This is a genomic window from Rubritalea marina DSM 17716, assembly GCF_000378105.1.
Classification (GTDB): Bacteria; Verrucomicrobiota; Verrucomicrobiia; order Verrucomicrobiales; family Akkermansiaceae; genus Rubritalea; species Rubritalea marina.
In genome coordinates this window covers 1-57671 of the sequence record NZ_KB899259.1, presented here as the reverse complement: position 1 = coordinate 57671, position 57671 = coordinate 1, and the positions used below count along the sequence as shown (strand labels likewise).

The following is a 57671-nucleotide window of genomic DNA, read 5'->3' as shown; positions in this document are numbered from 1 at the left end:
ATTGCTAAGCCTCTGAAGGTTTCTGAAAGCGAGCAAACTTGTGCGTTAGGAGCCGCTGTTTTTGGCGCCGTAGCTGCAGGGTATGATGAGCTGTCTGTGATGCAAGGCCGTGTGGTTCGTCACCATGATAGAGTGTACATTCCAGTTCCAGAGCATGTTGAATCTTATGATCGAATCTATCAATTGTATCGTCAGCTCCATGATGCCTTTGGGACCCAGCAATGGCAGGGCAATCTCTACAATATCATGAAAGAGCTGATGGACATTAGAGAGCAACAACGTAAGATTGCAAACGAATGACACAGGAATTAAAGCGCCAAGTAGTTGAGGCAAATCAAGCGTTAAAGAGCTCAGGTTTGGTGGCGCTTACTTGGGGAAATGTGAGTGCTATAGACCGAGATTCTGGTCTAGTGGCGATCAAACCCAGTGGGGTTCCATACGAAGAGCTGAAGCCTTCAAACATCGTGGTGGTGAATCTCGAGAATGATGTGATTGAGGGCGAATTTAAGCCTTCATCAGACACAAAAACCCATCTTGAGCTCTATCGGAATTTTTCAAGCATAGGTGCCGTGGTGCATACTCACAGTCCTTCTGCTACCGCGTTTTCTCAAGCAGGAAAAGCATTGGCCTGCCTCGGCACAACGCATGCTGATCACTTTTATGGTGAGGTGCCACTTGCGCGTGCGCTGACAGCTGCTGAGCTTGCTCAGGACTACGAGCACTTCACGGGGGTGAGTATTGTAGAATGTTTTGAAGCGCTGGGACTTGATCCAGTTGAGATGCCAGCGGTGTTATTACGGCATCATGCTCCATTTACGTGGGGGCAGAATACGGTCAAAGCTGTGGAGAACAGTATCGCCTTAGAGATGTGCGCGCAGATGGCCTTAATGAGCTACCAGCTGAATCCTGAGCTGAAGCCTATTCCGGAGCACATTCTTAAGCAGCATTACCAGCGCAAGCATGGAGCCAATGCCTACTATGGGCAGTAATTATGGAGAGAGTCGCTCGATCGACCACTCTCCTGAGTTGTTGGGCGCTGGGCTGTAGTAGAGACGATCGTGCAATCTGCCTGGACCACCTTGCCAAAACTCAAAGCTCTCGGGCTTGATCCGATAGCCTCCCCAAAACTCTGGGAGTGGTACTTCTCCGGGCTTAAATTCTTTATCTAGCTCATCGAGTTTGGTTGCTAGGAATTCTCGATTGAGCACCACGGAGCTTTGGTTCGAGACCCAAGCTCCGAGTTGGCTCGAGTGTGGGCGGCTCTTGAAGTATTGCTCGGACTCTTCGCGGGAGATTTTTTCTACATGTCCTTTGATGATGACTTGTCGCTCAAGTGTGATCCAAGGAAATAGGATGGAGACTTGTGGGTTTGCTTCGATATCTTGAGCTTTGCGGCTCTGATAGTTGGTGAAGAACACGAAACCTTCGGCGCTAAAGTGCTTGAGAAGGACAGTGCGTATGCTCGGCTGCATGTTGGTGTCTACCGTGGCAAGAGACATGGCATTCGGCTCTGGGTAGTCGGCGTCCACAGCTTGTTGGAACCAATGTTCAAATTGCTTTAGGGGATCCTCCATAGCGTTGGCTCGGGTGAGTCCGTCTTTGAGGTAGTCTTTGCGGTATTCGGATAGGTCCATGAAGAAGTGATGGGTTTGGATTGAGGGGATTACCAGAGCCCGAGGTCTTTCAGTTGTTGGGTTGGGACATCTGGCCAGCCTTTGTTCGCGAGAGGTGAGGCTGGTGAGGGGTGTAGGATTTTAGAAATTTGAAATGTTTGGTCACCCAGGTGCTTGTTGGCGGTGAGCTTGAGTTGCTTTTCAGCAAAGGCACCAACGCCGACGAGGTGAGTGGGTTTAAGTTGGCGGATGATGGTGCTAAGGTAACTTTGACAGGCTTCCTCGACTGGAGTGAATTCTGATTTTGGCAATTTATCTGGTGTGATGTTTCTACCAGTCTCACCCATCCATACGAGTGGGCAGAAGTTAGTCACAAAGTGTTCTCGAAAAAAGTCTTCGGCATTGGGGTACTTGGAAGCAAATAGCCCCCAGAGCCTCCTGCCACTGACTTCCGACTTCTTGCAGGCAAAGCCTTCGATCGGGCGTTTTGGGTGTGGGTTTTGGGGCTGTAGCACGTCCATTTCAATACCCATCCAATCACGTACTGCGGAGATTTCGCCGAATGGTACTCCAGTCTGCGCCATCCCCCATGGTCCGGGGTTCATACCTAGAAATAGCACCTGCTTTTTGTTGCCGGCAAAGCGAGTGGTGTACTCATGGTGGGCGTCCCAAGCGTAGTCCATCGGGTTGTATGTGTGGGTAACGGGCTCGGAGAACTTGATATTCTCAAGTTGCTTGATGAGCAATCTACCAGCAGTCTCAATCTCTTCCCTCATACTGAGAGCTAAGGTGGATCAGAAGGGGGCAGCTTGCAACTGTGAAGCATCAAAAAGACCCCTCCTGCGGACTCGCTTGCTTGACATCCAAGTCGATAGATCCAGCATGTTCAGCATGCACGATTCCCGAATTGATCAGTTAGCCCAACAACTCGTCCAATACTCTACGAACATCCAATCAGGGGAGAAAGTTCTTATCGACTTGGCCGAGGTCCCTGACGCGATTGGCGTGGCTTTGATGCGCGCTGTGAGAGCGTGTGGTGGATTACCATTCTTGAGAGTGAACCATGCTCGTTTGAATCGTGAATTGATGCTCGGTGCCACCACGGAGCAGTACAAGGCCTTGGCGGAGCATCAAATGGCTGAGATGAAAGACATGGATGCATACATTGCTCTCCGCGGATCACAGAATATTACTGAGTTGAGTGATGTGCCACCGGAGAAAATGGCTCTAGCAATGCAGGCGCTCAGGCCAGTGATGGACCATCGCGTGAAAGAGACGAAGTGGTGTGTGTTGCGCTGGCCCACACCCTCCATGGCGCAACAAGCAAGTATGAGTACGGAAGCGTTTGAAGACTTTTACTTTGAAGTGTGTCTTCTCGATTACGCTGCGCTGAATCATGCAGCTGAAAATCTCAAGACCCTCATGGATGAGACCAATGATGTGCGCATTGTCGGGCCTGGAACTAACCTGACCTTCTCGATCAAAGATATTCCATCAATTGTATGTTGCGGTAATTACAACATTCCGGATGGCGAGGTCTTCAATGCACCGGTGAAAGAAAGCGTGAACGGCGTGATCACTTACAATGCACCAACAATCTATCAAGGGATTGCTTTCGATAACATAGAGCTCACCTTTGAGAATGGAAAAATCGTGAAGGCTGAGGCCGGCTCAAAAACTGAGGCACTCAACAAGATTCTTGATTCAGATGCAGGTGCTCGATTCGTTGGTGAATTTGCTCTGGGTTTCAATCCCGTAATTAAAGAGCCGATGCGAGACATCTTATTTGATGAGAAAATTGCAGGGTCTTTCCATTTCACTCCAGGCCAAGCCTATGAGGAAGCCGATAATGGAAACCGCTCGCAAGTGCACTGGGACATGGTGTCAATTCAGCGAGAAGACTGGGGAGGTGGCGAGATCTATTTCGATGACGTATTGATCCGTAAAGATGGTGTTTTCTTGGATGAGTCGCTTAGTGGTCTCAATTACTAGAATCATCCAACAGCTCTTGAAGTTTGAGTGCCGATTGTGTGTCCATCTTTGGTAGTTGGGCGTGCTTTCTTGCCGTATTTTGGATGATGTTCAAAATGCTGGGGCTAACAGCCGCGAGAGGTTTTTGAGGCCACTGGCTCAGCACTTCGCTTGGATCTAGGCGGTCAAACTGGTGGGTGGAGTAGCCACTTTGCGGAGAAAAACCATCGGTCTGTCTGAGCTCGAGGTGAAGGTGTGCGAGGTAGCGTCCATCTGCTGATCCGACACTGCCTACCGTGGTGCCACGTGCTACGAGCGTGTTGGTAGATACATCGATTGCAGAAAGGTGGCTATACATGCTGTGGAGAGTGGACCCATCTTCTGCGCGGTGTGCGAGGATCACAGTTTTCCCCCAGCCGGGTGATGGTGTTCCGGCGTAGATCACGAGGCCGTCGCCAAATGCATAAACCGGATCACCGAAGTCTGAGTCTCCACCACCAATGCCGTTGAGGTCATCCCCGGTATGCCTTCCCCCGCGCACGCTATTCGGGGACATGAAGGCCTGTGCATTGTATGCAAAACCTCCAAATTCTGAACCTAGAGTTTCAGATACGATGGTCGCTTTGGGGATCTGAGCAGCTTCAAAGGGGCTATGGAAGTGGAAGCGAGGGTCGAATTGCTGTGCTCCATTATTTGGTGTGTCTTGATCGAAGGGGATCCCTAGCGGCACATCCACAAATTGAGCATTGTAGAAATTCTGCAATGGAGGTTGTTCCTCATAGCGGGTGTCGATCGTGAGGTAGGCTGCATAACAAATGAGCCCTAGGATGAGCGCTAGCACAAAGCGTGATAGAATGAAGGGCATGTGCTAGGCTGGTCGAGGTAGATTAGAAGTCTAAGAAGATTTCTGTGCGGCGGTTTGCGCGTCTTCCATCGGGGTTGTCGCTACCGTCATTGAAAGTGTTCGGCGCTCGAGGTATGGTTGCTCCCAAAGATTTGGTAATGATTTGAGCGGCATTCACTCCATGGCTGGAGAGATACTCCTTTACCTTAAGTGCGCGCTTTTCTGAGAGGCTTAGGTTGTAGCCGCTTTGGCCCTTGCTGTCGGTGTGCCCGGAGAGTGTGATTTTCTTGGCGTTGTCTAACTTCAGCAAGGCGGTGACGATCTGCAGCTGCTTTTCCATGCGAGGAGTGATTTGATCGGAGTCGAAATCAAAGTATATCACCAAAGTGTCCCCTCCTTGAGGGTTCTTCACGAGGGGGGTGAAATAGCTATCACCTGCACCCATACGCTTGGTGAAGTCGCTGAGGAGGTCGTTGAGGTTGATCTCGTAGATTTTCCATTTATCTTGAGCTGTTTCGCGTTGGGTGAGAATGGAGAAATGAGCGGCTTTACTACCTTCACTTGAAATCACGTTGGCATAGAAGCCAGCAGCGGTTTCGCGCATGAATAGGGCACGCAGCGGTTTTTTCTTATCGATGGTGTATGCGGCCTCATCAAAGATAATACAAAGTGCGGCCAGGGTTGCGTCGGTGATGGTGTTGGTGTCGACCATCGTTTTAGCAAGGCGGAAGTCTTGTTTGAGCAGAGCTTGGAGGAAGAAATAACTGAAGTTGAGTGGATCGTCTTGGGCTGATTTCTCCGTGCCCTTGGAATCCTGAGTGGTCGCTTCATCTCCAGCTGTGATGGTGCTTGGGGCTGGGGTGTTGGAGGCTACTTGTGGGATGGCGATTTGCTCAATACTCCAAGCGCTACTGCCTTGGCGGCTCACGTCGATGAGTATGGGAGCTTGGCCGAGGTGTTTGAGTGCCCAGCGGCTGACTTGGTTGATTTTGATGTCCCCTACTTTTTCAAGTTGTTTTGTGGCTGGAGTGTCCGCCTTGGATGATTGTACAAGCGACTGGAGGGCCTTGATCTGCTCGACTTGCTCAGCACTCAATTTGAGATTCGAGTAGTCCTCGAGCATGTGTTGAATCTGATCTGGTGAAACATCAGACTGGAGTAATTCGATAAAGTTGGCGAGGAATTGCTCAGGAGAGCGGGTCGGCTTGATGTAAAGCTGAGCCTCTGGCAGCGTATCTTCCGTTTCGACCTCTTGAGGTGCGACTCGACGTTGGCTCAATGCGTCTCCTGTCGGGTCCGAAGTTATGGCTTCTTTGTTCTCGTTTGGTGTAGGAGCGGGTGCTTCCTCTTTTTTGCCGCAGCTGAAGCTGAATACGGAAAGAGAAATGAGGCTGATGAGAAGGTGTGGTTTCACGGGCATGACAATACACAAATTTTACGCGATAACACAGCGAATTCTTTCCCCCAGTGCTTGAATCTTGTGAATCCTGTAGATATGCCTGTTTCATGTTCAATGTCGTATTAGTGCACCCCGAGATTCCTCACAATACTGGGGCTGCAGGGCGCTTGGTTTTAGCGGCCGGTGCGCGTCTGCATTTGGTGAAGCCGCTAGGCTTTGATATCGACGAGAAGACGGTCAAACGCGCTGGCCTAGACTACTGGAAAGATGTGGATTTGGTGATCTGGGAGTCTTGGGAGGAATTTGAAGCATCCGTGAGTGACGTGTCACGCATGTTCTTGCTCACGACCAAGACAGAAAAGGCATACTGGGATGCTGACCTTAAAGAGGGCGACTACCTCTTGTTTGGCCGTGAGACGCGAGGGCTCGCTGAACCGATTATTGAAAAGTATCAGGATACGGCCCTGACGATTCCGATGGTAAGCGGGGGGACACGTAGTCTGAATTTGGCGACTGCGGTCGGCATTGTCTTGTTTGAAGGCATGCGTCAGATGCGTCTCGAGGAATGACCTTGACCTTACACTGTCGTCGCTAGATGGTTTGATTATGCCTACCACTAAAGCGATGTTGACTGAGTACTTGGAGCTACTGCAGCGCCGGGGGCAGGAGGCTGTTTGGGTGGACGATTCGGCGAAAAAGTTACTTAGGAAGTTTTATCTAGAGGCTCATCAAAAAGAGGCCGTGTCACCTCACGCGAAGTCTTCAAATCGAGCTACTGAGACGCCGCGACAGGGGCAAGTTGCCTCTGCTGCTCCGCCCTCCGTTGCTGCGGAAGTTCCGGTTTCTCCAGCGATGGATATTAGCGCGGCAGGCAGCTTAGAGCAATTATTCACTCAGATGCAGAACGATACGGAGTTGAGTAATGTGGGGGCATTAAAAACTAAGTTTGTGGCCGCCAATGGCAGTGCGCGTTCAGGGATTATGTTAGTGTCTGAATCTCCTAGCTACCACGACGAGCAGGCAGGGCTGCCATTTTCTGGACCAGCTGGTAAAAAGATGGCTGCGATTCTCAAAGCAATGGGTTTGCAGCTGGATGATGTGCATAGCACATACTTGGTCAAATATAGACCTAATGCTGTTGGACAGACGATCAATACTCGGAAGCCTAGTCGCGAGGAGGTTGATGCCTTTCTACCATACTTGAAGCGCGAAATCGAATTGGTGCAACCGAAGGTCATTATCGCCCTCGGCTCTTCAGTTGCTAAAGCGCTAGTGGGGCATGAGGTGTCCGCAAAGCAGTTGTTAGGTCGCTTCAATGATGCATTTGAGGTGCCAGTTCGCTCCACATACCACCCCAGCTACCTTCTCCAAGAAGGGATCACCCCAGAAAAGAAATGGGTGTGGAAGGATATGCTCGCGATCATGGAGCTGCTAGAAATGCCTATTTCTGAGAAGCAGCGCTCTTACTTTAGTTAGGTTCTGAGCGATCAAGGATCAGATGCTTGAAGTAGGTGCCGACGGCATCCGGGAAGAGTGTCATGATGGTTTGGTAATATTCCTGATCTGAGTTGCAGTGGATATCGCCATCTGGCCCGGTGAGGCGAGTGAGCGTGAGGGTGTCACCTGGGCGCCCGGTGAAGTACTCTGGCCAAGTGAAGAATGCCTTGTAGCCCATTCGCGTTAGTAGCATCCCTTCTTCGGTGACTCCACCTTGAGCGGTACAGATGATGTGTGTGCGCTCTGGGTCTTTTTGTAGCAAGCTGTGGCCGGGTAGGTCTTGAGGGACTTGGCCCGTAATGTAATGGAGGAGGCTTGGGAAGAGGTCGATGTGGCCAGCCTCCATGTGGGATGGGGTGGAGCCATAGGATTTTGGCCACTTGATCAGCATGGGGCTGAGGATTTGTTCGTCTTCTAGCGAGGAAACATGCAGCCATCCCCCATGATCTTGGAATTCTTCACCATGGTCACCTAGAAAGACGATGATGGATTCCTCATAGCGTCCGATCTTTTTGAGTCCGTCGCAAAATGATTTGGCCACTTGGTCACCCCAAGCTAAGGCGTTGTAGTATTGATTTTTGATCAGCTGAATTTCCTCTTTCGTCGGGGTGGCCGGAAATACTTTGTGCGGGTAGTAATCTGGAAAAGGTGGCGTGAAGTCAGGATGCCACGAGTACTGGAAGTGCGGCGAGTCGATGGTGGTGATAACAAAGGTCTGGCCCTTGGGGGCTTTGTCAATGAGTTCGACCACCCCGTCAAAGACCATCACTTCTTTCTCTGGGTAGCTGAAACCATGCATTGGATCACTGGGTTCGTCCTGTCGGATAGAGCAAAATGGGCTCTGAGCCTCGCCGATCAGTTGTGTGCCCATGCCGCGGTACGCGAGGCTCTTGGCGGTATGTATGTGGAGTTGGTAACCAGCTTGCTTGAGAGCTCTCATGGTGCAGAGGCCTGGCCAGTTTTGTTCTCTGGCGTGGTCGCGGTGGAGCTCTCTGGCGAGTGGTGTTTGTCCCGTGAGTGTGCTGAACCAGCTGAGGTGGGTGCCATTGGATGCGGCCCAGGTGGAGCCAATGGATTGGGCTTCAGACTCGGCAAAGTGGTGGAGGAAGGGGGTGATGTTAGCGCGTAGTGCGTCATGTCTGAAGGATTCGATGTAGACGATGTAGATGTCTGCTTGGCGTTTTGCTATGAGAGCATCGGGGCTGATGGGGTAGTTTGGAAGTTTGTGTGCAACGCTAAATTTTGCTAGACCATTGGGGGGGCGAATGCCTGAGAGATGAAGCCCGAACTCGAGGTACTCTTGCTTCCAGTCGCGGTGGTCTTTCCACGATTTACCGATTGCTTGCTCTAGTGAGGCGATAGCAGTCCCGGTAACAATGAGGACAAGTAGGCTAGATGGAGCGAGATTGAGGTGAAGCCTCTGCGCTACTTTGCTCGCCAGGTAGGTGCAGCTTGCTAGGACGGCGAAGAGGATGGCTATCACGCCGATTAGAGCCCAGACACCCATTGGGACGCCGCCGCCTTTGAGTTCGGCGTTGAGGTTGAGTAGACCTTGAATACCAAATTGATTGAGGAAGCCCATGAAGGTCTGATTCCAATATGTGTGAAGCATTTGGTCTGCTACGACAAAGATAGGGGTTAGGGAGATCAGTGACCAGAGGCTGGGCTTGGCCCAGCGTGGGCCTGAGTCGATTGCGAGTTGAAGGATCAAATAGAGGCTGCCTGCAGCGGTGATTTGCGTGGCAATGCGGCTGATAAATAGGCTTAAGGTGTGAAGCGGGGCCAGCGAGTGCATGCCTTTAATTAGCTCAGTGTTGTGCCAGATAAGGAGGGCGCAAATGCTGAGTAAGAACGGCCAATGTATCGGGCGACTGCGGCGAAGCCATGCCCACGCCTGAGCGGGAGCTGATGGGCCAGTACCTCGGCTGCTGCTCAGGCTAAACACGTAGCCGATCACTATGGTGGAGGCGCCTCCTACGAGGAGGTAGATCCCGCCGGTGAGTATGCCTAAATAGGCTAGGGTGATACACGCGACTTGTGTGGCAAAAGTGGCGCGAATCCATGGGGTGGCCTGCTCAGGCGTCTTGGAGGATTGATGGATCCAATTAGAGAAGCTCCCCCAAAGGGAGGCGCCCATGGCGCCAAGTGCGAGCCCAATGAGAACATGATGTGCGATGAATCCATCACCGAGGTAAGGAGAAATAGCCCCCCTAGCATAGTGGTGTTTTTGCAGTAGAGGCGTGATGCCGAATACTGAGCCCAGTAACCAGATTAGGCTATGTTGGATCTTGTAGGACATAAAGTGGGTATGGTCTAGCAGTGTTCTTTTTGGCGATTGAAGGCTGCTTTGAGTTTTCCACCTATGGCAGAATTTAAGGCGTCTTCCCATTCTGAGACGTTGCGGACGTGTTCGAGTGCTGGAAGCATGAAGGCCTGAGTGGTGAGGGCTGGGCGCTGGCTAGGTAATGAGACCGTGAGAGGGCCGAGAGCTTCGGCCAGATAAGCAAAGTCACTAGCCTCAGTGGAAGCGATGAAGTATGGTTCCCCCGCGTGATTGAGCCCGAGGCTTGGCGATTTTGGTTTGGTTTGCGAGAGTGCCGTTTTGATCCATCGTGACCCGCAGGCTGGCGAGTCGCTGCCCATCACGGCAACCTTATTGAAGCCCTCCCGGTAAAGGCTTTCAATGGTATTGGTGAGGGCCTGGCCGATGGCGTGTGCCTCAAGCGGGGTGAAGCCGATGGTGAAGGCGGGAGCATTCTTTTCTGGAGTGAAGAGAAAGTCGTGGCGGCGTTTGTGAACTTGACCGCGTAGCAGAGGGAGTAGAAAAAATTGTAGCGCTTCACCCGCGTCTGCTGGGCTGTAACAAAAGCGTACATGAGTGTCATGGAGGCCCTCAAGTTGCTGCAGTAGCACTTCGAGCAGTGCTTGATAGTGCACCGGACTCAGTCCACCGCTATCCGAGCCGAGTGGGTCGGTGATCGGTTCCTGGATGAGTATTAAGAGTGCATTCATATGATGTGTCAGGAGTTTCTGGGCGCGGCATCAAAGCAGATGCCGCGATGCTTGCAAATTCCAAAGTGGCTTGTGTAGGTCGGACCAGGGAGGGCTCATCTGTTGCTGTTGTGTCAGGAGCACCTTGTTACCTTGGATTAAGAAAAAAAGAGCCTCGTGAGTGTGACTCAAGAGGCTTTTTTAATGGAGCGGGTAGAGGGAATCGAACCCTCCTAATCAGCTTGGAAGGCTGGAGCATTACCACTATGCTATACCCGCTTTCGCATTAGAAGATCACCTGTTTGGGTGACGTGCGAGGAGTATTAAGGGATGCTCAGGATTGGCTCAAGCCTAAACTTGCATAAATTTCCCGTGTCGCCTTGGATTTGTTCAAGGTGTAGAAGTGGATGCCGTCGACGTCATTATCTAGGAGTTCGTGGCATTGTTGCGCAGCGTAATGAATACCAATGCGTTCCACAGAGCTGGCATCTCCGTTACCGCGTTCAAGAGCACGTAGAAGCTTCGCCGGGTAGCGTGCTCCTTCGGCTAGCTCAGCCATGCGCTTCATGCCTCCGAGTGAGGTGACTGGCATGACGCCTGCGATGATCGGGATGTTGATGCCTGCAATGTCACAACGTTCGCGGTAGTCCATGAAGTCGTGGTTGTCGAAGAAGAGTTGGGTACAGATGTAGTCGGCACCAGCATCAACTTTTTGTTTCATGTAATCCATTTCGAGCACCCGGTTTTGCGTTGCTGGGTGGCCTTCGGGGAAGCCCGCGACCCCAATGCCGAAGCCTCGTGAGTCTGGATGGCGACCAGATGCGTTAAATTCTTTAATAAATGAGACGAGGTCCGAGGCAAACTGGAAGTCGTCCTTGCTGCGGTCGTAGTCTGGTTGGTCGCGCGGAGGGTCGCCGCGCAGTGCTAGGATGTTGGCCACTCCGGCCTCTGCGTAGCGGATGAGGATTTGCTCGATTTCTTCCCTGCTGTGGCCGATGCAGGTGAGGTGTGGAACAGGTGGGATACCTGTTGTTTCCTTGATGCGTAGCACGAGGTCGTGGGTGAGGTCCCGGGTGGTGCCTCCCGCACCATAGGTGACGGAAACGAATGAGGGGTTGTATGGTTCTAAATCAGCGATCGTTTCATAGAGTGTGTCCGCGCCATCTTGGGTGCGTGGAGGAAAGAACTCGAATGAAAGCGAGGGGGAATTCTGCTGTAGAATGTCGTCAATGTGCATGGCCATGGGAGTTGTGCCAATTGCAGTGCTAATGACAAGAAAAATACGCAGGACTGGCTGAATGGTTGAATGCTGCGGGAATTTTGGCCTACAGTATGAGGAAAGGGTTCGACAATTCCTCCAATGTGGTGGATTGTTTGAGAAGTTCGCTAAATTGGAAAATTGTCAGCGTAGTATTTGTTATGAAGAATTTGAAGTGGATATCCAGAGTGTGGATGATTGGAATTGCCAGTGTGATTTCAGTGCTGCCAGTGCATGGCGCGGGTACTGATTTTAATGAAGTTGGCAAGCAAATGTCGATCATGTTGCGTAACCGACATTATGATCGTTTAGATTTTGACGCTGCCCTGAGTGAGCGAGTGTTTGCGATGTATCTTAACGAGCTAGATTCTGGGAAAATGTATTTCACGCAGAAGGATGTAGATAGCTTAGCGCTTAAGTACAACGATCAGCTGACTGCCTTACTGTTGAATAAAGGAAGCATGACCGCTGCTGAGGAAATATATGCAGTCTACAAAGAGCGTGTGAATCAACGTATCGCAGTCGCTCAGCAAATTCTCAGTGAAGCGGAGTTTACGTTCGATTCTGACCGAGTCATCAAGCGTAGCCGACGCGACCAGCTGAAGCCCACTCTCGAGGGCTGGCCTGAAGATGAAAAGGCGGCTGAGACACTATGGAGTGGGATGATTGAAGACGCGATGCTCTCGGAGACTTTACGGCGCCAAGTGATCATGAAGCGTGCGGAAGAGCAGGGGAAAGAGAACCCACTGAAGGATGAGAAGCCCATCGGTGAAAAGCTCAAGCTACGCTATGAACGAGTCAAGCACGCTGTGGATGATGCGGACCATGAGGATGTGGCGAATTACTTTTTGTCAGCAGTGGCAAAGTCATATGGGCCACATACGGACTACTTCAGTGCTCGTGAGATGGAGCGTTTCATGCAGGGGATGAGCAATGAATTTGTAGGTATTGGGGCGATGCTTCAGGCTCAAGATGATGGAAGTACCAAGATCATGGGGATAGTGAAAGGCGGACCAGCTGAATCACAAGGTGAGTTGAAGCTCAATGATAGCGTTGTAGGAGTGGATCATAACAATACTGGTGACGTCATCGATATCATGTTCATGAAGCTCGATAAAGTCGTGGATAAAATCCGTGGCGAAAAGGGCACGAGTGTTCGACTCAAGGTGGAGCCAGCTGACGGTGGACAGCCAAAGTTCATTGTCATCAAGCGCGGAACCGTAGAAATGGGAGAGTCGTTCGCGCAGGGGGAAATTATTGAAAAGAAAAAGGAGGATGGGTCTATCAGCAAGCTTGGTATTCTTACCCTCCCTTCATTTTATGCCAATTTCGATACTGGGGAGAACCGATGCTCTGTGCATGTGGAGGAAATTCTTCACCGTTTTAATGACGAGAAGGTAGATGGACTGGTGATGGATCTACGTGGGAATGGCGGAGGTTCACTTGAAGAAGTTCGTCGTATGACCGGTTTCTTTACTGGCCGTGGTCCTGTGGTGCAGATCAAAGATTACCTTGGAGGGGTGGATGTGAAGCGCTCATACGACAAGGCCTTCTTCACCAAGCCAATGGTGGTATTGATTGATAAAGCAAGTGCCTCAGCGAGTGAAATTTTGGCAGGAGCTCTTCAAGATTACAACCGAGCTGTGGTGGTCGGGACTAGCTCCACCTTCGGCAAAGGTACAGTGCAGCAACCTATGGAAATTGCTCGTCTGATGCCATTCTTTGCCAATCGAGATCGCGCCGGTTTTTTGAAACCTACGATTCAGAAGTTCTACCGCGTTTCAGGGAAGTCTACCCAAAATAGAGGTGTGGAAGCTGATATTGTTCTACCAAACATGATGGATGCTGTTGAAGTGGGGGAGAAGTATCTCTACTACGCACTAGCTTACGATATGATCGAGAAAGCCAAGGGCTACAATGCTCTTGATCGAGCAAGCTTGTTTGTTTCGGAACTGAAAGGACGTAGTTTGAAGCGAGTTTCAGAATCTAACGATTTTAAGTATCTCGAAGAGGATGTGCGACGTGCAAAGGAAAGAATCGACAAAAATGAGCTGTCTCTCAACATAGTCAATCGCAAGCTGGAGCTAGAGGAGGTAGAGCAACGTACTAAAGAGCTGAACAAAGAACGTCTCGTTCGTTTCGCCGAAGTGCAGAAAGCGGATCGTGAGAGCATGACATTTTATCGCGCCCACCTTGACGATCTTAAAAAAGACGGTTTACCGAAATTCGACCCATCATCAGATGAAGATGACTACATGGAAATGGCTGTAGATGAAATTGAGGAGCTGGATATCACTCCTGAATGGCCTTCAGGCTTGGATCTGGTAAAGCGCGAGGGTGTTGCTATTTTAGGCGATCTCATCGAACTTTCTGAAGCAGCCAAGGTGGTGAAAGCGTCACAATGAATGATGTTGAGCCCTTGTCTGAACGGGTCGATGCCGTGCGGCTTCAGCAGTTAGTCGCTGATTGCATAGCAATATTAGATGGCGCCGATCATGGGAGAGAGGTGGCTGCGCGTGTTTCTGTGGCCTGGAATTCGCGCATGCGCTCAGCCGCAGGTCGAGCATTTTGGCCTGAGTGTCGGGTGGACTTGAATCCGCGTTTGCTGGATATAAGTTTGACTGAGGTTCGTAGGACTTTGTTACACGAGCTAGCACATTTGTTAGCATATTGGCGAGCTGGAGGGCGCCGTATTGCGCCGCACGGGATTGAATGGCGAACCGCCTGCGCTGATCTAGGTATTCCCGGTGAATCTGCAACACATCGTCTGAGTCTGCCTCGTGCGCGACAAGTTCGGAAGTGGCGTTACGTTTGTCCGAACTGTGATCTGGATGTGGATCGAGTAAGGCGTGTGAAGCGAAAGATTGCTTGTGCTTCGTGTTGTAAGAGGCATTCAGGGGGGCGATTTGATCAACGCTTTGTGATGAAGGAATTTAAGATCGGTTGAGTGCTATAGAAATAGGCTTATAATAGCTTGAATTGGAACTGAATCGTGTATTACTAACTCTTGCTATGCGGGAGTAGGCTGTGCATGCTATCGTGAAAATCTATGTCCAGACGCTTAAGAAGTTTTAAAAGGTGGTGTGAAGTATACGGGCGTATACTTGCCATTATCGTATTGATTGTCGGTGTAGTCGCTGGTGGTGTTTGGTATGCGCTCAGTACCCATGAACCTCCAGCCCAGGAGGACTTTGGAAATTCGATCACTTCTGAGGTTGCTCGTAAGATCTCCAACCTCACATTTGAAGAGGGGCAGGCGCTATTGGATGAAGGTGACTTCGAAGGTGGGCGTGCTGTGATGCAACGCCTCGCTCCATTATCCAATGCAAGTTTGATTGCGAAAGGGAATCCTTTAGCGCACTTGTGGATGGCTAAGTTGTTTTTAGGCGATGCGCAGCAGGGGATTCTGAACCGTTATCCAATTGAGCTCACCGGTGGTAAAAACTATGCTCCTCGATATTCTGAAGAAATGCGTTCTGAAGTGGTTGAGCGCGGAATCAAGCACCTTGAGTCAGCCTTGATACTCAATCCCAAACTTGATGAGGCTCGGAAAATTTTGTCTGAATGGTTGTTACTTTCAGGAAAGCGAAATGAAGCATATGAGATACTCTTCGAGGGTGTCAGGATCACCGATGCCCCATCGGTGGATATTTTAGTTCCGATGATCCATGCGACAGTTTATCAAGGCAATGATCTCGAGCTGGAGGAGTGGAATTGGCATGAGTTTGCTACTCTTGGTCGAGGGATTACTGGGCCTCTACGTGGAGATAAGGCATCGCGTCTTTGTTACATCTTTTTGGCGAACGTTCTTGGTGAGTTTAATTTGGCCAAGTCAGCCTCTCAGAAATACATCTCAGATTTCGATGCCAGCGTGGATCGGATGCAAGGATTGGCTGAGTATATTAAGGCGGTCTATTTGTTGAAGGCTGAAACTTTTGATGAGGTTAAAGCCTTAGAGTCTTTAGTCGCAGCCTGTGCCTTTGACCCGGAGAGTGCTTATTACGCCGAAGGGCTCTCTCGTCTTTATGAAACATATCCCGAACTAAAAGCTGACATTCAAAGTGGCATATCTCCCTTATTGAAGAGGAATCATTCCGTCTCAATGGATATCTTCTATGCTGAGTTACTTGCTTCGGATGTGGCCGTGGAATTATTAATGGATGTGCGAGCGCAAGGAGGGGCATCCCCCGAATTGTTGGTGGCTTTAGTGAAGCACTCCGACGGAGATGGGCGTATTGTGAACTTATCGCAAATGATGCAATGGGCTGACTACTTGGTGAATGATCGTTCACTCAGCACCCAGCAGAAGTTTCAAGTTCTCGTTGCTCGCGGCCGCCTGCAGATGCAGTTGAAGCAATGGCAGCATGCTGTTGAGTCTTTTGAGCAAGCATTGGCAATTTCTCAGGTCACATCTCCACCATCATTGCATCGTTACTTGTCTGCTTGTTATGCGGAGTTGGGTAACTACTTGATGGAAGATCAGCACAAATTGATGGTGCGTAAATAAATGGAAAGCCAAAGCTCAACGTCCGAAGCTAAGAACTGGGGTTTTCAAGTCCTATGTGCATTGCTGTTGATCAGTTTAGTCCCTGTGCTGATAGATCATTTTGCAGACCTTTGGGCGCGTTCACATTACAAATGGTTTCCAGTTTTAATCTGTATCGTCCTGGGCCTACTATACAAAAGCTGGAAGAATTCAGAAGTCGCACAGTTTCGACCTCGCCCTTGGGCTTTGTGTGTGGGGTATACATTTTGCCTCGCTCTGGCTGGAGTCGCTTATCTATATTTCACTGGTTGGGTCGCAATGGTGACCAGTATTTTTGTCATTGGCTTGATGCTTGCTGAGTTAAACGGCCGAAAGAGGATGCCAAGGGCTTTTGCTATTTGGAGTCTTTTATTTCTGTTAGTTCGAGTCCCTCATCAAGTGGAACGCCGTTTCTTGACCCTATTTCAAGGGCTTTCATCTAAGGGGGCATCTCCTGCAATTGACTATGCGGGTCACTATCATGTTTTCCAAGGTAAGGTATTGGTGATCGATGGTTATGAAATTGATATTTCCGGTATATGTAACGGACCCTTTTCTCTTATTGGCATGGTGGCGTTAGCTGCAGTGATGGCTGTCGTCATGAAGCGCTCGTTGATACAAGGAATTTTGTTGATGCTCTTTGGTGTCGTCGCAGCGGCGTTCGTGAATATTCTGAGAATTACGGCTGTCGGTGTGGTTTATGCTTCATACGGCGTGGATATAATGACCAATATATGGGAATATGTATTACTGGTCGGGTCCTATGCCCTGGGCGTCATCTTGCTATTTAGTATGGATGCGCTGTTGGTGTTTTTGTTTACTCCTGTAGGAGAAGAAAAGCCCAATAAATATGGGAAATCTCTGGCTCGAGTATGGGATCGGCTCACAGAGCTCGGTCCGATGGCTCTGATGCAAGTGTTCAGGAAGTCTACCGATACTGAAGGAGGAAGGATACCAAGATGGAGCATAGCGATACTATCGGTGGCATTACTTTGCTTTGGTGGGTTTGGAGCACCTGTATTGTATTACCAATATGGTTTTGGCGATTATCAAACCTACTTCATGCACGATAAGAGCCAATTAGCGATTATTGAACCAGAGTTGGTGCGTTTTGATCGAGATAATTGGACTCTCATCGGTATTGAAACTGAGGAACGCCCTTTTGCCAGTTTGTGGGGCGCGTATTCCTTTATCTGGAGATTACGTTACCATGATACTCTGGTTATCATGGCCTTGGATTATCCATTTGATAAATGGCATGATGTTAAAGTGTGTTATGGTAGGTTGGGCTGGCAAGCCTCTAGCGAGAGACTGGAGCCATTTAAGCGCTACATTGATTGGGGTGCTTCAGAAACCGAAATGACCCTGCCGACGGGTGACTTTGGATTTATTCTTTGTAGCCATTGTGACCATGAGGGGAATGTTGTTCAGCCTAAACCGACTGACCACCGTTTTGATATGGTGATGTATTATCTGCATCCAAAGCAATGGGCTGCTCCCTATGGGGTGTCGGTGGACAGAAACAAGAATACCTTTTATCAGACGCAGGCGATGGTGACGACGCCCTTTGCGCTTGATGAGCCAACCAAGCAAGAGATTCGTTTGATGTATGAAGAGTTTCGCGAGCAAACTCGCTTATTAATCCAACAAGAAACAAGAGATGCTCAATCCCTATAAGCAATCGTCTTTCAAGCGGGTTTGGAAGCGCTCCATGTTGCTCGCGATCCCTGTGGCGATCATACTGATTCCGAAGTGGTTCATTTGGTTGATGAGTCGTGGACTTGAGAGAATCGGAGGGCAAGGGCTCATTGATGATATTTCATATGCCTTTGCGAAGCCTTGGTTGGCGGTTAAAGGTTTTGCGCTGAGTTGGTTTAGCTCACGTCCATGGGGTAAGTTAGTGTGGGCTGCCCCGGTATTGATAGGGGCACTCGTGTTGTTTTCAGTGGTCTTTATTCAGATGAACCGCAGTAGGGGTAAGGCGTATTCTGGCTATTACCAAGGCGCATTGAAAGCTCTCAGCCAGAGAGATTTTAAAAAAGCAGACTTCTTGTTTGCGAAACTGATCCACCACCCTTCGTACAAAGACTCAGATTCGGTTCTGTTTCGTGCCATGATTGCGGCTGCGTCGAATAGAAACCTACCTCGTGAACAGGCATTGAAGCAAAAATTGTTTTATGAACGAGAGTACGAACCTGCCAAACGATGGGTCGTTGAGCGTGCTTTGTCTGGTAAATCGGGCACTGCCAATCTAGATGAACTTGTTGAGATCGCTCGCGAAATGTTGGGGGAGGCCGAAGATGCCAGTTACTACGATTATTGGAATTTTGCTCTCGCTCGATTGCTCTATGAGCAAAAGCATTTTCAGGTGGTGTTAGAAGTGCTGGAGCTTCGAGATGAATTAGACCCTGAGGCGCATTTGTTGCAGGTCCGATCATTGATCATGCTGAATGAGGTCAAGAATGCGCGTCAGGAGCTGAAAAAGCTGGTTAAATACATTGAATTTGAAGACCCAGATTTAGAGGTATACTTGGGAGTGTATATGAACGCTCTTACGATTCTTGCCCAATCATCTAAGGATGTGGATGAGCAACAGGAGCTTTACAATAAAGCGATTGGAGAGTTAGAGAAACAACAGCTCTTCGCACGGAATACGGAGTACATTGACCGATTGAAGTCATCGGCTCACGTTAAAATTGCGCGTGTGTTGTTTGAAACGCACGGTACGCTTCAGCGTGAACTCGGTTTCATACATCTCAATGCGGCCATTGATACCGGTGTTTCAACTAGTGAGGCAGCCACCCTGCTCTTTGGCTTGTTGGACAGTGATTCCAAGTTTTCTGTTCTTACGGGGCAAATTGTGGAGGCATTAGGTCGTCATGGTGGTGCCGGCTGCCACCTCGCCATGGCGATTGATCGATGGTATCAGGGTGATTATGACGCGATGAAAGTACACCTATTGGTCGCACGTTCCCTAGAGCCTAAGGCATTTGATATTATGGGAGAGGCTGCGGTTGTGGTCGCCCGAAAGTATGCAAAGGGAGACCTCGACTTTTCATTATTTAATAACAGTGCAACATACTTCAAGCGGTCATTCAGAATGGTTGATGTCTTGGAGTCGGTGGATCCAGATCACGATCTCAAATACATCTTGGTGCGTTGTGAGATACACAGCAAAAGGCAGCAATGGAGCGAAGTAGTTAACTTACTTGAAACAGTTGTATCCACTCAAGACCCCACTACCTTGAATAAAAATGAGTACTTGAAATGTTTACAATGGTTGATTACGTCGTATGCTGAGCTAGGCGATCGCAAAAGATCAGTTCATTATCAACAACTATATATTGATGCGATGAAGAAGCCTGCTGCATAATGCTTTTCTAGTACCTAGCCCCCAGCCAATGCGAAGCATCCCTGACATGAAATCCCCAATCAAGACTCAACCTCTCAGTGGTTCGATTTTTGCGGTAACGGACGAAGATGTTAGTAAAACGTCAGATTTTCGTCGCCGATTCATGGCTGCTACCTACCCGTTTGTTTTGTTGCTCATTGATGCAGCGATCATCGTCCTAAGCTTTGCTGTGATCTTGTATTTCCATTCTGGAGTAGAATTCTTTGAGTCAGTGAGTAGAAGGGTTCTCGTTTGCATAGGTCTTCCCAGCCTTTTAGGGGTTTATCTGGTAGGGGGGTATAATCCGGCAATTCCCCATAACAGTTCTCGATTCTTTGCTGAGCACATCATTGCTGCTGTGGCCATGGCGGTTCTATCATTCGGCATGATCTATTCGGTCATTTCGTATGGTGTGGCTTTAAAGTCCCCGCGATTGGTTGTTGGGCTCACACTTGTTGTCTTTCCGGTAGCATCATTGTCTTACCGCTATGTATTGGGGAGAATCCAAGAATACTTCGAGCGAGACAATGTCATTTGTGTGATTGGAGCCGGGACGCGCGCGCGAGATTTATACACCCGCCTAGCCCGGAGAGGGCGCGCCCATCAAGTGATCCCTGCCACCTTTGTTCCGGACTGGGTCGGGAATCATTTGATTGAGGATGATCCTGATTCGCCTGTGACAGTCTCGATTGATCAGGTGAATTTTGAACCGACCATCAATGGTCGTTATGTGGAGCGCTTTGTGATCGCTACCGATACCGAGAAGCTTCCTGAGGAATTCAGCCGCAAGATGGTAGCAGCTCTTTTTCATCGTCATCGAATTGAGACTTATGAATCTTACCTGAGAAACTCGATGCAAATTCAGCCGCCTTGTCAGCTCAGTCTGAACTGGCCGATGCTCGATGGCTTTCGTTTGAATCGTAGCGTGAGTTATGACCGAGCAAAACGCGTGATGGATATTTCCGCTGCATTGTTTGGTTTTCTATTGGCGAGTCCCTTCTTGATTGCCACAGCGATTGCTGTGAAGGCCACTTCCAGAGGACCCATATTATTCAAACAACAGAGAACAGGCTTTAGAGAGGAACCATTTACTATCTACAAGTTCCGCTCGATGCATGTGGGGGCAGAAAAGGGTAATAAGTACACCCAAGTGAATGATTCACGACTAACCCCGATTGGTGGATTTATTCGGAAGACTCGATTGGATGAGTTGCCTCAGCTTTGGAACGTGTTGATCGGTGACCTCAGCCTCATTGGGCCCAGGGCTGAATGGGTGGACCTAGTACAAGGCTATGAAGAACGCTTTCCTTTTTATCATTTTCGCCATGCCGTGAAGCCTGGGATTACAGGGTGGGCACAGGTCAATTATTCCTACGGCGCCAATGATGAAGATACTCTGGAAAAGCTGAACTATGACCTTTACTACGTGCGTCATTATTCGATGTCGCTTGATGTAACTATCGTCGTAAAGACCATTTACATGATGGTCTTTGGCAAGGGAATGTAGCCAAGACAATCGATTCTACTCAATAATGAGGATGTTGCAGCCCTTGCCATCCCACTCAGAGAGAATCTAGCATCTATGCACTATGATAAGTAGAAGCAGTAAGTTAGTATGGTGTGTTTTGATTTTGATTCAGCCCGTTTTTCTATGTCAGGCTGTATCGGCCGATCTTGCAGCTCCGGTGAAGGCGACTGCTGTGACCTCTCCTCGCGATGGCGATAGGAATGTAGCATTGAATGCTAGCCCTGATACTCAGCGCTATCCTCGTGCAAGCTCTAACAGCGAATTCAATCGCCTTCCATTTTTTGCTGCGATGTGCGCCATCAATGGCAAGCTCGAGTCAAAAGGCCATGGAGGAGCCTTTCCTTCATGGGGGCCACACAAGAGGTCTGATTTGTGGTTCCGAATCGATTTTGGCAAGGAGGTCGAGATCGATAAGGTGGTGATTTACGTCCGAGCCGAGTTCACACCTTATACAAAGGGGAACCATGATAGTTATTGGAAGTCTGGTACGATCGAGTTTTCTGACGGCACAGAAATTCCCTACACATTGAGTCGGACTGCGGATGGGCAGCAGATACAATTTTCCAAACGTAAAGTAGAGTGGATCAATATCACAGATTTGGTGCCAGCCAGAGACCTGTGGTGTGCGTTCACTGAAGTCCAGGTTTGGGGGCGTTGATTCGCATTTGGAACAAATAAGCCCAACAGCATTGACGCTGTTGGGCTGTATCAATAGCTGGCAGTAGAAGCCTATGGCTTGGGTACTTTTTCTGTGATGTCTTTGGCACCCTCGGGGATGTAGACTCGCTCAATCCCTGATGGGAGTTCATTCTTTCGCTGACGGACCATCATTTCTTCAGGTGGGCGTTTGGCGTCCATCCCTGGGAGTTTTCCTTCACGTAGCTCCATGCTGGTATCGATGGACGCTACTTGAGTGGCGTATAGCTCTTCTAAAGCCTTGGGTTGTACTGGGCCAATCTCCGACACAAGCTCTTCCGAGTTTAGCATGAGTTTTAGTGTTGGAGTTTCTTGGATATTGAAGCGATTAAGTGCCATATCCGTGACTTCACCGGGCTTACCAATATCAAAGCTTAGTACGGCTGAGACATCTTCGTGGGTCTTGGCTAATTCTGAGAGCCTGGTCTTCATCATCAGATTCGAAGGTACAGTAGAGTCGTAAAAGAAGAGAGTGATCAAGACGTTTGGTTCAACCAACCATTGGTCGAGTTCAGCCTCGGTCGCAGGGTGAATGTATCGCATACCTTGTCGCCTCTCCTTGAGGCTCACCATGTCAGTGACTGTGGAGGTGACTTCTCCTGCGAGTTCGGTGACTCGGTCACATGAGACCATGCTGAGGCTGCTAATTGCTGTTGCGGTGAGAAGGGAAATTGGTTTGCCGTTCCATTTCATGATGCATCGAACTTTATGTTCTTAGGTTGCAGCTGCAACATTAAAACCGAAAATAGAGAATTGTTGTGATCTCAATTACCCTTTAGCGTCATGGCTGTGGAGCCAATAAAGATTCGAGGTGCGCGGCAGCACAATTTGAAGAACCTAGATCTTCAAATCCCAAAAAACAAGCTGGTTGTCATTACTGGGCCGAGTGGTTGTGGTAAGTCCAGTTTAGCCTTCCACACGCTATACGCTGAAGGGCAGCGCCGTTATGTGGAGAGTCTCTCTGCATACGCTAGGCAGTTTTTAGAGAAACTAGAGAAACCAGACCTTGAAGGCATCGAGGGGCTAAGCCCAGCGATAGCAATCGATCAAAAAGCGGGAAGTGGGAATCCGCGCTCAACGGTCGCAACCGCAACAGAGATTTACGATTACCTCCGTGTGTTATACGCGGCCGTGGGGGTGCCACATGACCCAGCCACTGGCGAGCGTCTCGAGAAAATGACTTCGGCTGATGTTGTTAGTCGTCTGGCCTCTTTACCAGAGCGTAGTAAAGTGATTCTTTTGGCTCCTGTTGATTTAAGTGACGTGCATGACCCCGCTCAGGTCATGGGGGACATCCACCGTCAAGGCTTTGTGAGGGTGCGGCTCAATGGAGAGATTCTTGATGCTCAAGAGGCGGAATCGGCATGGCCAGATAGGGTAGAATCTTTTGAAGTGGTTGTCGATCGGCTGGGTGTCCGTGATGGTGTGGAAAGTCGCATCGCCGATAGCGTGGAAACTTGCCTGAGAGTTTGTGGCCAAGAAGCTCAAGCATTAGTGCAAGGCCCAGGCGACGAGGGATGGGAGTTGCTGAGCTTTTCGACCAGTTACCGCAATGCTAAGACTGGGTTTGAACTCGGTAGCCTGAGCCCCCAAGATTTCTCATTCAATTCTCACAAAGGTGCTTGTGAAGCGTGTCATGGATTAGGCACAAAGGTGCATTGTGATCCTGCCTTGATTGTACCAGATCCGATGAAGAGCCTAAACGATGGCGCTGTTCAAGTGTGGGGAGGGACAAAGAAAAAGAAGGGATGGATGGAGAAGCAAGTGGATGCTGTCGCAAACCACTTCGGTGTGGATCGTTCAAAAAGCTTTGGGCATTTATCTGAGGATTTCAAGGATGCCCTCTTTTACGGCATGCCGGGTGAAAAGATCCAACTTGTTTGGGAACGAGACGGCGAAACTATGCCATGGAGTAAAGAATTCGAAGGGCTTTGCCGTACGGTTGAGCGGCTTTATTCGGAGACGACTAGTGATGGAGTAAAGAGAAGCATGGGCCGCTATATGACCAGCCAAGCCTGCGATGTGTGTGCTGGTAAGCGCCTCAAAGCGCAAATTCTATCTGTGAAATTGGAGGGCCATGCCACGAGCTTGGGTATCCAAGAGTTGTGTTCTCTTCCAGTTGATGAAGCATTAGTGTGGATTGAAGCGATTCGCCTACCCGAGGACAAATTGGATGTTGGACAAGGGCTCGTAGGTGAGGTGCGAGAGCGACTAGGTTTTCTAAATGAAGTGGGCTTGGGTTATCTATCGCTGGATCGCAAAAGTGGGACCCTGAGTGGCGGGGAAGCTCAGCGGATTCGCTTGGCTACTCAGATTGGTGCGGGCCTCTCAGGGGTGATCTATGTTTTGGATGAACCTAGCATTGGCCTCCACCAAGATGATAATGCACGCCTCATCAAAGCTCTAAAGCGCCTGCGTGATATAGGCAATACCGTCGTGGTGGTGGAGCATGATGAAGAAACGATACGAGCTGCAGATTGGGTGATCGATATGGGGCCGGTTGCCGGAGCTCAGGGGGGATACCTTGTGGCTCAAGGGACGCCGTCAGATATTGCTAGAGAAACCACTTCGGCCACTGGCAAATGGTTGAGCACCCCGCCTATAGCGCTTTCACAGGGTCGCAGGCACGACATGGGTGAATTGATCGTGCTTGGAGCGCGTGAACACAACTTAGCCAGCATTGATGTTGTGTTTCCTCTCGGGCAGATCGTCTGTGTTACAGGCCCATCGGGTAGTGGTAAATCGACCCTCACCAATACGATTCTGAAGCGCGCGCTTGCACGGCACTTCCACGGTGCAAAGGCCGCGCCAGGTACGCATGATGCTATTGAAGGGATGGAGCAGCTCGACCGCGTGATCGTGGTCGATCAAAGCCCACTCGGACGCAGCCCTCGATCGAATCCCGCGACTTACACCGGCGCGCTAGATCACGTTCGCGCACTTTTCGCAAAACTCCCGCTTTCACGGCAGCGCGGCTACAAGGCTGGTCGCTTTAGTTTCAATGTGCGTGGCGGACGCTGCGAAAAATGCCAAGGCGATGGGGAAATCAAGATCGACATGCATTTTCTTAGCGACGTCTACGTGCCGTGCGATTCCTGCCAGGGGCAGCGCTTCAACCGCGAAACATTAGAGGTTACCTACAAGGGCAAGAACATGGCTGAAGTCCTGGAAATGAGTGCCGAAGAGGCGCACGCTTTTTTCGCCGCTGTGCCTAAGTTAGAAGCCATACTCCGCTCGCTGTGCGATGTTGGTCTTGGTTATATGCAGCTGGGACAAGCGGCCAATACCCTCAGTGGGGGGGAGGCGCAGCGGGTCAAACTCGCTACTGAGCTTGCCAAACGTAGCCCTGGGCACGCCCTCTATCTGTTGGATGAACCCACCACTGGGTTGCATTTCGGCGATGTTCAGGTCCTGATGGGAGTTTTAGAAAAACTGCGCGATGAGGGGAATTCTCTCATTGTGGTCGAACACAACCTCGACGTGATTCGTGCTGCCGATTGGGTGATCGATCTCGGCCCTGGAGGAGGCAAGCACGGTGGGCAGCTTGTCGCGGCTACAACGCCGGCTGAGTTGATTCGAGAGTCTGAATCTCTCACTGGCGCAAGCTTAGTGAGAAGTGGTACTGACTGACGGTTATTGATTCAACCGTGGAGCACTGAAGCCTTGCTCTCGGATTCGCTTCAGTCGCTTTTGTAACTGCTCTACTTTTTCTGGATGTTCGGAGGCAATGTTCTGCATCTGTGAGAGATCTTTCTTGAGGTTGTATAGCTCTATCGCCTGCTCATCATCTTTTGGGTAGGAGCGTTTGGCTTCCCAAGTCGGGGGGCATTTTGAATGGTAGCCGGATTGACTCTCAATGAGAACCCAATCGCCTTGGCGCATTGCAAAGGCTCGGTCGAAGGTGTTGTGGACGTGCTCTGTGCGGATGATTTGATTTGGGTCGCTGAGCACAGCTGATTGGTCGTAGGAATCTTCGGCGGCGTTGTGATTGGGGAGCTGGAAATCAATGACCTTGGCCAAGGTAGCCATGAGATCAATCTGAGACACCAAGCTATCGCTCACGCTCCCTGCGGGGGTGACTCCAGGGTAGCGGATGATAAACGGCACGCGATGCCCCCCTTCGTAGATGTCGCGCTTCAACCCGCGCAGAGGATAGGCAGACCAATGCCCCAATTTTTCGTCGCGTTTGTAAGCGTAGGACTCGGGTCCATTATCTGCGGAGAAAATGACGATGGTGTCATCGGTGATCTTTAGCCGATCCAGAGTGGCCAGGAGCTTGCCCACTGAGTCATCGGTTTCTACGACAAAGTCACCATACGGGCCGGCTTCCGATTTGCCATCAAATGCGTCATTGGGGATGATGGGGGCGTGTGGTGAGGGGAAAGCAAAATAGAGGAAGAATGGCTTCTCTTGTGTTGTTTGTTCCTCCATCCATGCGATCGCTTTTTGGGTGGTGACGGGAATGTTTTCATAGGGGTCCCATCCTGTGACCATGGGGCCTTTTCGGCACTCCCAATTGCCTTCTTTGATGGGTTTGAATGTTTTGGTGTCCAGCATGGTATCTGGCACCTCGGTCACGCGATCGTTTTCAATCCAAGTGTAGGGTGGGAAGTTGATCACGGTGTCACCAAAGTAATAATCAAAACCATGGGCAAGTGGGCCGTCAGGAATGTTCTTTGACCAATCGTAGGAACTGAAGTGGTGGCCTTTCTTTCTCTGTTCTTGTTTTGTGAGTTCTTTAACTCCCGGCTTGCGGATCGACTTCCAGTCCCAGCCAAGGTGCCACTTGCCCACAGCTGCGGTGGTGTATCCTTTCGCTTGGAACATCTCGGGCATGGTGAGTCGCTCAGGCTTGAACACGGATGCCCCCATGGCACCTACAATGTCGTGGAAATCTCTCCAATGGTGGCGCCCTGTGAGTAAGGCATAGCGTGATGGCGTGCAGATGCCAGAGGATGAATGGCCATCGGTAAAGCGCATCCCACCAGCTGCGAGCTTGTCGAGGTGGGGGGTGGGGATTTTGCTGTCTTCATTGTAGCACCCGAGGTCTCCATATCCGAGGTCGTCCGCATAGATGATCAAGACGTTTGGTGTCTTGGCCGCTAGGCTTGCTGCCATGGTGAAGAGGCCAATGGCTGATAGAAAAAGAGTACGAGATGGCATCCTTAAGAGCTAGGGAATCTACTCAGGCTGTCAATCTTCAAGTCCTGCAGGGCAGGAGCACAAAAAAAGGAGTAGAGGGCGCATAGCCTCTCTACTCCTCTGAAAATACGGACCTGCGAGCCTCGGCTCAGTTAGGGGCTATGGTTCCCAGCGCTCGATTTTGTCATTGAGCCACTTGATCCAAGCTGGGTGGGTGTTGAGGCAAGGGATGAGCTCAAATTCCTCGCCGCCATGTTCGAGGAACTCTTCTTTACCCTCCATCGCAATTTCCTCAAGAGTTTCGAGGCAGTCGGTGATGAAGGCCGGGCAAATGACTTTGAGCTTCTTCACACCTTCTTTGGCAAGGCGTTCGATTTCAAAGTCGGTGTATGGTTCAAGCCAAGGATCTTTGAGGAGGCGTGATTGGAAGGAAATAGTCACGTCATCATGTTTGAGGCCAGCCTTGGCAATGAGTGCGTAGGCGGTAGCGTAACACTGATGACTATAGCAAGTGTGGTGCGCTGGGTGCGGAGTAGTGCAGCAATCTTTGGTTTTTAGGCAATGATCGTGTGACGGGTCAGACTTCTGCACGTGACGTTGAGGGATGCCGTGGAAGGACATCATGAGGTGTGCTCCTGAGCCTTCGTAGCTTGGGCGGATGGATTCCCAGAGCGCATCGATGTAGGCTGGGTCTTTATAGAACGGCTGCACCAAAACGGTGTTGATTCCGCCCATTCCTTGCTCGCGCAGTTGGTTCATTAGCTCGACGACGGCAGTTTCGTAGCTCGACATCGCGTATTGTGGGTACAGTGGGATGATGAGCAGATCGTCGATTCCATCCTTCTTCATCTCTGCGACGATGTCTGGAGTGGAGGGATTGCCATAGCGCATCCCGAGGTAGACCGGAATGTCGGTATTGTCCTGAACAAGCTTTTGTTGCTTCTGACTGGTGACGATCAGTGGGGAGCCTTCCTCAGTCCATACCTTGCTGTAGGCTTCTGCTGAATCTTTGGGGCGCTTGGGTAGGATGACAAGTTTTAGAAGAAGCTTGCGAACCACTGGATTGATGTCGAGAACGCGTTCATCTGAAAGGAACTGGTCGAGATAGGTGCGCACGTCCTCTACATCTGTAGAGTCAGGTGAGCCGAGGTTGAGGAGAATGACGCCTTTTTTTGCCATGATCAAAAACTGTGTGAGTTGGGTGTGGGTACGTGACTAAAGAGATTGATTTATCTTTTCGGTGAGGGAAATCCCCTCGAGCAAGCGGTCCGGTAACGCGATGCCATTGCGGTAGCTTCCCGCCAAATAAAGTCCAGGGTGCTCGCGTTCGCAATCGATAATTTGTTGGGCCACGATTCCATAGTCAGTGTGTAGCTGCGGGATCGCTTTGCTAGTGTGGTGAATATGGCAGAAGCTCGGCTTCCCATCAACACCTAACAATCTACGTAGTTCATCTAAAATGTTGGCGCGCAGCGTCGGTTCAGGGAGCTCACAGAGCTCAGGGCGGCGCACGCCTCCAATCATCACATTGATGGCGACGTGACCTTCGGGAGCTCGGCCGGGAAAGAGCGAAGAAGTGAAGAGGGCACCGAGCATTTTTGACTTTTGTTCAAAGGTGCTGAGCATGCCAAAGCCGTCGAGAGGATGCTTGATTTGTTCGCGTTTGAAGCCGAGTAACATGCTGGTGACTGGCGCGTGATCAATCGAGGGGAGTTTGCTTAGTGACTCGAGGACTTCCTCATCCAGGGGGATATCGTTCAAGTGGTGTGACGCTTGTGTGAGGATCACGGCGTCAAAGCTGCCTTGGCCAATCGTGCCATTTGGGCACTTCCAGTCCATATGCCAGCGCTTGTTATTGCGGTTTTGGGAAATGCCGCCGATCTTCGCTTCAAAAATGAGTGTCCCTTCATCGAGGGCGGCTGCCATTGCCTGGGGCAGAGCCTCCATACCTTGCTTGAAGGAAACAATGCGGCGTTTCTGTAGCTTATGTTTCGATTTGAAGCTATTCTTCTGGTCTTTTTTTGAGCGAATCATTCCCCAGATGAGCGAGCCGTAGTCTTGCTCGAGCTGAAACAATTTCGGGAATGCGTGCTCTACAGCAAGACGCTTTGGGTCACCGGCGTAGATTCCGCTGATGAATGGGTTCACGAGCTTGGCGACCGGCTCAGGACCTAGTCGCCGCTCCATGAAATCAGCAAGAGTCTCCTTGCTATTTGCTGGGTGGCGCTTCACCCAGGGCTCTTTGAGGAGACGAAGCTTTGCTTTGAGGCTGAATATCGGAGAGCCCAGTAATTGGAATGGGCCGTTGGGTAGGGCTTGCAGTCTGTCGCGGTCGATGATGAAGCGCTTCTTGGACGCCGTGTTGGCCTCGAGTATCTCGTCATCTAGGCCAATGGATTTGAGCAACGCTTCGATGCGCTTGTCCCCAATCATGAGGCTATTAGGCCCCCATTCGCAGAGATAATCATCTTCCCTGATTGTTTGGATCACGCCACCAGCGCGCTTGCTGGATTCAAATACCACGACGCTGTGGCCAGCCTGCTGCAAATGGTAGGCAGTGCTGAGGCCGGATACGCCGGCCCCTATAATGGCAATATGTTTTCTCATTCACTCTCTCTACTCCACGCAGCATGCAATTTGTGATGAGGAATCGCCAAGATAAAAACACCTAGTATCTCGGCTTTCTATCACATCGACACATTTGGTTTGCATAGAAAGTCTGATCTGCGCCTACCTGACGATTGTGCTAGTACATATATATTAGTTTGTTGTTGGCGATTAAGTGTAGTTATTTTTACGGGTAGCTTTAATAGCTGGTGTCTTGCTATGTTGTTGATTCTGCAATGATTGCAGAAATGAACAAACCTATTAAAAAATTATTCTATGAAAAATATCCTACACGGAAAGTCGACTCGATCTACTGCTCTAGTCGCCTTAACCTCACTTACCTTGCTAGGCTCAGCGAATGCTGCAGTGATCTTTTCGGAAGACTTCGAAGCTACACCAACAACAACCGCAGGTCTTGATGCGCTTGGAGCCACTTATGGTGGAACCAGATACATCTTCGGACTTGTTGGTACCGACTTTGTATCTTCTGGAGGCGTTTTCACTCTGGACGTATTGACTGAGAATGGGGCATATTCCAATGGGATTAACAATGTGGACAGCGGTGGTGCCGGCGTCGGGATAGGTGGCCGATTTTATGCTTCTATGGGAAGAGCTCAAACGACAGCTGTGGATACCACACAGAGCTTTATGACCGGCACTGACTATTCTCTTAGCTTTCTTCATTACAGAGCGTCCAATTCTCCAACCGGAGGCCGTGCAGTTACAGCTGAGATTTTTGATGACAATGGAGTTTTGGCCACAGCTACATTTGCGGCTGTTGATATCAATACATCTGCAGAGACTCGTGTCCTCAATTATACTGCAACAGGCGCGGAGCTCGGTAATATTCAGATACGATTTACCGCTGATGATGTTGCTCAATCCAATGATAACTTCTACTCCACGGCTATCGACAATATCTCGCTCACAGCAACAGCTGTTCCCGAGCCGGCTTCTACCGCATTGCTCGGTCTTGGTGGCTTGGCATTCTTGATGCGTCGCCGCAAGCAATAATTTAGCAATCGATTGATCCAAGTAAGGTGCTCTACTATTGTAGTGCACCTTTTTTTGTGGCGAATTTTTGCTGTATTGCATGAGGAGTACAAAAAAGGGATCACATGTTACTGTGATCCCTTTTGGTGAAAATGGTGCGCAATAATGGATTTGAACCATCGACCTCTGCCATGTCAAGGCATTGCTCTACCACTGAGCTAATCGCGCTTTTTGATGCTTGCTAGTCTAGCTGTGCTTCGACTGCTGCGGGCGGAAACTAGTAAGCATCCGCTCGCGGTGCAAGCATTTTTTTGTTCTGTGACTTAGATTTCGATCGCTTTGACTGAGAGGACTCCGGCAGCGTTGCTGAGTGAGCTGATGACGGACTCAGAGGCTGGGGAGTCGAGCTCGATAACACTGAGGGCATTGCCTTCAGACTTGTTGCGAGCAAGCGAGAGGTTGGCAATGTTGAGTTCTTCTTCAGCGAGCTTGGAGCCAACGAGGCCAACGATGCCTGGGCGGTCGTCGTTCTTCACGATGAGGAAGTTTCCTGCGATGTTGGTGTCGACGTAGAGTTTGTCGATTTCGACGATGCGTGGCGACTTGCCGATGATGGTGCCTGCGAGACGGAACTTTTCGTCGCCCTTCTTGAGTTCTACCACGATGAGCTCAGCGTATTCAGTGCTTGCATTGATGGTGGATTCTACGAGTTCGAGGCCGAGCTCCTTGGCAATGGCTGGGCAGTTGACGATGTTGACGTCTTCGCGTGCTGCAGCGAGGAATCCGTGAAGTACGGTACGTGACACGAGCGGTGTGTCTTTGTCTGCTACGGCGCCGTGGTAGGAAACGCGGATGGAGTCTGGATTGCTAGGTCCGAGCTTTGCCACGAATTTACCAAGTGATTTGGCAAGTCCAAGGTAATCGCCGATGTCTTCAAGTGCTGCGGCATCGAGTGATGGCATGTTGATCGCATTGCGGATTTCCCCAGAGGTGAGGAAGTCGCGAAGTTGCTCAGCCACTTGGATGCCTACGTTTTCTTGTGCTTCGTTGGTTGAAGCTCCGAGGTGCGGGGTGAAGGCCGTGTGCTTAGGAAGCTTGAAAAGAATGTGGTCTGCAGATGGTGGTTCGTCTTCGAATACGTCGAGTCCGCAACCAGCGATATGGCCAGACTCGATCGCAGCGAGGAGTGCTGGCTCGTCAATGAGGCCGCCGCGTGCGCAGTTCACCACGATCGCACCTTTGTTCATGAGAGCGAGGCGCTCAGCATTGATGATGTGCTTGGTGTCCGGAGTCATTGGGACGTGGAGCGTCACGAAGTCGGCTCCGGTGAGCGCTGCTTCTGGAGAGTCAGCGAGTTCGACCTTGAGTTGTTCAGCGCGAGCTGCAGTGAGGAATGGGTCAAAGGCTGCAACGGTCATGCCGAATGCTTGAGCGCGCTTGACGAATTCTGTGCCGATGCGGCCCATGCCGATGACGGCGAGGCGCTTTTGGTAGATTTCGATACCTTTGAATGCCTTGCGAGCTGCAGGGAAATCGCCAGCGAGGACACCAGCGTGGCCTGGGGCGATGTTGCGAGCAGCGGAGAGCATGAGAGTGAAGGCGAGTTCCGCAGTGGAAATGGTGTTGCCTGTCGGGGTGTTCATGACGATCACGCCGTGGTCAGTCGCGGCTTCGCGGTCCACGTTGTCGACACCCACACCAGCGCGGCCGATGACTTTGAGCTTGGTGGCTGCTTCGAGTACTTCGCGTGTGACTTTGGTCTGGGAGCGAATGATGAGTCCGTCGTAGTCGCCGATGATAGCGATGAGTTCTTCAGGCGTGAGGCCAGTGTTTACATCGACTTCGAGAGCTGGGTGCTGGCTGAGTGCCTCCACACCAATCTCAGAGATCGGATCAGATACGAGAATGCGCTTGGTTGACATGCGCTCACCACTAGTCTTTTCGTGGAAAATTGTCAAAGCTAGTGCTACATTTTCTATGTATTATTTTTATTGAAGAGTGATTTTTTGTAAAATGGCTATGAAATACTAACATTCAAAGGCTCTGCGATTATTTAGGATGCGTTAAATGAATGGTCTATTTGCTGGGCTTGCATCTTGTCTGGTTGGGTGGTGGCGCGACTTCCATGTTGGTGCCGTTTGGTTTGGTGGACTTGATGGGCTGCTTGAACCCGAGACTTGACCCAGCGAGGAACTATGAAAGACTCTGGCGCAATCGAATTCACAGATAAGTTATGAATCCATATGAAAATAACCGCCGTCCATACTCTTCGATAGTAGTGGATGGTGATGATCGCGCCGCTAGTCGTGCAATGCTTTACGCAGTAGGTTTTGAAGAAGCAGATTTTAAGAAGCCACAGGTGGCAATCGCTTCCCTCTGGAGTGAAGTGACTCCATGCAACATCCACCTCGATAAGCTTTCCGAAAAAGCAGCAGAAGGTGCCAATGCGGCGGGCGGCAAATCGCTCACCTTTGGCTCCATCACTGTGTCAGATGGTATCTCAATGGGTACGGAGGGAATGAAGTACTCCCTTGTGTCACGTGAGGTGATTGCTGACTCTATTGAGACTGCAGTCGGTGCGGAGGGCATGGATGGCTTGGTAGCTGTTGGTGGCTGTGACAAGAACATGCCAGGCTGTATGATGGCGATTGCACGCCTCGATCGTCCGGCTGTGTTCATTTATGGCGGTACGATTCTACCGGGCTGCGCTTCGGTAAAGGGGGAGAAAAAGGACCTCGATGTGGTTTCTGTTTTCGAAGCTGTAGGCAAGCATGCGAGTGGCGAGTTTAATGATGAAGAGCTTCAAACTGTGGAGAGCTGTGCGATCCCGGGTGCGGGTTCTTGCGGTGGTATGTATACGGCAAATACGATGGCGAGTGCTATCGAGGCGCTTGGGATGTCCCTGCCAAATAGCTCCGCTCAGGCAGCGGTGGGTGACGACAAGCTGATCGACTGCTTCGATGCAGGTGCAGCGGTGGTCAATATGATTGATAAGGGGATTCGCCCAAGTGACATCATGACGCGCAAAGCATTTGAAAATGCAATCACTGTGGTGATTGCTCTCGGTGGTTCTACCAACGCGGTACTCCACCTTCTAGCGATGGCTCACGCTGCGAACGTGGAGCTCTCGATTGATGACTTTACTGAAATCGGCAAGCGTGTGCCTGTGGTGGCTGATCTCAAGCCATCAGGTAAGTATGTGATGGCCGATCTCGTACGTATTGGCGGCACGGTGCCACTCATGCGCACCCTACTCGAAGCCGGCCTTTTACACGGTGATGTGATGACGGTGACTGGCAAGACGATGGCGGAGAACCTGAAGAACTCTAAGCTCTACTATCCGGAAGATCAAAAGATCATCCTTCCGCTTGATCAACCTAAGAAGAAGGACTCACACCTCCGCATTCTATACGGGAACCTCGCGTCTGAAGGTTCGGTAGCGAAGATCTCTGGGAACGAGGGCTTGAGCTTCACTGGTTCGGCTCGTTGTTTTGACTCTGAAGAAGAATCAATGAAGGCAATTCTCGCTGGTGAGATCAAGCCAGGTGATGTGATCGTGGTGCGCCGTGAGGGACCTAAAGGAGGTCCGGGAATGCGCGAAATGCTTGGGCCTACCGCTGCGGTCATGGGACGTGGTCTTGGTGATAGCGTGGCACTCATCACTGACGGTCGCTTCTCTGGTGGCTCCCACGGATTCGTGGTGGGTCACATCACGCCGGAAGCACACGTGGGTGGTACGATTGGTCTCCTTAAGGATGGCGATACCATCACCATCGACGCCGAAAATAATGAGATTAATGTAGACCTCAGTGAAGAGGAACTGGCCGAGCGTAAGGCGGCTTGGGTGCAGCCGGAACCACGCTACCGTCGCGGGATTCTCGCGAAGTTTGCGAAGCTCACTGAATCTGCTTCTAAGGGGGCGGTGACAGACGCTGGACTCTAGGCAGATAGTCTAAGGTTCTAGCGCGGTCTAGAACCACATTTTTAACAGATCAAAGCACAGCTCATAGGAGCTGTGCTTTTTTTGTATTATCTAGATGAACAGAGGGTGATTTTTTCACTCCTATGATTTGATGATTTATGAAAGTGGGGTGATAGAGGTATAGTATAGAGGATATGCATCACCTACATAAAATTTTCATCACTTCGCTGGCTCTTTGTTCGTCGGCCGTGGCCTCGCCAGATTGGAGTGGTTTTCAAAAAGCTCTCGACGCTATTCCTGAGGAATACAACAAGATGGAAGCGGTGGAGCGTGCGGTGTCGTATCAGAAAGCCTTCTTTCAGCTTAGCCTAGATTTTCCAATTCTTACTGATTGGGTGCTTCAAGACGGTGGTAAGAATTCTTGGCTTCTGGTTATCCCAGAGAACCGAGGTCAAATACTCAGAGCGATGTTCAAGTCGCATGGTCAAACCAGTATCGGCAGCCTGGAGGATTATGTGAAGCTGTGCGAAGCTCGCCGAGCCAAGCGACTCGGAAAAGCGGTCAAGCAGTGGGCGCCATTTGTTTTCACCGAGAGCGATACGATTCGGAATAGCTTTTTTGGTTACACTGAGGGGCTCTCAGATGCACGGACAGAACGATTCTTCTCACCTGGCTCACGCCTCACGCAAGTAGACTTCAAACCTGACTCGACCTACGTGGAAGCCGAAACATTGATCAATGACCCACATGGCATGATGCGCGATGTGGATGTTTCTTTTGATAAACAAAAATTGCTTTTTTCATGGAAGAAGTCTGACCGCCTCGATGATTACCATGTCTACGAGTATGACCTCAAGACCACTTCGGCACAGCAGCTGACATTTGGTCTCGGTCGTGCGGACTACGAACCAGTCTACTTGCCAGATGGTGAGATTATGTTCGTTTCGACTCGTGCAGAGCACAGTGTGCCATGTTTCCACACGGATGTGAGCAATCTATACCGTATGGATGGTAAAGGACGCTACGTGCGTCGTTTGGCGATCGATCAGGTGCATACGATTTACCCGATCGTTCTGAGCAATGGCCGAGTGGCGTACACGCGCTGGGACTACAGTGACCGCGGTCAGGTATACCCGCACCCGGTCTTCACAATGGACCCTGATGGGCAGGGGCAACGCGCTTACTATGGCGCCAATTCATGGTTCCCAACATCTCTACTCCACACTCGCCCCATCCCAGGGTCAGATAAGGTGATGTCGATTGCTTCAGGACACCATACCACCCAGAATGGTAAGCTTACGATCGTGGATGTCAGCAAAGGTCGCAACGAAGGGCACGGCCTCGAGCTCGTAGCACCTCGCCGAGACCATGGTTATGTAGCGGGTGAAGGTACAAAGTCACCGGTGGTGAAAGATATGTGGGGCCAAGATGGTGATCAATTCCGCTATCCATTCCCGCTCAGCGAAGAGGAGTGTTTGATCAGTTATCAGCCAGACTATGGATTCCGAGCCAATTGGTACACCACCCATCGCCATGGCTTGAAGGGGAGTCACCACTATGGATTATACTGGATGAATATGGATGGTGAACGCGAGCTGCTATTCCGTGCGCAAGACATGGGAGTTGGTCGTATGGTTTCACTTACCAAGAAAGCTCAAGTAGAGACGATCGCAGACACCGTAGATTATACCAAAGAAAATGGCACATACTACGTGCACGATGTTTATGAAGGCCTCGGGTTGAAGGGAATCAAGCGCGGTGAAGCCAAGAAGCTACGCGTGGTAGAAATTGATTATCGTGCGGCAGGTGTTGGTGGTAAATTCAATGGTGGCCCTGGAGGTGGCTCATTGAACACGACGCCAATCAGTATTGGTAACGCGACTTGGGATGTGAAAAAAATCTTAGGCGACGTCGATATTCATGAAGATGGTTCGGTGATGTTTGATGTGCCAGCGATGGTCTCTCAGTATCATCAGATCCTCAATGATAAGGGGCAGGTGATTCAGACAACGCGAACTTGGGATACATTGCGCCCTGGGGAGCGAAAGTCCTGTGTGGGCTGTCACGAACCAACGAATGCGAATTTCCATGAATTTGAGAATGATGGCACGATGGCGTGGCAGCAATCGCCTCAGCAACTTCAGCCGTTTTATGGAAAGACCCGAGGATTTAGTTTCGTCAAGGAGGTGCAGCCGATCCTAGATCGCAGCTGTGTGCAGTGTCATGATGGATCACAGAAGGATCGTATGGATCTCCGTGGCATTCCGGTGCAGGAGAGTAACATGAACAAGCGTAAGTGGTCGAAGTCCTACATCAACCTCACTGGCGCAAAGCTTGATAAGCACAAGAGTTTCAAAACCAACCACCCTGAGGCTGGAATCGTTTCCTGGATCAGCCAGATGTCACAACCAGATGAGATTAAGCCATACTTCGCCGGCGCAGCCACAAGCCCATTGGTCAAGATGCTGGAAGATGGTCACCAAGGAGTCGAGCTCAGTGAAGAGGATCTTCACAAGATCTACGCATGGATTGACCTTCTCGTGCCATTCTCTGGTGATTACCACGAGGAGAGCGATTGGCTTCCGCATGAGACGCAGTATTACAACTACTACGAGAAGAAGCGTAAGGATCAATACGAAGAAGAGCAGCAAAATATCAAAGATTTGATGGCTGACAATGGAAAGCACCCAGTCGAGAACGAAAACACGGAGGCATTCACTCGCGCGTTCTACCGTCCAGTCTTCGATAAGGTGGTGTTACAGCCAAACGAGAATAAGCAAATCATGTTGGATCAGTTTCCCGTGGCATTGATTGATACTCTGAATCTCAGCACTGATGCAAAGCACCCCGTGGGCGTGGAGCTTCGCCGCAAGCATACCAAAGAGCTTGTGCTCGGGCTTCAAGTCCAGCCAGGTGAGGTGCTTCAACACCGTTTTGAGGAACCATACAACACTGGTCGTTTTTACCTTGAGCTGTCTCACCCAGGGGTGGAGCTCACCGTAGAGCAGGCGTATGGTGTGCTAGAAGAGGAACTCCCTGGAGGGCAGGGGAATCATCGCCACATGTCTAAACCGTAACGGTAGATTGATTAGATCAACTTGGCATTGCCAATGACTCACACACCCTAGGTTCTAGAGAGAGCCTAGGGTGTTTCTTTTTGAGTCTACGATCATGGCACTAGGTGTGTTGTGTGTGGTTGCAGACACTGCATACGATGCTTGACTTACTTGCTTTGACGCATTGTTGTCTCGGGCCATGATAGATGTGCGACGCTTTTTTGTTTCCAGATTGATTCATGATGGGACGCATGAGTGTGTGTGTGGAGCACCTTGTGGTCGATTCAATGGTGCTGCTGATCGTGGGCAATAAAAAAGCTCCTCAATCGAGGAGCTTTGAAATAATGGGTGTTTGCTTATTTGTCTTAGGAGTGACGCTTGCGGAGCGCAAGGAGGCCGAGTCCAGCAAGACCAAGTAAGGCCGTTGAGCTAGGCTCGGGAACCGCAGCCGTACCTACAAAGCGGATTTCTTGGAAACCTGTGATGTTGGAGTTGGTGCCTCCAAAGTTGACCATATCACTGAAGCGTACATGGGTCACATCGTTGACTGTGCTTGCTAGACTAACATTCTCACCTAGAACATCGGTGCCGCTGATGACTCCCTGAGAAAATGTGGTCGCTTGTGTTGAGGTGTAATTTAATCCTCCGTCTGTAGAAAACTCAATGTCCACAGTGTTGATACCGCGATTCGGTGAACTTCCAGCTTCCGCGTAGTTGTATAAAATTACAGATTCCACGTTGAATGAACCACCTAAGTCAAACACAATGGTAGCAGTCGCGTCGTTGAATTGTCTGTAGCCTGTGTTGTAGATATAATAGTGGCCCGGAAGTGACCCGGGTACCGCATCACCAGTTTCTAGGAGCAGTTCATCTCCATTGTCAAACCCGCTACCATTGATAGTGTCGATGATTGGGTTTAGAACTGTCCCTGAGGTGTTGAGTATAACTCCTGTTGGGGCGATGATTGTAGACGCATAGGCACTTGATGCCATGGCGAGTGTGACGAGGGATGTATATTTCATAATGTTGTAATCTAATGTCATTGTCATAATGCTTGTTTTATTAGTCACTTGTCAACATTGTGATCTGAAACCATAAAAAATAAGGATGTGTAAATATTACAGTCTAAGCAAGTCACTTGACCTTTGGGTGAGAGCCTAGTTCTCTATGGTATGCGATTTGAGTGCTTGAGTTCAGAATTTTTTAGTGGGAATCGGTCACGCTTGATGGAGGCGATGCCAGAGGGCGCGATGGCGTTGTTGCATTCGAATGATGTGATGCCTACGAGTGCTGATGGGGTGATGCCTTTTGTTCAGGATTCTGACATGATTTATCTGAGTGGCATTGATCAAGAAGAAACGGTGCTATTGCTATATCCTAGTGCACCAGATCCGAAGCAGAGAGAAATACTTTTCGTACGGCGTACGGACGAGCATCTGGCGATTTGGGAAGGTGAGAAATTCACCAAGGAGGCTGCGACCCTGCGCTCGGGAGTGCAGAATGTGCAATGGACCGAGAACTTTGACGGTCTCTTTGGCCAATTAGTCGTGCAGGCTGATGAGGTGTTGCTCAATAGTAATGAGCATGCTCGAGCAGCCTGTGGGGTGGAGACGCGAGCCATGCGCCTCAATAGAGAATGCCAGGCAAAGTACCCACTGCATCGCTACGGCAGGCTTGCGCCATTATTGCATGTACTGCGTGCTGTGAAACAAGAGGAGGAAGTGCAGGCAATACGAAGAGCCTGTGCCATCACTGAGGCGGGCTTTCGTAGGGTGTTGGGCATGATGGCTCCAGGTGTGGGGGAGTGGGAAGTCGAGGCGGAATACACTCATGAATTTTTAAAGTCAGGGTCTCGCGGACATGCGTACTCACCTATTGTAGGTGGGGGGAAGAACGCATGCGTCTTGCACTATGTAAGCAATCATGAACGCCTTCAAGCAGGCGATCTGGTGTTGATGGATGTCGGCGCCGAGTGTTCACATTGGAATGCAGACATGACGCGTACCGTGCCTGTGAGTGGGAAGTATACTGAGCGCCAAGCCGAGGTCTACAATGCTGTCTTAGAGGTCATGCGCTATGCTGCCAGTATCGTGAAGCCTGGCGTGATGCCCAAGGAGTACACTCAGCTTGTGTTGGAGAAGGTGCAGCAGGCGTTGATTGGTCTAGGACTCATCGATGCAGCAGAGGCAGCGGATCAGGATGATTCGAAGCCGTTGGTGCGTCGGTATTTTATGCATGGAGTTTCTCACCACCTCGGCTTGGATGTTCACGATGTGGCCCCATCCAATGAAGCCTTTGCCGAAGGGCATGTGATCACGATTGAACCGGGGATTTATATTCGCGAAGAAAATATCGGCATCCGTATTGAAAATAACTACCGCATCACGGCAGATGGCGTGGAGGACTTGATGGCTACCATCCCGGTAGAGATTGAGGAGATCGAGCGGTTGATGGCTCGATAGGCTCATTAGAAGCTTAGTTTGGCGAGGTATTCAACATTGCCGTCGGTGCCGGTGATGGGAGAGGTGGTGTGCTCAAGCCATTGGTGGCCGAGTTCGTCGGTGACGAAATTGCGGATTTTATCGACGGCTTTTTGGTGTAGCTCTGGGTCGCGAACGATGCCGCCTTTTCCGATCTCATCGCGTTCGAGTTCGAACTGAGGTTTGACCAGGCAAATGATGTGGCCATCAGGTTTGAGTACGCTGAAAAGTGGGGGGAGGATCTTGGTGAGTGAGATGAATGAGACATCGGTGACGCAGAGGTCGATTTGCTCGCCAATATCATCGGGTACCATGTGACGGGCATTGAACTTCTCTTTGACGACGACGCGGTCGTCGCTGCGGATCTTCCACACGAGTTGGTTGGTGCCGACGTCGATGGCATGGACCTTGACGGCGCCAGCCTGGAGGAGGCAGTCGGTGAAGCCGCCCGTAGAGGCGCCGCAGTCGAGGCAGACCATTCCTGTTGGGTCGAAGCCGAAGTGCTTGAGGGCTCCTTCTAGCTTGAGGCCGCCACGTGAGACGTATTTAGGTTTTTCTTTGATCTCAAGCGGGGCGTCGGTGGAAAGCTTGGTGGATGGTTTGGCGACGACGGTGGTGCCAGTCATGACTTCGCCGGCGAGGATCAGGCGCTTGGCTTGCTCTCTGGAGTCGCACATCTTGCGTGCTACGAGGATTGCATCGGCTCGGTCTTTCATCGGATAGTTATTGGTGAATGGTGATTCGTTGTTGGGTGCCTAGCCCCGCTGGGACGTGTGGGCGAGGCTTCTGTAGTCTCCGTCGCGGCGGGTGATGCCTTCGGCGTCTAGAGATTCTAGGAGTGGCATGATGTACTTTCTGCTGGCGCCGCTGGCTTCGCGGATTTCTCCAGCGGTGGCTTGGCCTTGGCCTTGGATGAAGTCGATAACCTTGTGGCGCAGGCTTTGGTAATGATCTGCGGCGAGCAAGGCCTTGGGGTCGAGCTCGGTGATTTGGCCTGAGCGGATCAGGAATTGCAGTGCTTGCTTGGCACTCTCGTCTGGTGCCATGTCGATCCTTGGCGCGGGTTCGAGTCCGGCGTCTTGGTACTTTTTGAGCAAGCTATTGCCGATGCTGACGAGCCGGTCTGGGAGTTCGAGCGAGTGGTTCTCATGGGCGAGCCCGTCTTGTTGCTTGATGTAGCCGGATTTGAGCAAGTGGTCTTCGATAATGTCATGAAGCTGGCTAGGGATCGAGTGGCTACTGAGTTCGCTGCGCCATTGGTTGAGCGGTAGCGAGGGTGCATCGGGATGGCTGCGGTGCCATTGGTCAATGAGTTGAGCTGCTTCACCCACGGATTCTTTCCACCATTTGGGGGCGATGAGAAACTCGCCTCGGCTGATGAGTTTCTTTTCCTTCGCCAGCTTTTCGCAGGTCTTTTGTTGGTGCTCGCGAGTGAATGGTGTGTTGGCGACGGGGCAGCAGCTAGAAACCCAGCCGCCGACTTTGCCGGGCTGGCTAGAAGCAGGTGATTTGCTAAGTTCGCTCAGGATGATGTGGCGCAGTTGCTCTGGGTGCTCTTGGCGGAGTTCGAGGAAGGCTTTGCGCTCAGGGGTGCGGAAGCCACGAGCTTGCGCGGAGGGATCGAGCACGGCGCCACCGGCTAGGGTGCCTTGTTGGCCACCGTCGCGCAGGACGAAGCGATCGCCAATGCAGGCTGGTATGGGAGATTCTAGGCGCAATTGGGCAAAGCATGAGTCGCCGAGTTCGAGCTTGCTGCGGTCATTGAGAATGACCCGGGCTTTGATGCGGCTGGTGCCGTGGTGGAGGACGACTGTCTCGGTGTTTTTGATTGCTCGGCTTGTGGCGGATTGGCCGCTGACTTCGCGCTTAGCGCGCGTGAGTGTGACATCGATGGTGCTGACTGGCTCTAGGTGACCAGGAAGGGTGAGCAAGGAGCCTCGGCCAACGCCAGGTTTTCCACGTTGTTTGAGTGGGAGGTCGGGGAGGTTGAGCGCAGTGCGCATGCCGCTGACGCTGGAGTCGATTGATTGTTGGTGGTTTTGAACTTTGCGGATGGTGGCGCTGAGCGCTTCGGGGAGGCTGATGAGTTCTTCACCAGCTGAGAGCGGCTGCCCAGTGAGCGTGCCGGTAACGACGGTGCCTGCTCCTTTTGGTGAGAAGGCGCGATCAACATGGAGGCGTGGGATGTGGTGCTTGGGAGAGGTCGCTAGGTCTCTCGCTCGTTTTACAATTTCTGCTTTCAGAGCATCGAGGCCGTCGCCTGTGTGTGATGAAACAGGAAAGATTGAGGCGTGTTCAAGAGAAGTACCAATGAGCTCTTCCTTTACCAACTCGGTGGTGAATTCGAGGTCCTCGGCTAGGTCGGATTTGGTGAGTACGACGATGACATTGTCGATGCCAAGGTAGTTTAAAATCTGTAGGTGTTCCTCGGATTGAGGCATCCAACCATCGTCGGCCGCCACGATGAAGAGGGCGATATCGAGAGCGCCTACTCCGGATACCATGTTGTTGATGAAGTCGGCGTGGCCAGGGACATCAATGAGGCCAATCTCAAACTCCTCGAGTGTGAGGTGGGCGAAGCCAAGCTCGATGGTGACGCCACGTTGCTTTTCCTCGGGCAGGCGATCGGGGTCAATACCTGTCAGGGCTTGGGTCAGAGATGACTTGCCGTGGTCGATGTGACCAGCAGTGCCGAGGATGATGTGCATGGAATGATGGTTAGTTCTTTGGGGAGGAAGTAGCGCGGAGGCGCTGGGTTTGGTGCCTCATGAGTCCTAAGCAAGGTACTAATCCGTAGGGATGATTCTGGCTTTGTTGAAGTCGAAGGGAGTCATCTCCACGGTGACTTGGTCGCCGATTTCTAGGGAATCGCGGTAGGCTTTGTGCTTGAGTTGGGAATGGCCGAGCGAGGTCTTGCCATTGGGGAGTGTGACGATGAATGTTTTGCCATCTTCACGCTTTTCGGTGATGGTGGCGGTGGTGCGGATGGGTGTGTCTTTCACTGGATAGTTGTTGGTTAAAAGTTATTGGTTGTTGGGGGGGGGTGCAGCTCTGGGGAGCCGTTTCTTTAGAGGTGGATGTCTTGCCAGGTGACTAGACTGGCCAGTGGGGCGAAGCCGTCGTGGTGCCAGAAGAGGTCCGGGAATTGGGCTTGGCCTAGCTGGCAAATGCGGGGTGCTTCGAGCGGAGCGACGGTGTCGAGTAGCTTTGGCAATGGTGCGAGTGCGATGGTGCTGAGGTATTCCACTTCGGAGCCTAGGGTGCTGAGGTCTTCGGGCCATGGGCGGACGTAGATGCAGCGGTTTCCTGGACAGAGTTCGAGCCTTGGGCTCTCGTCGTAGATGACGGTCCATCTGGTGTCGCCATCGCTTTCGTAGAGCTGGATCTTCTCTGGGGATTGGGCGGCGCGGTAGCGGGTGGTCTCGCGGAGGTTGCGGATGGCACCACTCTCGGAGAGGCCGATCTCGCCGCGCGGGTCGCTCTCGGCATAGCGCTCCATCGCCTCGGCGAGCATCGGAGCAAAGGCTGCGGCGTCCTGTTGCACGTAAATCGCGTGGGGGGAAAGGCAACCGTTTTGGTTGAAGATCGAGGCGTCGCGAGCTGCGAGCTGGGCGTGCTTTGAGTTCGGCTTGTCGATGAGGCCGATGCTGAGTTTGTGGCCGTGAGGGATGAATCGTTGCTGGGGTGTCAGGCGAGCATGTACGGCGGCGATGGCTTCATCCGAACCGATGGCAATCACGCAATCGGCCGAACTTAGGGTGTGATCATCGAGCTCGGTGGTGAAGTGACAGCGTGCCTGCAGCTCGGTTGGTAATGCTGCGAAGAAGGTTCCGAGTGCCGGAATCGTGTGTTGGGCGTCGGTTCCAAGCTTTAGTGAAAGGCTAGAAGGTACTTTGATGCAGTTCTCTGCGCCTATGAGGAGGCCGCGAAGCATCGACTGGAGCCCAGCGTGCGGGGTGTTTCCACTGACTACGTGAAGGAGTTTGAGTGCTTTGGCTTTGGTGAGGATGTTGCCGACTTGCTGAAAGTCATCCAAGGCCCGCCAGTCGCCGAGTTCATGTTGGAGCCAATCTAATAGATCATTGGCCGAGAACTCACCGAGAAAGCGTGCCACTGGAGCGGCTGCTTTGGCTAGGTGGTGGGCTCGTTCTTCGGTGTTCATGATCTTGAGTCAGTGACTAGGTTGTGGGCTAGCCATAGAGGCTCAGCTTGCCAGGCTCAACCTTATTCACCAGTCCAGTCAGCATCGAGTAATTTTTCGTGGATGATGATTTTCTCTGAATGTTGGAGTCGTAGGTTGCGTCGGTATTCCGCCACGGCACCCTTACGTCTTGTGTTCTCCAGAGTTGTCATGATCTGGGCCTTCACATCTGCAAAGGCGGGTTGGTGTGAGGCTTCGATTTTGGTGACTTCAATGAGGTGCCAGCCTAATGTTGATTCGATAATTACTGGGGTGTTGGCCTCCATGGAGAAGATTGTATCGGCTATGTCCGGAAGGCAGCGCTGGAGGGTTAGTGCTCCCAATGATCCTTGGCGTGTCTTGGCACGTGGGTCGTTGTTGAGTTGTTGGTTGTATCTCTGGAATTGGCTGCGGTCTGCTATGATGGCGTCTAGGGCTGGCTCTAGTTTGCGGAGGGCTTGGGTTGCATTATGATGTTGCTTGCTGATGAAGATATGGCGCGTGTGGCGGAGTTCGGGGATGCTCAGTTCAGCTAGGTGGTCGTGATACCATGCCTTGGCTTCTTCGTTGCTTACTGAGATCCCGGGTTGGATTTTGTCTTCTAGGTAGTTGTTCTGCTGGATCCTGGCCTCGAGGCGCATTTTGACCTCTTGGCTTCCCTTGTAATGCATGGTTTTTAGTGCTTGCGCGAATGCGTCTGGGGTGGTGAATCTGCTGGCAAATCGGGCGTAAGCTTCTTCAAGCTCGCTTTCGTCGACGGGGTAGCTGTCTCGGTTGAGTGCTACTTTCTCTCTGAGAATGGCAAAGTCACAGAGCTCACGCAGCGCTGATTCACGCATGGCTTTTCTGGTGGCTTGGCTGAGCTCTGAACGATTCCTACCATTGCGCCAGAGTCGTTCATCTACGGTGTAGTCGACTTGGCTGAGATAGATTGGTTTGCCAAAAACGCGTGCAATAATCCCTTGTTTGGTGTCGTTGGCAGCTTTTGCCGCTGGGTGTCCCTGCATCTTGTAGACTCCTTGCTTCACTGGGCCTTCGAAAATCACAAGGTCAATCAAAAGGTAGAGCATGATCAGCGACCAAGCTCCTAGGCGAACCACAAATTTTGAAGACATCTTCATCTGCCAAGAAGCCTAACGACCGAGCACGAAAAAGCCACACAACAAATCTGTTGTGTGGCTCGTAGTTAGAAAAAATCTGTTGCGGCGATTAGTTAACAGCAACTGCTTCCGCGCCAGTTTCGCCGGTACGGATACGAATTGCTTCGTCTACTGTGGAGAGGAATACTTTACCGTCACCGATCTTGCCTGTGTTCGCGCTCTTCACGATTGCTTCTGCAACTGTCTGTGCCTGCTCGTCGTCAACAACGATGTCGATGCGAACTTTAGGAAGGAAGTCAACTGTGTACTCAGAACCACGGTAGATTTCCGTGTGGCCTTTTTGACGACCGAAACCCTTCACTTCAGTAACGGTCATACCTTGTACACCTACTTCAGCGAGTGCTTCTTTTACTTCTTCGAGTTTGAACGGCTTGATGATTGCTTCAATTTTTTTCATAGCTTGAATGGTTGTGTCTCATGCTAGCAACTAGTGTGCCAACTTTGGGTTGAATGCTTGAGTGACTGAGATCTAATACTAGAGTAGGCGCAGGCCAGTGAGCTGGCAAGATGTAAGTCAGGATAATTCGTCGCTTTTTTTAAGTGCTTCAGCGCAGTATGATTCATTATTTCGCTCATTCATAGATTGAAGAAAACTATCAATGCAATTACTTGCTATGGTGATTGGACGGTGTTAGGTGTGCTGTTATATTAAGCAATTAATACATTATGAAGATTATTACATCTCTCTTATTGGTGGCTGGAGCGGGTTTATGTTCAGCCTCTACGGTGTCGGTTGGTTTTTTCTCAAGTGTGGAGACGTATTCTTATCAGACTGATGAGTCTAGTTCGACGATCGTCTCGTACGATGGTTTTGATGATGTAAGTGGTCCAATGGACGGAGAATCAGATGCGTTTACTGGAGAGTGGATACCTGGTGGGGAGTCTGAATACTATGGAGTGAAGATTAATGGTGGCGTAGTGGATGAAATCCCATACAGCACACAATATGAATTATGGAAGCGTGGTCACAACTACGACACAGAGGCTGAGATGTTAGCAGTGCGCCCAGTTGACGCAACTTACACCCATGTGCTGCACTTGAAGGATGAGGATGCTGGTTCGCCAAATTTTGTTGATCTGGAAGTCGATATAACTGCTCCCGATGTTGCATTCAATACGGCATTACCAGCGAACCCTACATTTAGTATCAATGGTGTTGATGGTGTTTGGAGTACCGGTCATGACGGTATCGGTGTCTTCACTTTCGATCCTACTTCTGTGAGCGAATTTACGGTAACGATGTCTTTGTATAATACAACGCATCAAGGTACGAATTACGTTTATGCCGCTACCGTGGGGACGATTGATGGAGCCTATGAATCTGTGGATCAAGAGTCCTCGGGTATTCTAGATGTTGATCCCGGCGATATAGGAGAAGCTTTGGCTGAAGTAAATCAGATTACTCTCACGTTCACGAAAGGTCTGGCTGTTAATGGGGGTGATACAGATGCCACAACTTACGGGTTTGGGAATGACTCAGCTTTTGAGTTAGAAGGTGAATTTGTCAATGCATGGATAGAAGATGACGCGACAGCAGCCACAGCGTTAGATGTCGATGAAGTGACAAAAGGTTTTGTTTACCAGACTGTGACATCTTTCCAGCTGCGCGCTGACGTAGCGCTTGTTCCTGAACCAAGCTCATTATCGCTTCTAGGCTTTGGCTCTTTAGTTTTGATGCTGCGCCGCAAGCGTACTTAGATTTCGAGAACGATTTTTTTATTTTCTAAGGGTATACCTGGGGCCGGGTAGCTGGGTGACCAGGCGCTTCATCTCTAACTGTAGAAGTTGGCTAATGATGGTGGCGATGGGGAGCCGCGTGCGGTCCACAAGGCTATCGATACTTTGGTCTTGGAGTTGGATCGCGGCATAGATCGAGCTTTCCTCTTCGCTGAGTGATGGATCGGGTGTGGCTTGTGGCTGGGCATGGAGTTTTCCTATCAACGGCAGGGCCTCGAAGTCCTCGATGATGTCGTCGGCACTGCGCACCAATGTGGCTCCATCTCGGATGAGTTGATTGCAGCCAGAGGAATGAGGACGATCAATCGGGCCGGGAACCGCGTAGATGTTTTTGCCCATTTCTAATCCGAGCTGTGCTGTGATCAGGGACCCTGACCAAGAGGGGCATTCCGTGACAAGGATGCCTTTTGAGCATGCCGCCACAATCCGATTGCGTCGAGGGAAGGTCATTTTATTGGGTCTTTTATGAACCGGGAATTCTGAGATTACGGCGCCATGGCCACTGGCGATTTCATGCGCTAAGTTCATGTTTTCCGGTGGGTAGATCTGGCCGAGCCCCGAGCCAATCACAGCGATGGTGCGGCCGCCGGCATCGATGGCGGCACGGTGCGCATGGGTGTCGATTCCACGGGCTAATCCCGAGATGATTGTGTGGCCAGTACGGGTGAGGTGGCTTGCAATATCGCGGGTTGCTTGTTGTCCGTAGTGGGTGGAGCGTCGCGAGCCTACGATGGCGATTGCGTGTTGGTCAGCTGGGATAAGCTTGCCCCAGACGTAGAGTAAGAGGGGTGGGTCGTATATGTGGCGTAAGGACTCAGGGTATTCATCGCTGGCTGCCGTGATGATGCGAATGCCACGTGTTTCACATTCCGAGATTTCTTTTTGGATGTCGCAGTGGTTCTCCCAGTGGTGGATGATTTGTGCGGATTCGGTGCCGACCCCAGCGACTTGTTCGAGTCGATGGATGGGGGCGGCTAGGACGCGCTCTGGACTGCCGAGTTCATTGAGCAGACGCCGCACCCTGATCGGGCCGATCTTGGGTAACATGTTGAGAGCGATGTATGCATCACGGGGGGACATCACCCTAGCATCCTATACAATCCTCGGGAAATAAGGAAGGGGGGATTTGAGATTGCTGCGATAGTTTTAGGCGGGCAGGGATGGGTTTCCAAGCCATCCAGCTAGGTTTGATGTGAAGGGATGGAGGATGGCTAGGTGAGGGTTGCTAGCCTCTCTAGTCGCCCAAAGCATCGCTTTGGCGGTCGTAAACGCCTGAAAGGTGAGCTGCTGCAATGTCTTCGAGTTCGGTGACGGAGACGACTTGGCAGAGCTTTTGGCGCAGAGCTTTGGCGCCGGAGAATCCTTTACAATATGCCATCAAACGGGAACGCATGGCCATGATGGTGTGTTTTTCTTCGCCTCCGTAACGGTCGCTTTGGGTGGCGAGTGTGCAGTGGCGGATGATGAGGTGCCAGCGTTCTTCGATCTCAATGGGTGGGAGGATTTCGCCTGTTTCAAGGTAATGCTTTGCCTCTTTGAAAATCCATGGGTTTTGCATGGCTGCACGACCGATCATGAGGCCCGAAACTGCAGTCTCATTTTTGCGCTTTGCTACGTCGAGACCTGAGGTGATGTCGCCATTGCCGATGATGGGAATGTTGGATGATTCTGCGCATTCGTTGATGATATCCCAATTGGCTTCGCCGCGATAGCCTTGGGAGCGGGTGCGGCCATGGATCGCGATCTGCTGCATGCCGCAGTCTTCTAGCGTCTTGCAGACTTCTAGAGCATTGATGTGTTTTTCATCCCAACCCACGCGGATTTTGGCAGTTACTGGGACTTGGTCGCCCACTGCCTTTGCGACTCCTGAGGCCACTGAGGCGAGCAATGGGCAGTCTTTTAAAAGTGAGGATCCACCATTCTTTGAAACCACTTTGGACACCGGGCAGCCAAAATTGATATCAATAAAGTCAGGTTGCTTCCAATCGATGATTTTTTTGGCAGCTTCGCCCATGCGCTCACCATCGGCGCCAAAGAGTTGGACGCCTACTGGCCGCTGACCTTCATGGAACTCGGTGTACTTACGGGTGCGGTCGTCACGACGCACGATCCCTTCAGCTGAAACAAATTCTGTGACCATCACATCGGCCCCGAGTTCCTTACAAATGGTGCGGAAGGTGACGTCGGTGACCCCAGCCATAGGCGCTAGGAAGAGTGGGAATTTGCCGTGATCAAACCAAGGAAGCATCGTTGTTGTGGGTGCGTGTTGGCCGCTTGATGCCAGATCTCATTGAATCATCAATGATAAAAAGCAGGAAGGACTATGACTGGTAGAGGATGCGACCACAGTTCTCACATTGAGTGATGCCTTTTTCTGCAAGCACACTTGCGACGGTGGAGGGGGTGACCTTCATGTGGCACCCGCCGCATTGAGATCCTTTCAGGGGAACCACGGGGTCGTTGCCTTTTGTCTTGAGGAGGCGTTCGTAGAGGGTGATGAGATTGTCGTCTACCTTGGCAATGAGTTCGCTTCGCTCAGAGAGTAGTTCATCAAGGCGGCCTTGGCACTCGTTAGCCTTTACTTCGAGATGCGCGATGTCTTGGTCGACTTCTTTTTGCGTTACCTCTAGTGCCGCGATCGCTTGGGTGTGTTTTTCTTTGAGCTCATCAGCCTGCTCCATCAGTTCAAGCTCTTGGGTTTCAAGCTCGTCGATCATTTCAGCATAGCGTTCGACGTCTTTTCCTAATGAAGTGTACTCTTCGTTCTTCTTTGTTTCAAACTGCTGGGTTTTAAGCTTGGCGATCGTGTCTCGGCGAGTGGCGATATCGAGCTCGGTGTTTTTGATGGCAACTTGGTTTTCTTGGTACGCTTCTTTGGCACAGGATACCGCGGATTTGTCGTTGCTGAGCTTGTCTTCAGCACTCGCTTTGTCGCGTGGGACGCGCTCAAGCTCACGGCGTTGGATGAGGATTTTTTGATCGCGGTCTTGAACAATGAGGAGAGACTCAACTTCGGGTAGCATGGTGTCTAGATAAGACGATCTAATAGGGCTGGGCAAGTACGATGTGTTCAGATTCGTCATATGCTCATCGCAAAAGTAATTTTTTTGACTTGGTAGAATGTGCTGGGATTTTATCAGATTGCTGATGTAGACTGCGAAAGTTCGTTAGAAAAACCAATTCATGAGTGAAATTCAGATCCAATGTTCAGAGTGCCAGGCAGTATTCGTTGTGCCCGAAGAGCTGGTAGGCTTTCCTGTAGAATGTGGGGCTTGTGGGTATGCCTTCGACCTCAAGGAACAACATATACTGAATGGTGATCATCTTGATGACGAGACCAAGCGTGTCTATCCAGGTGGCAAATCGGAGCAGCTTTCGGGATTCACCAAGAAGAAACCAGATTTGCACATCGCTGATCAGGTGCAATTCCAGTCCGTGGAATACGATGAATCGGTCACAGCTCAGGACTCGATGCCCAAGGGGGATATGGGGAAAATCATGGTGGCTATTGGCTTGTTGATTTTACTTTCGATCAGTCTGTACTTTATCACGCAGCACCAGACTGACAGCTTTGGGGCGATGTCTCCGGGTAAGAGGTGGTTGCTTTCGGGCTTCTTTTCTCTGATAGGGAGCTCGATGATTTTATTTGGGCTTCGCAGGTTTCATGCCTTAGATTATGCGATTACCATCGTGTTTGCAGGGACGACCTGCACCTTGCCCTTGTGGTTTCCTCACGAGAAAGCTGAAGAAAAAAAAGTGGTTGCTGAGGCAGTCGTAGATGACGAGCGTGAGGTGGAGTTGCAGGCGGAAGAGCGACTGGCTCAATACAAATCAGATATTGGTTACGATGTGGTGGCGCAGCAGATCAACGAGGCTGAGCGCCCTGAGCGAGTCATTGGTATTGCTTTGCTCGGCGTGAAACCAGCGCACATCGATGTGATTCGTAATTACCTTGGCCATGTGATGGATTCTGAAGAAATGCCTAGAATCTACAAGAATCGTACAGTCAATGGGCAGAAAGCGACTCTGTTGCTCTATACCGATTGCAAAGTGTCTATGAACAAGTTGGTACAGGCTGTACCAAAGTTTGGTGATGTGGTTGCTCAACGTGATGATCTGCAGTTGATCGACGTGCGCGTGGATGCCTCAGCATTGACGATGAATGATACTGCGGTCTTGATTGATGAGGAGCACCCTAGGTTCCATTTAGTGAACCTACATGAGTTGCAGCACATCGACCCAGATCGCCAAAAAGCGGCAGTGCAGCGTTTTATTCAGGTGAATCGTATTCGACTACGTGCAGATGTCGTGGCGCAGTTGTTGTTGATGCTTCAAGATCCACGTTGTGAGTTTCGAGAGGATGTTGTGGAGGTGTTGAAGCGCTGGGATGATCCTGAGAGTGGCGTGCGACAAGAGGTTGTAGATCAAGCTCGTCAGCTTGCTGTTCTTAAGCAGCCGATTCCACGTAGCTATCTAGAATATTTGATTGAACAAGATGTGTCTGAGATCGGCGATGTGATGGTTTATGCTTGGATGCAGGATCGCATTGCGAATGAGGCGCTACTGCTGAGTGCAGGAGTGCGGGCGGAGGCTGCATTGCTCGAGGTGTTTCCCGATCTAGACATTAGCGCCAAGCGATCAGCTTCTATCATTTTGCGCAAGGTGGGTGGAGAGGGTTCTCTACAGGTCTTGATTCCCGCTTACCAGGAGGCTCAGGGGGATCTCAAAAACTCTTTGAAAGCAACTATTGACGAGATCCAATCTCGTCGATAGGGTGCGCCCCGCAGATGGATCGGATATCTAACTTTTAGATGTGCGCCACAAGCCACCGTGGCGGAATTGGTAGACGCCGCAGACTTAAAATCTGCTGTCCTTCGGGGCGTACCGGTTCGAGTCCGGTCGGTGGTACCACTGCGCTCATCCTTGCTTGTGTAGGGTGAGATTCTTGCTTTTTTTGATTCAAGCGATTTTTGTGGAATAAGATCTCTATTGAGGTATCTTACCGATGATATGAAAAAGAAATATCTAATCGCAGCGTGCGCAGTGCTTGCCTTTGGTGGTCTCACCACCGAAGTAACACTTGCTGAAGCAACGCAACAAGCAGCCGCGGCTGACAATAAGACAATGAAGGTATTCATTGTCACTGCTAAAGGTGGAGGATGAGGCGCCGGTAAGGCGGTCCGTGCGGCCATCTCAAGTCAAAAAGGAGTTGATTCCTTCAAAATGTCTGGTCTTCGCACCACAGTCTTTATGAAAGATGGTGAGAAGCTCACAGAGCAAGGTTTAAAGGATGCATTTAGTAAAGGTCCTGTGAGCTTTGTTTCTCTAGAAGAGACTGAGCAAGCAGTGGCAGAAGCTGCTTACATGCTCAAAGTGAAAGGTGCTACCTGAGCGATTGAAAATGATAAGGCCCGTGTGGCCTTAGAGAAATTGCCGAATATTGCAGCAGCATATGTGAATAGCAATCTCGAGATCCAGCTTGCAGAAGACAAGGCGCTCGATGAAAAAGCAGTCACAGATGCATTGAAAAAGTACAAAATCTCCGTTCTGTCAGTGAAGAAGGCTAGCCTTTAATTCCTGAGATACGAGAGATCTAAAGATATGAAAATCCCTCGCCGGCACGTCCGGCGAGGGATTTTGCGTTTTGTTTGTTGCTCAACGTCTTAATTGCTGCCTAGGGTCGCGTTCTGCTCAGTCGGCAGCTACTTACTATGATAGATTTTTCTGAATTTCCTCTTTCTCCGCAAATCCAGCGTGTGCTTCGAGAGGAGTCGTACCGTGAGCCCTCCCCGATTCAGGTGAAAGCGATTCCAATTGTTTTAGAAGGGCATGATGTTTTAGCTGCGGCTCAGACTGGGACGGGTAAGACCGCTGGCTTCAGCTTGCCCGTGCTGCAAAAGCTCTCAGAAGGTGAGCGGGCGAAGTCCAAGAGGGTCCGCGCATTGGTGATCACTCCTACGAGGGAGTTGGCAGCTCAAGTGGCTGATAATGTGAAGAAATACGCTAAGTATCTCGATCTAAATACAGGCGTGGCCTTTGGTGGGGTGAATATCAAACCTCAAATAGCAAAGTTGCGTGCGGGGGTGGATGTTCTCGTGGCGACTCCGGGGCGCTTGCTTGATCTATGCGATCAAGGTGCTGTGAGCTTTCAAGATCTTGAGGTTCTGGTGCTAGACGAAGCAGATCGCATGTTGGATATGGGCTTCATTCATGAGATTAAGAAGCTCTTGAAGTTGCTCCCAGCAAAGCGGCAAACCTTGCTTTTCTCGGCCACATTTTCACCCGAAATTCGTAAATTGTCGAAGCAGGTAGTCTCTAAACCAGTAGAAATATCTGTAGCACCTAGAAATACCACTGCGCAGAGAGTGACTCAAGTGGTGCACCCAGTGGATAAAGTGAAGCGGGGCGCTCTGTTGTTGCATTTGATTAAACAACATGGTTGGAAGCAGTGTCTGGTATTTGTGCGGACCAAGCATGGCGCCAATCGACTTGCTCGCAAGCTAGAATCATGCGGTGTGAAATCCTCTGCCATTCATGGTGATAAAAGCCAGGGCGCGCGAACTAAAGCTTTAGATGGCTTCAAAGCGGGTAAGTTGAATGTCCTTGTGGCTACCGATATTGCGGCACGTGGTATTGATATCCGCCAGTTACCTCAGGTCGTTAATTTTGATCTACCGGATCAGGCTGAAGATTATGTGCATCGCATCGGGCGCACAGGAAGAGCTGGGGCAGACGGACATGCTATTTCATTGTTGTGTGTGGATCAGTTCGATCAGTTGAGAGCGATTGAAAAGTTAACCAAATTGCAACTGAAGCAAGTGGTGGTTCAGGGGTTTGAGCCTACGGAGGTAGCCAGTCCGCAGCCGCCAAAAACTTCCAATAGGAGGCCGCACGCTAAGTCGCGTTCACGTCGACCTCAAAATAAGGGTAGAGGCCCCTCTAGATCAAGGGAACAGGGTGATCGGGCGAAGTCCGGTGCCAAGAGGAAGCCGCAGCGGAATCGCGGGAATAATGACACTAAGTCCTAAAAAATGAGGATGTTCAACCTCCGTTAAAAAGATAGTATTCACAATACTAAGCGCGGAAAACTTAACAGCAGTAAAGTTGAAGCGCTTCTTACAGTCCTTCGCTTGAGGAATTGAGCAAGGGCTTATGGATCAATTAGTTGATTTGAGCAGGGTATGTGAATCGAGTGTGATGGGGTGTCTCACTTGTGTGTGTCCTGAACAACAGCTAGTCGAGTGTCACTGAACAATAATCAAAGGGGAAGAAGCATTTATGCTTCTTAAACAACGTTCGTGCACCATAAGTCTTTGTTCAACTTCTTTCTCGGAGTGACTGAGGCCATTAAAAAAATGGATTGTGAAGAAGTTCTTGGGCCACTGTGGTCAACGGGCCATGTCCTGGACACAGGATGGTAGATGGGTCTAAGTTGAGAATGTTCTCCCTGATTGTCTTCAGTCCCGAGTTGTATTTATTCCCTGGGATTTTGCCGATTGAGCCAGCAAAGATAGCGTCGCCAACGATGGCGATTGGTGATGAGTCACCATGGATCAGGTAGGTTCTTGCTGGGGAGAAATGGCCAGAGGAGTCGATAACTTCAATGCCCAAAGAGCCAATGGAGATAGAGTCTCCTGGGTTTAGGGAGTCCGGCGTGAAAATCGTACAGGACTCAAACTCTTGCATTCCTTGATTGTGATCTGGGTGGTTATGGGTAATGCAAAGATGTTTGGGATTCGGAGCGATGCGGTGAAGTTCAGTGCTGTCTGTGCCAGTGTCAAAGATGATGGATTCTCCATTGCTCGTGACGATATAAGCGTTCACTCCGAGGTGCCCGAAGGGGCTTGTAATCATGTGCAGCGCATGCGGTGTGGTCACTCGTGGCTGGTAGGATTTTAGGTTGACTAGTTTGTCGCTATCCAATCCGAGTATTGAGGCAAGCGCTGAAATGGTTGGGGTGTCATGCTCTCCCTGCAGGGTGCGGAGTATGCGCTCTTGAGGGATTCCTGCGCGTATTGCAAGCTTCTCAGTGTTTAAGGCTTGCCCATGCATTGCCTTCATTAGGCAGTCATTAAAATCATCTTCTAACACGGTGTCTCTAGTATTGGTCAAACTGAGGTTCATCAAATTCTGTTGGAAACTGTTGCTTGAGCCAGTCATTCAGAATTTCAACTGCTGCTGCTTGATCGATGATCGCCTTTTGTTTCTTCGCGTTTTTTCCAGCAGCATGGAGTTTGGCTGAGGCGCTTACTGTGGTGAGGCGTTCATCCATGAAGTGGATAGGGATCTCCGCTGGCAACGAGGCGTGAAGTTCTTCGGTGAAGTTTCGGATTTTGTCTGCTGCGCTGCCTTCAGATCCATCCATCCTAAGTGGGAGGCCGATCACGATTTGTTGGACTTTGCGCTCGGCGATTATTGTGTTGATGCGTTCAAAAACTTGGGTTGTTTTTGTTTGAATCGTTTCGAGCGGGTGGGCCATGATGCCTACTGGATCTGTGATAGCTAGACCAATTCTGGCCTCTCCGTGATCGATTGCTAATACTGGGTGTGCTGTGTCCATGGTTTTGGTCTTGGCGCCTGCCGTTGGCAATATAGCAGATCGTGGATGGAATGATAACTGGGAATAGTAGCGAATGTGTGTTATGAACTAGGGATCATGCAAAAGTTAGTAGTTGCCATTGATTTTTCTCCCGAATCGCAGCATGTGATGGAGGCTGCGTGTTCTCTGGTTCAAACGATGGATTGCCAGGTTGTTTTAGTTCACGTAGTGGATGATTCGGTGTTGTATACAGCCAGCGGGATGTACTCGGAAGAGTTGGCTATTTCCACTGAGTTTCTTGAGGCTGCCATCAGTAGAGCGGGGAAGCGTATGATTGATATGTTGGCTTCAGATTGCTTGAAGGATTTGAATGCTGAGCAAGTGATTCTAACGGGGAAGCCTGAGAATCAACTCCTTGATTACCTGGATAGCTCGCAGGCTACGATGTTGGTTATTGGTAGTCACGGGCATGGCGCTCTGGCGAGCATGTTATTAGGAAGTATCACTGCTGCGGTCGTGAAAAAATCCAAGATTCCGGTTCTAGTGGTGCCTTGCTTAAAAGATTCATAAGGGCTCAAGCCCTCGCTTGACATGTCATGTGGGATTGCGAAGAGTGCTCTAGTGAAAAAAACTCATAGCAAAAAAATAATGGCGGCCGGCATCAGTGCCGCGCTTGCTTGTGGCTCAATCAATCTTGTGAACGCAGAAAATGTAACGACTCCAGAAGATGTGGCGGCAGCCCCATCTGGAGCAGAAAAAACGGCTTCAGGCTTAGCCTCGAAGATTCTCCAACAGGGCTCAGGCTCAGAAAAACCAAGCGCAAAAGATACAGTAACAGTTCATTACAGTGGATGGACTACAGACGGAAAGCTCTTCGATAGTTCTGTTCAGCGTGGGCAGAAGGCCACTTTCCCACTCGACCGTGTGATTAAGGGTTGGACAGAAGGGCTTCAGCTCATGGTGGTGGGTGAGAAGCGCCGCTTCTGGATTCCGGCTGAATTGGCATATGGTGAGAGCCCAGGCGGTGGCCGTCCGGGTGGGATGCTCTGTTTCGATGTAGAGCTTTTTGATATTGAAAAGGCACCAGAGCCACCAAAAACACCAGAAGACGTGGCTGCGGCGCCAGCTGATGCAGAGAAAACAGCATCGGGGCTCGCCTCCAAGGTGCTGAACGAAGGTTCCGGTGCAGTGAAGCCGGACGCTCATGACAAGGTCACAGTGCATTACAGTGGTTGGACCACTGATGGTAAGCTCTTTGATAGCTCCGTGCTGCGTGGTCAGCCAGCAACTTTTGGTTTGAATCAGGTTATTCCAGGTTGGACTGAAGGCGTTCAGCTTATGGTAGAAGGTGAGAAGCGTCGCTTCTGGATTCCTGCTGAATTGGCATATGGCGAAACACCACAGCGCCCTGGGGCACCATCTGGGATGCTCTGCTTCGAAGTTGAACTGCTTGAAATTCAAGACATGCCAGAGCCACCAAAAACACCAGAGGATGTGGCAGCGGCTCCCGCTGATGCCGAGAAGTCCGATTCAGGATTAGCTTCGAAGGTGTTGAAGAAGGGCACCGGTGACAAGCATCCGAAGGCAACTGACACTGTTGAAGTGCACTACAGTGGCTGGACGACTGATGGCCAATTATTCGATAGTTCAGTGGCACGCGGTGAGAAAGTTTCTTTTCCGCTAAATCAGGTGATTCCAGGTTGGACTGAGGGCGTGCAACTTATGGTTGTGGGTGAGAAACGTCGTTTTTGGATCCCCGCAAAGCTTGCTTACGGTGAGAATCCGCCAAATGGCGCTCCAGCGGGAATGCTCTGCTTTGACGTCGAACTCTTTAGTATTCGCTAAGCAATTAGACAAATTACCATCAATGTGATGCCCAATACTTCGGTATTGGGCATTTTTGTTGCCATGTGAAAGGTTTTTAGCGCGTGTGGTGAGCAACTAGCTAAAGTGCTGTGAGTTTTCTAGCAGATCGAATTTATTGAAAATGCAGTGGTTTATGGATGGTCTTGAATAAAAAGTGAAAAAAGGTGCCGAAATGACTTGCGTGACTCTGAGGAATATGTAGATTGCGCCCCGCCTCACCCGCCAAGGGGAGCGCAGGAGAAACTCGCTAAGTTGATCCGGAGCACGGCTCCGCAA

Annotated in this window: 49 protein-coding genes and 3 tRNA genes (1 of these 52 running past the window's edge); 26 read left to right on the top strand and 26 right to left on the bottom strand. The window is 50.6% G+C overall.

Annotation, left to right across the window (positions count from 1 at the left end):
* Both F454_RS0110610 and araD read left to right on the top strand, forming a co-directional pair.
* On the top strand, nucleotides 1-300 hold the 3' end of the coding sequence (locus F454_RS0110610; protein ID WP_018970637.1) for a ribulokinase. Its footprint begins 1389 nt before the window's first position; only the last 300 of its 1689 coding nucleotides appear in the window; its start codon lies beyond the left edge, outside the window; it ends in the stop codon at nucleotides 298-300.
* Nucleotides 297-989 carry an L-ribulose-5-phosphate 4-epimerase AraD gene (araD, locus tag F454_RS0110605; RefSeq protein ID WP_018970636.1) on the top strand — a complete coding sequence of 231 codons (693 nt, stop codon included), beginning with the start codon at nucleotides 297-299 and terminating at the stop codon, nucleotides 987-989. Before F454_RS0110610 ends, araD begins: the two co-directional genes overlap by 4 nt.
* On the opposite strand, the gene pdxH is transcribed toward araD, so the two are convergent.
* Together pdxH and F454_RS0110595 are read right to left on the bottom strand one after the other, a co-directional pair.
* Nucleotides 990-1634, bottom strand: coding sequence for a pyridoxamine 5'-phosphate oxidase (gene pdxH, locus F454_RS0110600; protein ID WP_018970635.1), 645 nt, complete (start codon nucleotides 1632-1634; stop codon nucleotides 990-992).
* Nucleotides 1635-1663: 29 nt separating this feature from the next.
* Complete coding sequence (locus F454_RS0110595; protein WP_018970634.1) at nucleotides 1664-2389, bottom strand: uracil-DNA glycosylase family protein; 726 nt, start codon at nucleotides 2387-2389, stop codon at nucleotides 1664-1666.
* A gap of 115 nt (nucleotides 2390-2504) precedes the next feature.
* Here F454_RS0110595 and F454_RS0110590 point away from each other — a divergent pair, with 115 nt between their 5' ends.
* Entirely contained in the window at nucleotides 2505-3605 is a 1101-nt protein-coding gene (locus F454_RS0110590) for an aminopeptidase (protein ID WP_026292847.1), read from the top strand.
* On the opposite strand, the gene F454_RS15870 is transcribed toward F454_RS0110590, so the two are convergent.
* Both F454_RS15870 and F454_RS15865 read right to left on the bottom strand, forming a co-directional pair.
* Nucleotides 3595-4449: a M23 family metallopeptidase gene (locus F454_RS15870; protein WP_018970632.1), complete on the bottom strand. Its 855-nt coding sequence runs from the start codon at nucleotides 4447-4449 to the stop codon at nucleotides 3595-3597. The two genes, F454_RS0110590 and F454_RS15870, sit on opposite strands and share 11 nt — an antisense overlap.
* 22 nt (nucleotides 4450-4471) lie before the next feature.
* Nucleotides 4472-5848 (bottom strand): OmpA family protein, encoded by a 1377-nt coding sequence (locus F454_RS15865; protein WP_051083299.1) that lies wholly within the window; start codon nucleotides 5846-5848, stop codon nucleotides 4472-4474.
* A gap of 86 nt (nucleotides 5849-5934) precedes the next feature.
* Between F454_RS15865 and F454_RS0110575 the strand changes: the two genes are divergently transcribed.
* Entirely contained in the window at nucleotides 5935-6396 is a 462-nt protein-coding gene (locus tag F454_RS0110575) for a tRNA (cytidine(34)-2'-O)-methyltransferase (RefSeq protein WP_018970631.1), read from the top strand.
* A gap of 37 nt (nucleotides 6397-6433) precedes the next feature.
* Nucleotides 6434-7303 (top strand): uracil-DNA glycosylase, encoded by an 870-nt coding sequence (locus tag F454_RS15860; protein ID WP_083912970.1) that lies wholly within the window; start codon nucleotides 6434-6436, stop codon nucleotides 7301-7303.
* Here F454_RS15860 and F454_RS0110565 read toward each other — a convergent pair.
* From F454_RS0110565 to metF, 4 genes are all read right to left on the bottom strand, one after another.
* A complete protein-coding gene (locus tag F454_RS0110565; protein WP_018970629.1) occupies nucleotides 7296-9623 on the bottom strand; it encodes a sulfatase-like hydrolase/transferase in 2328 nt (775 codons plus the stop codon). The two genes, F454_RS15860 and F454_RS0110565, sit on opposite strands and share 8 nt — an antisense overlap.
* Nucleotides 9624-9637: 14 nt before the next feature.
* Nucleotides 9638-10336, bottom strand: coding sequence for a hypothetical protein (locus F454_RS16400; RefSeq protein ID WP_018970628.1), 699 nt, complete (start codon nucleotides 10334-10336; stop codon nucleotides 9638-9640).
* A gap of 184 nt (nucleotides 10337-10520) precedes the next feature.
* Nucleotides 10521-10594 (bottom strand) — tRNA-Gly (locus tag F454_RS0110555).
* Nucleotides 10595-10649: 55 nt separating this feature from the next.
* Nucleotides 10650-11552 (bottom strand): methylenetetrahydrofolate reductase [NAD(P)H], encoded by a 903-nt coding sequence (gene metF, locus F454_RS0110550; RefSeq protein ID WP_026292846.1) that lies wholly within the window; start codon nucleotides 11550-11552, stop codon nucleotides 10650-10652.
* Nucleotides 11553-11734: 182 nt separating this feature from the next.
* Between metF and F454_RS0110545 the strand changes: the two genes are divergently transcribed.
* From F454_RS0110545 to F454_RS0110520, 7 genes are all read left to right on the top strand, one after another.
* Entirely contained in the window at nucleotides 11735-13978 is a 2244-nt protein-coding gene (locus tag F454_RS0110545) for a carboxy terminal-processing peptidase (RefSeq protein ID WP_169334373.1), read from the top strand.
* Entirely contained in the window at nucleotides 13975-14520 is a 546-nt protein-coding gene (locus F454_RS16780) for a SprT-like domain-containing protein (protein ID WP_083912968.1), read from the top strand. The genes F454_RS0110545 and F454_RS16780 overlap by 4 nt, the downstream gene beginning before the upstream one ends.
* A gap of 102 nt (nucleotides 14521-14622) precedes the next feature.
* Nucleotides 14623-16080, top strand: coding sequence for a hypothetical protein (locus tag F454_RS0110540; RefSeq protein WP_205619031.1), 1458 nt, complete (start codon nucleotides 14623-14625; stop codon nucleotides 16078-16080).
* The gene (xrtU, locus tag F454_RS0110535; RefSeq protein WP_018970624.1) at nucleotides 16081-17775 is read left to right on the top strand and encodes an exosortase U; all 1695 of its coding nucleotides are present in this window, start codon (nucleotides 16081-16083) and stop codon (nucleotides 17773-17775) included.
* Nucleotides 17776-17866: 91 nt separating this feature from the next.
* Nucleotides 17867-19471: a hypothetical protein gene (locus F454_RS0110530; RefSeq protein WP_205619030.1), complete on the top strand. Its 1605-nt coding sequence runs from the start codon at nucleotides 17867-17869 to the stop codon at nucleotides 19469-19471.
* Nucleotides 19472-19517: 46 nt separating this feature from the next.
* Entirely contained in the window at nucleotides 19518-20996 is a 1479-nt protein-coding gene (locus F454_RS15855) for a sugar transferase (protein WP_169334371.1), read from the top strand.
* 82 nt (nucleotides 20997-21078) lie between these two features.
* Nucleotides 21079-21675 carry a hypothetical protein gene (locus tag F454_RS0110520; RefSeq protein ID WP_205619029.1) on the top strand — a complete coding sequence of 199 codons (597 nt, stop codon included), beginning with the start codon at nucleotides 21079-21081 and terminating at the stop codon, nucleotides 21673-21675.
* A 71-nt stretch (nucleotides 21676-21746) separates the two neighbouring features.
* Here the strand turns inward: F454_RS0110520 and F454_RS0110515 are convergent, their stop codons facing one another.
* The gene (locus F454_RS0110515) at nucleotides 21747-22406 is read right to left on the bottom strand and encodes a thioredoxin family protein (RefSeq protein WP_018970620.1); all 660 of its coding nucleotides are present in this window, start codon (nucleotides 22404-22406) and stop codon (nucleotides 21747-21749) included.
* A 90-nt stretch (nucleotides 22407-22496) separates the two neighbouring features.
* Here F454_RS0110515 and uvrA point away from each other — a divergent pair, with 90 nt between their 5' ends.
* Nucleotides 22497-25343, top strand: coding sequence for an excinuclease ABC subunit UvrA (uvrA, locus tag F454_RS0110510; protein WP_018970619.1), 2847 nt, complete (start codon nucleotides 22497-22499; stop codon nucleotides 25341-25343).
* Between the two features lie 3 nt (nucleotides 25344-25346).
* Here uvrA and F454_RS0110505 read toward each other — a convergent pair whose 3' ends face one another.
* From F454_RS0110505 to hemG, 3 genes are all read right to left on the bottom strand, one after another.
* Nucleotides 25347-26831, bottom strand: coding sequence for a sulfatase family protein (locus F454_RS0110505; protein ID WP_205619028.1), 1485 nt, complete (start codon nucleotides 26829-26831; stop codon nucleotides 25347-25349).
* A 183-nt stretch (nucleotides 26832-27014) separates the two neighbouring features.
* A complete protein-coding gene (gene hemH / locus F454_RS0110500) occupies nucleotides 27015-28034 on the bottom strand; it encodes a ferrochelatase (protein ID WP_018970617.1) in 1020 nt (339 codons plus the stop codon).
* Between the two features lie 36 nt (nucleotides 28035-28070).
* Nucleotides 28071-29462 carry a protoporphyrinogen oxidase gene (gene hemG, locus F454_RS14915; RefSeq protein WP_018970616.1) on the bottom strand — a complete coding sequence of 464 codons (1392 nt, stop codon included), beginning with the start codon at nucleotides 29460-29462 and terminating at the stop codon, nucleotides 28071-28073.
* A 276-nt stretch (nucleotides 29463-29738) separates the two neighbouring features.
* On the opposite strand from hemG, the gene F454_RS16615 reads away from it, so the two are divergent.
* Nucleotides 29739-30476, top strand: a complete 738-nt coding sequence (locus F454_RS16615; RefSeq protein ID WP_018970615.1) for a PEP-CTERM sorting domain-containing protein — start codon at nucleotides 29739-29741, stop codon at nucleotides 30474-30476.
* Nucleotides 30477-30608: 132 nt separating this feature from the next.
* Here the strand turns inward: F454_RS16615 and F454_RS0110485 are convergent.
* Nucleotides 30609-30683 (bottom strand) — tRNA-Val (locus tag F454_RS0110485).
* 95 nt (nucleotides 30684-30778) lie between these two features.
* The gene (gene serA / locus F454_RS0110480; RefSeq protein WP_018970614.1) at nucleotides 30779-32377 is read right to left on the bottom strand and encodes a phosphoglycerate dehydrogenase; all 1599 of its coding nucleotides are present in this window, start codon (nucleotides 32375-32377) and stop codon (nucleotides 30779-30781) included.
* Between the two features lie 311 nt (nucleotides 32378-32688).
* Between serA and ilvD the strand changes: the two genes are divergently transcribed.
* Together ilvD and F454_RS0110470 are read left to right on the top strand one after the other, a co-directional pair.
* Nucleotides 32689-34398, top strand: coding sequence for a dihydroxy-acid dehydratase (gene ilvD / locus F454_RS0110475; RefSeq protein ID WP_018970613.1), 1710 nt, complete (start codon nucleotides 32689-32691; stop codon nucleotides 34396-34398).
* A gap of 173 nt (nucleotides 34399-34571) precedes the next feature.
* The gene (locus F454_RS0110470) at nucleotides 34572-37454 is read left to right on the top strand and encodes an HzsA-related protein (protein WP_018970612.1); all 2883 of its coding nucleotides are present in this window, start codon (nucleotides 34572-34574) and stop codon (nucleotides 37452-37454) included.
* 344 nt (nucleotides 37455-37798) lie between these two features.
* Here the strand turns inward: F454_RS0110470 and F454_RS15850 are convergent, their stop codons facing one another.
* Nucleotides 37799-38455, bottom strand: coding sequence for a PEP-CTERM sorting domain-containing protein (locus F454_RS15850; RefSeq protein ID WP_169334370.1), 657 nt, complete (start codon nucleotides 38453-38455; stop codon nucleotides 37799-37801).
* Nucleotides 38456-38605: 150 nt separating this feature from the next.
* On the opposite strand from F454_RS15850, the gene F454_RS0110460 reads away from it, so the two are divergent.
* The gene (locus F454_RS0110460; RefSeq protein ID WP_026292845.1) at nucleotides 38606-39895 is read left to right on the top strand and encodes an aminopeptidase P N-terminal domain-containing protein; all 1290 of its coding nucleotides are present in this window, start codon (nucleotides 38606-38608) and stop codon (nucleotides 39893-39895) included.
* Nucleotides 39896-39900: 5 nt separating this feature from the next.
* Here the strand turns inward: F454_RS0110460 and F454_RS0110455 are convergent, their stop codons facing one another.
* The 6 genes from F454_RS0110455 to F454_RS0110430 all read right to left on the bottom strand — a co-directional run bounded on the left by F454_RS0110455 (nucleotide 39901) and on the right by F454_RS0110430 (nucleotide 45650).
* Complete coding sequence (locus tag F454_RS0110455) at nucleotides 39901-40629, bottom strand: TlyA family RNA methyltransferase (protein ID WP_018970609.1); 729 nt, start codon at nucleotides 40627-40629, stop codon at nucleotides 39901-39903.
* A gap of 39 nt (nucleotides 40630-40668) precedes the next feature.
* A complete protein-coding gene (gene selB, locus F454_RS0110450; RefSeq protein WP_018970608.1) occupies nucleotides 40669-42621 on the bottom strand; it encodes a selenocysteine-specific translation elongation factor in 1953 nt (650 codons plus the stop codon).
* A 78-nt stretch (nucleotides 42622-42699) separates the two neighbouring features.
* The gene (locus F454_RS0110445) at nucleotides 42700-42915 is read right to left on the bottom strand and encodes a S1 domain-containing protein (RefSeq protein ID WP_018970607.1); all 216 of its coding nucleotides are present in this window, start codon (nucleotides 42913-42915) and stop codon (nucleotides 42700-42702) included.
* 65 nt (nucleotides 42916-42980) lie between these two features.
* The gene (locus tag F454_RS0110440; RefSeq protein ID WP_018970606.1) at nucleotides 42981-44075 is read right to left on the bottom strand and encodes an acyl-CoA reductase; all 1095 of its coding nucleotides are present in this window, start codon (nucleotides 44073-44075) and stop codon (nucleotides 42981-42983) included.
* A 62-nt stretch (nucleotides 44076-44137) separates the two neighbouring features.
* Nucleotides 44138-45208: a peptidylprolyl isomerase gene (locus F454_RS0110435; protein ID WP_018970605.1), complete on the bottom strand. Its 1071-nt coding sequence runs from the start codon at nucleotides 45206-45208 to the stop codon at nucleotides 44138-44140.
* 94 nt (nucleotides 45209-45302) lie between these two features.
* On the bottom strand, nucleotides 45303-45650 hold the full coding sequence (locus F454_RS0110430; protein ID WP_018970604.1) for a P-II family nitrogen regulator: 348 nt from the start codon (nucleotides 45648-45650) through the stop codon (nucleotides 45303-45305).
* 269 nt (nucleotides 45651-45919) lie between these two features.
* Here F454_RS0110430 and F454_RS0110425 point away from each other — a divergent pair, with 269 nt between their 5' ends.
* On the top strand, nucleotides 45920-46951 hold the full coding sequence (locus tag F454_RS0110425; RefSeq protein WP_083912965.1) for a PEP-CTERM sorting domain-containing protein: 1032 nt from the start codon (nucleotides 45920-45922) through the stop codon (nucleotides 46949-46951).
* 18 nt (nucleotides 46952-46969) lie between these two features.
* Here F454_RS0110425 and dprA read toward each other — a convergent pair whose 3' ends face one another.
* The 3 genes from dprA to F454_RS0110410 all read right to left on the bottom strand — a co-directional run bounded on the left by dprA (nucleotide 46970) and on the right by F454_RS0110410 (nucleotide 50013).
* Nucleotides 46970-48037, bottom strand: coding sequence for a DNA-processing protein DprA (gene dprA / locus F454_RS0110420; protein WP_169334369.1), 1068 nt, complete (start codon nucleotides 48035-48037; stop codon nucleotides 46970-46972).
* A gap of 187 nt (nucleotides 48038-48224) precedes the next feature.
* On the bottom strand, nucleotides 48225-49238 hold the full coding sequence (gene dusB, locus F454_RS14905; RefSeq protein ID WP_018970601.1) for a tRNA dihydrouridine synthase DusB: 1014 nt from the start codon (nucleotides 49236-49238) through the stop codon (nucleotides 48225-48227).
* A 73-nt stretch (nucleotides 49239-49311) separates the two neighbouring features.
* Nucleotides 49312-50013, bottom strand: coding sequence for a zinc ribbon domain-containing protein (locus tag F454_RS0110410; protein ID WP_018970600.1), 702 nt, complete (start codon nucleotides 50011-50013; stop codon nucleotides 49312-49314).
* A 160-nt stretch (nucleotides 50014-50173) separates the two neighbouring features.
* Here F454_RS0110410 and F454_RS0110405 point away from each other — a divergent pair, with 160 nt between their 5' ends.
* The 6 genes from F454_RS0110405 (at nucleotide 50174) to F454_RS0110380 (ending at nucleotide 54018) form a co-directional block, all read left to right on the top strand.
* Nucleotides 50174-51763, top strand: coding sequence for a zinc ribbon domain-containing protein (locus tag F454_RS0110405; RefSeq protein WP_018970599.1), 1590 nt, complete (start codon nucleotides 50174-50176; stop codon nucleotides 51761-51763).
* A gap of 51 nt (nucleotides 51764-51814) precedes the next feature.
* Nucleotides 51815-51901, top strand: a tRNA-Leu gene (locus F454_RS0110400).
* Between the two features lie 99 nt (nucleotides 51902-52000).
* On the top strand, nucleotides 52001-52153 hold the full coding sequence (locus F454_RS16390) for a hypothetical protein (protein WP_018970598.1): 153 nt from the start codon (nucleotides 52001-52003) through the stop codon (nucleotides 52151-52153).
* Between the two features lie 60 nt (nucleotides 52154-52213).
* On the top strand, nucleotides 52214-52381 hold the full coding sequence (locus F454_RS16385) for a hypothetical protein (protein ID WP_018970597.1): 168 nt from the start codon (nucleotides 52214-52216) through the stop codon (nucleotides 52379-52381).
* A gap of 24 nt (nucleotides 52382-52405) precedes the next feature.
* Complete coding sequence (locus tag F454_RS16380; RefSeq protein WP_018970596.1) at nucleotides 52406-52564, top strand: hypothetical protein; 159 nt, start codon at nucleotides 52406-52408, stop codon at nucleotides 52562-52564.
* Between the two features lie 137 nt (nucleotides 52565-52701).
* The gene (locus tag F454_RS0110380) at nucleotides 52702-54018 is read left to right on the top strand and encodes a DEAD/DEAH box helicase (RefSeq protein ID WP_018970595.1); all 1317 of its coding nucleotides are present in this window, start codon (nucleotides 52702-52704) and stop codon (nucleotides 54016-54018) included.
* A gap of 319 nt (nucleotides 54019-54337) precedes the next feature.
* On the opposite strand, the gene F454_RS0110375 is transcribed toward F454_RS0110380, so the two are convergent.
* Both F454_RS0110375 and ruvX read right to left on the bottom strand, forming a co-directional pair.
* Nucleotides 54338-55114 carry an MBL fold metallo-hydrolase gene (locus F454_RS0110375; protein ID WP_018970594.1) on the bottom strand — a complete coding sequence of 259 codons (777 nt, stop codon included), beginning with the start codon at nucleotides 55112-55114 and terminating at the stop codon, nucleotides 54338-54340.
* Nucleotides 55089-55550, bottom strand: a complete 462-nt coding sequence (gene ruvX, locus F454_RS0110370) for a Holliday junction resolvase RuvX (RefSeq protein ID WP_018970593.1) — start codon at nucleotides 55548-55550, stop codon at nucleotides 55089-55091. The genes F454_RS0110375 and ruvX overlap by 26 nt, the downstream gene beginning before the upstream one ends.
* Before the next feature lie 96 nt (nucleotides 55551-55646).
* On the opposite strand from ruvX, the gene F454_RS0110365 reads away from it, so the two are divergent.
* Both F454_RS0110365 and F454_RS16675 read left to right on the top strand, forming a co-directional pair.
* Nucleotides 55647-56099: a universal stress protein gene (locus F454_RS0110365; protein WP_018970592.1), complete on the top strand. Its 453-nt coding sequence runs from the start codon at nucleotides 55647-55649 to the stop codon at nucleotides 56097-56099.
* Between the two features lie 78 nt (nucleotides 56100-56177).
* A complete protein-coding gene (locus F454_RS16675) occupies nucleotides 56178-57374 on the top strand; it encodes an FKBP-type peptidyl-prolyl cis-trans isomerase (RefSeq protein ID WP_018970591.1) in 1197 nt (398 codons plus the stop codon).
* Nucleotides 57375-57671 lie beyond the last annotated feature (297 nt).

Coding starts and splice junctions, on each gene's coding strand:
- F454_RS16400 (WP_018970628.1), bottom strand. CDS start 10,336: ATGAATGCACTCTTAATACTCATCCAGGAACCGATCACCGACCCACTC.
- xrtU (WP_018970624.1), top strand. CDS start 16,081: ATGGAAAGCCAAAGCTCAACGTCCGAAGCTAAGAACTGGGGTTTTCAA.
- F454_RS0110540 (WP_205619031.1), top strand. CDS start 14,623: ATGTCCAGACGCTTAAGAAGTTTTAAAAGGTGGTGTGAAGTATACGGG.
- hemG (WP_018970616.1), bottom strand. CDS start 29,462: ATGAGAAAACATATTGCCATTATAGGGGCCGGCGTATCCGGCCTCAGC.
- F454_RS15865 (WP_051083299.1), bottom strand. CDS start 5,848: ATGCCCGTGAAACCACACCTTCTCATCAGCCTCATTTCTCTTTCCGTA.
- pdxH (WP_018970635.1), bottom strand. CDS start 1,634: ATGGACCTATCCGAATACCGCAAAGACTACCTCAAAGACGGACTCACC.
- F454_RS0110425 (WP_083912965.1), top strand. CDS start 45,920: ATGAAGATTATTACATCTCTCTTATTGGTGGCTGGAGCGGGTTTATGT.
- serA (WP_018970614.1), bottom strand. CDS start 32,377: ATGTCAACCAAGCGCATTCTCGTATCTGATCCGATCTCTGAGATTGGT.
- F454_RS0110440 (WP_018970606.1), bottom strand. CDS start 44,075: ATGAACACCGAAGAACGAGCCCACCACCTAGCCAAAGCAGCCGCTCCA.
- F454_RS16390 (WP_018970598.1), top strand. CDS start 52,001: ATGAAAAAGAAATATCTAATCGCAGCGTGCGCAGTGCTTGCCTTTGGT.
- ruvX (WP_018970593.1), bottom strand. CDS start 55,550: ATGGACACAGCACACCCAGTATTAGCAATCGATCACGGAGAGGCCAGA.
- metF (WP_026292846.1), bottom strand. CDS start 11,552: ATGCACATTGACGACATTCTACAGCAGAATTCCCCCTCGCTTTCATTC.
- F454_RS0110595 (WP_018970634.1), bottom strand. CDS start 2,389: ATGAGGGAAGAGATTGAGACTGCTGGTAGATTGCTCATCAAGCAACTT.
- F454_RS0110375 (WP_018970594.1), bottom strand. CDS start 55,114: ATGAACCTCAGTTTGACCAATACTAGAGACACCGTGTTAGAAGATGAT.
- F454_RS0110460 (WP_026292845.1), top strand. CDS start 38,606: ATGCGATTTGAGTGCTTGAGTTCAGAATTTTTTAGTGGGAATCGGTCA.
- F454_RS0110470 (WP_018970612.1), top strand. CDS start 34,572: ATGCATCACCTACATAAAATTTTCATCACTTCGCTGGCTCTTTGTTCG.
- F454_RS0110505 (WP_205619028.1), bottom strand. CDS start 26,831: ATGGCAGCAAGCCTAGCGGCCAAGACACCAAACGTCTTGATCATCTAT.
- F454_RS0110575 (WP_018970631.1), top strand. CDS start 5,935: ATGTTCAATGTCGTATTAGTGCACCCCGAGATTCCTCACAATACTGGG.
- F454_RS16675 (WP_018970591.1), top strand. CDS start 56,178: ATGGCGGCCGGCATCAGTGCCGCGCTTGCTTGTGGCTCAATCAATCTT.
- F454_RS0110520 (WP_205619029.1), top strand. CDS start 21,079: ATGATAAGTAGAAGCAGTAAGTTAGTATGGTGTGTTTTGATTTTGATT.
- F454_RS16385 (WP_018970597.1), top strand. CDS start 52,214: ATGTCTGGTCTTCGCACCACAGTCTTTATGAAAGATGGTGAGAAGCTC.
- ilvD (WP_018970613.1), top strand. CDS start 32,689: ATGAATCCATATGAAAATAACCGCCGTCCATACTCTTCGATAGTAGTG.
- F454_RS0110545 (WP_169334373.1), top strand. CDS start 11,735: ATGAAGAATTTGAAGTGGATATCCAGAGTGTGGATGATTGGAATTGCC.
- F454_RS0110435 (WP_018970605.1), bottom strand. CDS start 45,208: ATGTCTTCAAAATTTGTGGTTCGCCTAGGAGCTTGGTCGCTGATCATG.
- F454_RS0110365 (WP_018970592.1), top strand. CDS start 55,647: ATGCAAAAGTTAGTAGTTGCCATTGATTTTTCTCCCGAATCGCAGCAT.
- F454_RS0110515 (WP_018970620.1), bottom strand. CDS start 22,406: ATGAAATGGAACGGCAAACCAATTTCCCTTCTCACCGCAACAGCAATT.
- F454_RS0110430 (WP_018970604.1), bottom strand. CDS start 45,650: ATGAAAAAAATTGAAGCAATCATCAAGCCGTTCAAACTCGAAGAAGTA.
- F454_RS0110380 (WP_018970595.1), top strand. CDS start 52,702: ATGATAGATTTTTCTGAATTTCCTCTTTCTCCGCAAATCCAGCGTGTG.
- F454_RS0110590 (WP_026292847.1), top strand. CDS start 2,505: ATGCACGATTCCCGAATTGATCAGTTAGCCCAACAACTCGTCCAATAC.
- F454_RS16780 (WP_083912968.1), top strand. CDS start 13,975: ATGAATGATGTTGAGCCCTTGTCTGAACGGGTCGATGCCGTGCGGCTT.
- hemH (WP_018970617.1), bottom strand. CDS start 28,034: ATGGCAAAAAAAGGCGTCATTCTCCTCAACCTCGGCTCACCTGACTCT.
- selB (WP_018970608.1), bottom strand. CDS start 42,621: ATGCACATCATCCTCGGCACTGCTGGTCACATCGACCACGGCAAGTCA.
- F454_RS0110530 (WP_205619030.1), top strand. CDS start 17,867: ATGAGTCGTGGACTTGAGAGAATCGGAGGGCAAGGGCTCATTGATGAT.
- F454_RS15860 (WP_083912970.1), top strand. CDS start 6,434: ATGCCTACCACTAAAGCGATGTTGACTGAGTACTTGGAGCTACTGCAG.
- F454_RS0110455 (WP_018970609.1), bottom strand. CDS start 40,629: ATGAAAGACCGAGCCGATGCAATCCTCGTAGCACGCAAGATGTGCGAC.
- uvrA (WP_018970619.1), top strand. CDS start 22,497: ATGGCTGTGGAGCCAATAAAGATTCGAGGTGCGCGGCAGCACAATTTG.
- araD (WP_018970636.1), top strand. CDS start 297: ATGACACAGGAATTAAAGCGCCAAGTAGTTGAGGCAAATCAAGCGTTA.
- F454_RS16615 (WP_018970615.1), top strand. CDS start 29,739: ATGAAAAATATCCTACACGGAAAGTCGACTCGATCTACTGCTCTAGTC.
- F454_RS0110405 (WP_018970599.1), top strand. CDS start 50,174: ATGAGTGAAATTCAGATCCAATGTTCAGAGTGCCAGGCAGTATTCGTT.
- dusB (WP_018970601.1), bottom strand. CDS start 49,238: ATGCTTCCTTGGTTTGATCACGGCAAATTCCCACTCTTCCTAGCGCCT.
- F454_RS15870 (WP_018970632.1), bottom strand. CDS start 4,449: ATGCCCTTCATTCTATCACGCTTTGTGCTAGCGCTCATCCTAGGGCTC.
- F454_RS15855 (WP_169334371.1), top strand. CDS start 19,518: ATGAAATCCCCAATCAAGACTCAACCTCTCAGTGGTTCGATTTTTGCG.
- F454_RS15850 (WP_169334370.1), bottom strand. CDS start 38,455: ATGAAATATACATCCCTCGTCACACTCGCCATGGCATCAAGTGCCTAT.
- dprA (WP_169334369.1), bottom strand. CDS start 48,037: ATGTTACCCAAGATCGGCCCGATCAGGGTGCGGCGTCTGCTCAATGAA.
- F454_RS0110410 (WP_018970600.1), bottom strand. CDS start 50,013: ATGCTACCCGAAGTTGAGTCTCTCCTCATTGTTCAAGACCGCGATCAA.
- F454_RS0110565 (WP_018970629.1), bottom strand. CDS start 9,623: ATGTCCTACAAGATCCAACATAGCCTAATCTGGTTACTGGGCTCAGTA.